At 42.4% G+C, this 57,671-nt stretch carries 61 protein-coding genes, 1 tRNA gene and 1 pseudogene (2 of these 63 only partly in view); 47 read left to right on the forward strand and 16 right to left on the reverse strand.

What is annotated here, in order from left to right; all coding sequences use genetic code 11:
• Both EYO12_03980 and tsaD read right to left on the reverse strand, forming a co-directional pair.
• On the reverse strand, positions 1-2,167 hold the 5' portion of the coding sequence (locus EYO12_03980) for a valine--tRNA ligase (GenBank protein ID HIA92239.1). The gene continues 512 nt to the left of window position 1, outside the view; the window shows 2,167 of its 2,679 coding nt (coding positions 1-2,167); the start codon lies at positions 2,165-2,167; its stop codon lies beyond the left edge, outside the window.
• A 493-nt stretch (positions 2,168-2,660) separates the two neighbouring features.
• A complete protein-coding gene (gene tsaD / locus EYO12_03985; protein ID HIA92240.1) occupies positions 2,661-3,728 on the reverse strand; it encodes a tRNA (adenosine(37)-N6)-threonylcarbamoyltransferase complex transferase subunit TsaD in 1,068 nt (355 codons plus the stop codon).
• A 570-nt stretch (positions 3,729-4,298) separates the two neighbouring features.
• On the opposite strand from tsaD, the gene EYO12_03990 reads away from it, so the two are divergent.
• Genes EYO12_03990 through EYO12_04000 form a run of 3 tightly spaced genes read left to right on the forward strand, consistent with a single transcriptional unit; the run spans position 4,299 to position 7,603 of the window.
• Positions 4,299-5,288 carry a peptidoglycan bridge formation glycyltransferase FemA/FemB family protein gene (locus tag EYO12_03990; protein HIA92241.1) on the forward strand — a complete coding sequence of 330 codons (990 nt, stop codon included), beginning with the start codon at positions 4,299-4,301 and terminating at the stop codon, positions 5,286-5,288.
• The gene (locus tag EYO12_03995; protein HIA92242.1) at positions 5,288-6,265 is read left to right on the forward strand and encodes a peptidoglycan bridge formation glycyltransferase FemA/FemB family protein; all 978 of its coding nucleotides are present in this window, start codon (positions 5,288-5,290) and stop codon (positions 6,263-6,265) included. Before EYO12_03990 ends, EYO12_03995 begins: the two co-directional genes overlap by 1 nt.
• Before the next feature lie 30 nt (positions 6,266-6,295).
• Complete coding sequence (locus EYO12_04000) at positions 6,296-7,603, forward strand: UDP-N-acetylmuramoyl-L-alanyl-D-glutamate--2,6-diaminopimelate ligase (protein HIA92243.1); 1,308 nt, start codon at positions 6,296-6,298, stop codon at positions 7,601-7,603.
• 498 nt (positions 7,604-8,101) lie between these two features.
• Here EYO12_04000 and EYO12_04005 read toward each other — a convergent pair whose 3' ends face one another.
• Positions 8,102-8,890, reverse strand: coding sequence for an amidinotransferase (locus EYO12_04005; protein ID HIA92244.1), 789 nt, complete (start codon positions 8,888-8,890; stop codon positions 8,102-8,104).
• A gap of 69 nt (positions 8,891-8,959) precedes the next feature.
• Between EYO12_04005 and EYO12_04010 the strand changes: the two genes are divergently transcribed.
• The 3 genes from EYO12_04010 (at position 8,960) to EYO12_04020 (ending at position 10,474) form a co-directional block, all read left to right on the forward strand.
• Positions 8,960-9,220 (forward strand): hypothetical protein, encoded by a 261-nt coding sequence (locus EYO12_04010; GenBank protein HIA92245.1) that lies wholly within the window; start codon positions 8,960-8,962, stop codon positions 9,218-9,220.
• 84 nt (positions 9,221-9,304) lie between these two features.
• Positions 9,305-9,757, forward strand: a complete 453-nt coding sequence (locus tag EYO12_04015) for a hypothetical protein (GenBank protein ID HIA92246.1) — start codon at positions 9,305-9,307, stop codon at positions 9,755-9,757.
• A 126-nt stretch (positions 9,758-9,883) separates the two neighbouring features.
• Positions 9,884-10,474, forward strand: coding sequence for a hypothetical protein (locus tag EYO12_04020; GenBank protein HIA92247.1), 591 nt, complete (start codon positions 9,884-9,886; stop codon positions 10,472-10,474).
• A 188-nt stretch (positions 10,475-10,662) separates the two neighbouring features.
• Here EYO12_04020 and EYO12_04025 read toward each other — a convergent pair whose 3' ends face one another.
• On the reverse strand, positions 10,663-11,625 hold the full coding sequence (locus EYO12_04025; protein ID HIA92248.1) for a hypothetical protein: 963 nt from the start codon (positions 11,623-11,625) through the stop codon (positions 10,663-10,665).
• 100 nt (positions 11,626-11,725) lie between these two features.
• On the opposite strand from EYO12_04025, the gene EYO12_04030 reads away from it, so the two are divergent.
• The 9 genes from EYO12_04030 to EYO12_04070 all read left to right on the forward strand — a co-directional run bounded on the left by EYO12_04030 (position 11,726) and on the right by EYO12_04070 (position 20,143).
• Positions 11,726-12,484, forward strand: a complete 759-nt coding sequence (locus EYO12_04030) for an HAD-IIB family hydrolase (GenBank protein ID HIA92249.1) — start codon at positions 11,726-11,728, stop codon at positions 12,482-12,484.
• Positions 12,485-12,517: 33 nt separating this feature from the next.
• Positions 12,518-12,904 (forward strand): hypothetical protein, encoded by a 387-nt coding sequence (locus EYO12_04035; protein ID HIA92250.1) that lies wholly within the window; start codon positions 12,518-12,520, stop codon positions 12,902-12,904.
• 67 nt (positions 12,905-12,971) lie between these two features.
• Positions 12,972-13,235, forward strand: a complete 264-nt coding sequence (locus EYO12_04040; GenBank protein HIA92251.1) for a co-chaperone GroES — start codon at positions 12,972-12,974, stop codon at positions 13,233-13,235.
• Positions 13,236-13,348: 113 nt separating this feature from the next.
• The gene (gene groL, locus EYO12_04045) at positions 13,349-14,986 is read left to right on the forward strand and encodes a chaperonin GroEL (GenBank protein ID HIA92252.1); all 1,638 of its coding nucleotides are present in this window, start codon (positions 13,349-13,351) and stop codon (positions 14,984-14,986) included.
• A 182-nt stretch (positions 14,987-15,168) separates the two neighbouring features.
• Positions 15,169-17,310, forward strand: coding sequence for an ATP-binding protein (locus tag EYO12_04050; protein ID HIA92253.1), 2,142 nt, complete (start codon positions 15,169-15,171; stop codon positions 17,308-17,310).
• Positions 17,303-18,007 (forward strand): hypothetical protein, encoded by a 705-nt coding sequence (locus EYO12_04055; GenBank protein HIA92254.1) that lies wholly within the window; start codon positions 17,303-17,305, stop codon positions 18,005-18,007. The genes EYO12_04050 and EYO12_04055 overlap by 8 nt, the downstream gene beginning before the upstream one ends.
• Before the next feature lie 102 nt (positions 18,008-18,109).
• Positions 18,110-18,355, forward strand: coding sequence for a hypothetical protein (locus tag EYO12_04060; GenBank protein HIA92255.1), 246 nt, complete (start codon positions 18,110-18,112; stop codon positions 18,353-18,355).
• Between the two features lie 130 nt (positions 18,356-18,485).
• Positions 18,486-18,971, forward strand: coding sequence for a hypothetical protein (locus EYO12_04065; GenBank protein ID HIA92256.1), 486 nt, complete (start codon positions 18,486-18,488; stop codon positions 18,969-18,971).
• Positions 18,972-19,045: 74 nt separating this feature from the next.
• Positions 19,046-20,143 carry a bifunctional phosphoglucose/phosphomannose isomerase gene (locus EYO12_04070; protein HIA92257.1) on the forward strand — a complete coding sequence of 366 codons (1,098 nt, stop codon included), beginning with the start codon at positions 19,046-19,048 and terminating at the stop codon, positions 20,141-20,143.
• Positions 20,144-20,151: 8 nt separating this feature from the next.
• On the opposite strand, the gene EYO12_04075 is transcribed toward EYO12_04070, so the two are convergent.
• The 4 genes from EYO12_04075 to EYO12_04090 all read right to left on the reverse strand — a co-directional run bounded on the left by EYO12_04075 (position 20,152) and on the right by EYO12_04090 (position 23,291).
• Entirely contained in the window at positions 20,152-20,886 is a 735-nt protein-coding gene (locus EYO12_04075) for a DUF541 domain-containing protein (GenBank protein ID HIA92258.1), read from the reverse strand.
• 51 nt (positions 20,887-20,937) lie between these two features.
• Positions 20,938-21,150 carry a hypothetical protein gene (locus EYO12_04080; protein ID HIA92259.1) on the reverse strand — a complete coding sequence of 71 codons (213 nt, stop codon included), beginning with the start codon at positions 21,148-21,150 and terminating at the stop codon, positions 20,938-20,940.
• 61 nt (positions 21,151-21,211) lie between these two features.
• Entirely contained in the window at positions 21,212-22,438 is a 1,227-nt protein-coding gene (locus EYO12_04085; GenBank protein ID HIA92260.1) for an FtsX-like permease family protein, read from the reverse strand.
• Between the two features lie 31 nt (positions 22,439-22,469).
• On the reverse strand, positions 22,470-23,291 hold the full coding sequence (locus EYO12_04090; GenBank protein ID HIA92261.1) for an ABC transporter ATP-binding protein: 822 nt from the start codon (positions 23,289-23,291) through the stop codon (positions 22,470-22,472).
• A 122-nt stretch (positions 23,292-23,413) separates the two neighbouring features.
• On the opposite strand from EYO12_04090, the gene EYO12_04095 reads away from it, so the two are divergent.
• Entirely contained in the window at positions 23,414-23,977 is a 564-nt protein-coding gene (locus EYO12_04095; protein HIA92262.1) for an NADPH-dependent oxidoreductase, read from the forward strand.
• On the opposite strand, the gene EYO12_04100 is transcribed toward EYO12_04095, so the two are convergent.
• The 3 genes from EYO12_04100 to EYO12_04110 all read right to left on the reverse strand — a co-directional run bounded on the left by EYO12_04100 (position 23,978) and on the right by EYO12_04110 (position 25,267).
• Positions 23,978-24,307, reverse strand: a complete 330-nt coding sequence (locus tag EYO12_04100) for a DUF2784 family protein (protein ID HIA92263.1) — start codon at positions 24,305-24,307, stop codon at positions 23,978-23,980.
• Positions 24,308-24,323: 16 nt separating this feature from the next.
• Positions 24,324-24,413 (reverse strand) — tRNA-Ser (locus tag EYO12_04105).
• A gap of 320 nt (positions 24,414-24,733) precedes the next feature.
• Positions 24,734-25,267, reverse strand: a complete 534-nt coding sequence (locus tag EYO12_04110; protein HIA92264.1) for a hypothetical protein — start codon at positions 25,265-25,267, stop codon at positions 24,734-24,736.
• Between the two features lie 218 nt (positions 25,268-25,485).
• On the opposite strand from EYO12_04110, the gene EYO12_04115 reads away from it, so the two are divergent.
• From EYO12_04115 to EYO12_04145, 7 genes are all read left to right on the forward strand, one after another.
• On the forward strand, positions 25,486-25,908 hold the full coding sequence (locus EYO12_04115) for a DUF1761 domain-containing protein (protein ID HIA92265.1): 423 nt from the start codon (positions 25,486-25,488) through the stop codon (positions 25,906-25,908).
• A gap of 76 nt (positions 25,909-25,984) precedes the next feature.
• Entirely contained in the window at positions 25,985-26,419 is a 435-nt protein-coding gene (locus tag EYO12_04120; GenBank protein HIA92266.1) for a DUF1801 domain-containing protein, read from the forward strand.
• 2 nt (positions 26,420-26,421) lie between these two features.
• On the forward strand, positions 26,422-26,697 hold the full coding sequence (locus tag EYO12_04125; protein HIA92267.1) for a hypothetical protein: 276 nt from the start codon (positions 26,422-26,424) through the stop codon (positions 26,695-26,697).
• Position 26,698: 1 nt separating this feature from the next.
• Positions 26,699-27,226, forward strand: a complete 528-nt coding sequence (locus EYO12_04130; GenBank protein HIA92268.1) for a hypothetical protein — start codon at positions 26,699-26,701, stop codon at positions 27,224-27,226.
• A gap of 68 nt (positions 27,227-27,294) precedes the next feature.
• Entirely contained in the window at positions 27,295-27,972 is a 678-nt protein-coding gene (locus EYO12_04135) for a DNA-3-methyladenine glycosylase I (protein HIA92269.1), read from the forward strand.
• A gap of 118 nt (positions 27,973-28,090) precedes the next feature.
• Positions 28,091-29,872, forward strand: coding sequence for an ABC transporter ATP-binding protein (locus EYO12_04140; GenBank protein ID HIA92270.1), 1,782 nt, complete (start codon positions 28,091-28,093; stop codon positions 29,870-29,872).
• Between the two features lie 26 nt (positions 29,873-29,898).
• A complete protein-coding gene (locus EYO12_04145) occupies positions 29,899-30,435 on the forward strand; it encodes an SRPBCC family protein (protein HIA92271.1) in 537 nt (178 codons plus the stop codon).
• Here the strand turns inward: EYO12_04145 and EYO12_04150 are convergent, their stop codons facing one another.
• On the reverse strand, positions 30,436-31,218 hold the full coding sequence (locus tag EYO12_04150; protein ID HIA92272.1) for an SDR family oxidoreductase: 783 nt from the start codon (positions 31,216-31,218) through the stop codon (positions 30,436-30,438).
• Positions 31,219-31,272: 54 nt separating this feature from the next.
• Between EYO12_04150 and EYO12_04155 the strand changes: the two genes are divergently transcribed.
• From EYO12_04155 to EYO12_04190, 8 genes are all read left to right on the forward strand, one after another.
• A complete protein-coding gene (locus EYO12_04155; GenBank protein ID HIA92273.1) occupies positions 31,273-32,415 on the forward strand; it encodes an NADP-dependent malic enzyme in 1,143 nt (380 codons plus the stop codon).
• On the forward strand, positions 32,412-33,071 hold the full coding sequence (locus EYO12_04160) for a hypothetical protein (protein HIA92274.1): 660 nt from the start codon (positions 32,412-32,414) through the stop codon (positions 33,069-33,071). Before EYO12_04155 ends, EYO12_04160 begins: the two co-directional genes overlap by 4 nt.
• Positions 33,072-33,188: 117 nt before the next feature.
• Positions 33,189-33,635 carry a DUF1761 domain-containing protein gene (locus tag EYO12_04165; protein ID HIA92275.1) on the forward strand — a complete coding sequence of 149 codons (447 nt, stop codon included), beginning with the start codon at positions 33,189-33,191 and terminating at the stop codon, positions 33,633-33,635.
• 70 nt (positions 33,636-33,705) lie between these two features.
• A complete protein-coding gene (locus EYO12_04170) occupies positions 33,706-34,533 on the forward strand; it encodes a hypothetical protein (protein ID HIA92276.1) in 828 nt (275 codons plus the stop codon).
• A 90-nt stretch (positions 34,534-34,623) separates the two neighbouring features.
• A complete protein-coding gene (gene msrB / locus EYO12_04175; protein ID HIA92277.1) occupies positions 34,624-35,013 on the forward strand; it encodes a peptide-methionine (R)-S-oxide reductase MsrB in 390 nt (129 codons plus the stop codon).
• Positions 35,013-35,723 (forward strand): hypothetical protein, encoded by a 711-nt coding sequence (locus tag EYO12_04180; GenBank protein ID HIA92278.1) that lies wholly within the window; start codon positions 35,013-35,015, stop codon positions 35,721-35,723. Before msrB ends, EYO12_04180 begins: the two co-directional genes overlap by 1 nt.
• Positions 35,713-36,699 carry a hypothetical protein gene (locus tag EYO12_04185; protein HIA92279.1) on the forward strand — a complete coding sequence of 329 codons (987 nt, stop codon included), beginning with the start codon at positions 35,713-35,715 and terminating at the stop codon, positions 36,697-36,699. The genes EYO12_04180 and EYO12_04185 overlap by 11 nt, the downstream gene beginning before the upstream one ends.
• A gap of 113 nt (positions 36,700-36,812) precedes the next feature.
• A complete protein-coding gene (locus EYO12_04190; GenBank protein HIA92280.1) occupies positions 36,813-37,343 on the forward strand; it encodes an oligoribonuclease in 531 nt (176 codons plus the stop codon).
• On the opposite strand, the gene EYO12_04195 is transcribed toward EYO12_04190, so the two are convergent.
• Together EYO12_04195 and EYO12_04200 are read right to left on the reverse strand one after the other, a co-directional pair.
• On the reverse strand, positions 37,340-38,149 hold the full coding sequence (locus EYO12_04195; GenBank protein HIA92281.1) for an inositol monophosphatase: 810 nt from the start codon (positions 38,147-38,149) through the stop codon (positions 37,340-37,342). The two genes, EYO12_04190 and EYO12_04195, sit on opposite strands and share 4 nt — an antisense overlap.
• Entirely contained in the window at positions 38,150-39,130 is a 981-nt protein-coding gene (locus EYO12_04200; GenBank protein ID HIA92282.1) for a calcium/sodium antiporter, read from the reverse strand.
• Between the two features lie 25 nt (positions 39,131-39,155).
• Here EYO12_04200 and EYO12_04205 point away from each other — a divergent pair, with 25 nt between their 5' ends.
• Both EYO12_04205 and EYO12_04210 read left to right on the forward strand, forming a co-directional pair.
• Positions 39,156-39,473, forward strand: a complete 318-nt coding sequence (locus tag EYO12_04205; protein HIA92283.1) for a hypothetical protein — start codon at positions 39,156-39,158, stop codon at positions 39,471-39,473.
• Between the two features lie 207 nt (positions 39,474-39,680).
• Positions 39,681-40,745 carry a hypothetical protein gene (locus tag EYO12_04210; GenBank protein HIA92284.1) on the forward strand — a complete coding sequence of 355 codons (1,065 nt, stop codon included), beginning with the start codon at positions 39,681-39,683 and terminating at the stop codon, positions 40,743-40,745.
• Positions 40,746-40,759: 14 nt separating this feature from the next.
• On the opposite strand, the gene EYO12_04215 is transcribed toward EYO12_04210, so the two are convergent.
• The gene (locus EYO12_04215; GenBank protein HIA92285.1) at positions 40,760-41,311 is read right to left on the reverse strand and encodes a hypothetical protein; all 552 of its coding nucleotides are present in this window, start codon (positions 41,309-41,311) and stop codon (positions 40,760-40,762) included.
• A 59-nt stretch (positions 41,312-41,370) separates the two neighbouring features.
• On the opposite strand from EYO12_04215, the gene EYO12_04220 reads away from it, so the two are divergent.
• The 12 genes from EYO12_04220 to holA all read left to right on the forward strand — a co-directional run bounded on the left by EYO12_04220 (position 41,371) and on the right by holA (position 54,837).
• Entirely contained in the window at positions 41,371-41,808 is a 438-nt protein-coding gene (locus EYO12_04220; GenBank protein ID HIA92286.1) for an HIT domain-containing protein, read from the forward strand.
• 41 nt (positions 41,809-41,849) lie between these two features.
• Positions 41,850-43,568 carry a DNA primase gene (gene dnaG / locus EYO12_04225; GenBank protein ID HIA92287.1) on the forward strand — a complete coding sequence of 573 codons (1,719 nt, stop codon included), beginning with the start codon at positions 41,850-41,852 and terminating at the stop codon, positions 43,566-43,568.
• 8 nt (positions 43,569-43,576) lie between these two features.
• Entirely contained in the window at positions 43,577-44,746 is a 1,170-nt protein-coding gene (gene rpoD, locus EYO12_04230) for an RNA polymerase sigma factor RpoD (GenBank protein HIA92288.1), read from the forward strand.
• 2 nt (positions 44,747-44,748) lie between these two features.
• Positions 44,749-45,315, forward strand: a complete 567-nt coding sequence (locus EYO12_04235) for a hypothetical protein (GenBank protein ID HIA92289.1) — start codon at positions 44,749-44,751, stop codon at positions 45,313-45,315.
• A 79-nt stretch (positions 45,316-45,394) separates the two neighbouring features.
• The gene (locus EYO12_04240) at positions 45,395-45,856 is read left to right on the forward strand and encodes a hypothetical protein (protein HIA92290.1); all 462 of its coding nucleotides are present in this window, start codon (positions 45,395-45,397) and stop codon (positions 45,854-45,856) included.
• Positions 45,857-45,921: 65 nt separating this feature from the next.
• A complete protein-coding gene (locus EYO12_04245; protein ID HIA92291.1) occupies positions 45,922-47,103 on the forward strand; it encodes a sigma-70 family RNA polymerase sigma factor in 1,182 nt (393 codons plus the stop codon).
• 53 nt (positions 47,104-47,156) lie between these two features.
• The gene (locus tag EYO12_04250) at positions 47,157-48,569 is read left to right on the forward strand and encodes a sigma-70 family RNA polymerase sigma factor (GenBank protein ID HIA92292.1); all 1,413 of its coding nucleotides are present in this window, start codon (positions 47,157-47,159) and stop codon (positions 48,567-48,569) included.
• A gap of 20 nt (positions 48,570-48,589) precedes the next feature.
• A complete protein-coding gene (gene polA / locus EYO12_04255; protein HIA92293.1) occupies positions 48,590-51,154 on the forward strand; it encodes a DNA polymerase I in 2,565 nt (854 codons plus the stop codon).
• 78 nt (positions 51,155-51,232) lie between these two features.
• A complete protein-coding gene (locus EYO12_04260) occupies positions 51,233-51,928 on the forward strand; it encodes a hypothetical protein (GenBank protein ID HIA92294.1) in 696 nt (231 codons plus the stop codon).
• Between the two features lie 30 nt (positions 51,929-51,958).
• Positions 51,959-52,741 (forward strand): hypothetical protein, encoded by a 783-nt coding sequence (locus EYO12_04265; GenBank protein HIA92295.1) that lies wholly within the window; start codon positions 51,959-51,961, stop codon positions 52,739-52,741.
• 26 nt (positions 52,742-52,767) lie between these two features.
• Positions 52,768-53,910 carry a hypothetical protein gene (locus tag EYO12_04270; GenBank protein HIA92296.1) on the forward strand — a complete coding sequence of 381 codons (1,143 nt, stop codon included), beginning with the start codon at positions 52,768-52,770 and terminating at the stop codon, positions 53,908-53,910.
• Between the two features lie 15 nt (positions 53,911-53,925).
• On the forward strand, positions 53,926-54,837 hold the full coding sequence (gene holA, locus EYO12_04275) for a DNA polymerase III subunit delta (protein ID HIA92297.1): 912 nt from the start codon (positions 53,926-53,928) through the stop codon (positions 54,835-54,837).
• Positions 54,838-54,845: 8 nt separating this feature from the next.
• Here holA and rpsT read toward each other — a convergent pair.
• A pseudogene (gene rpsT, locus EYO12_04280) lies at positions 54,846-55,226 on the reverse strand (30S ribosomal protein S20).
• A 340-nt stretch (positions 55,227-55,566) separates the two neighbouring features.
• On the opposite strand from rpsT, the gene EYO12_04285 reads away from it, so the two are divergent.
• The gene (locus EYO12_04285; protein HIA92298.1) at positions 55,567-56,901 is read left to right on the forward strand and encodes a hypothetical protein; all 1,335 of its coding nucleotides are present in this window, start codon (positions 55,567-55,569) and stop codon (positions 56,899-56,901) included.
• 36 nt (positions 56,902-56,937) lie between these two features.
• Positions 56,938-57,671, forward strand: partial view of a hypothetical protein gene (locus tag EYO12_04290; protein ID HIA92299.1) — the 5' portion only. It continues 313 nt past the right edge of the window; 734 of the gene's 1,047 nt are visible here — the first part of the coding sequence; its start codon is at positions 56,938-56,940; its stop codon lies off the right edge, out of view.

Consider the following 57,671-nt stretch of genomic DNA (forward strand, 5'->3'; position numbering starts at 1 on the left):
GTTTGCTGTCGCCAAATGTTTCCCACAGCACCTCTGTTATAAATGGCGCAATTGGGTGTAGTAATTTTAAAATAGTTCGATACATGTCAGCTAAAAGAGGCCCATTTATTTGAGCTTTCGATGCTTCGATATACCAGTCTGCGAAATCATCCCACACTAAGGAGTAGATGGTTTGCCCGGCGTCGCTAATGCGGTAATTTTGCAAGTTGTCGGTAACATCGCTAATTGCAGCTTGGATTTTGTTGTACATCCAAGCATCTGCACCGGTAATAACTTTAGCCTGAGCCGTGCGATCAGACTCGTCTACAGTTACTTCTATAAAACGGCCGATATTCCATAGTTTGTTACAGAAGTTTCGATAGCCAGCGATTTTTTCTTTGTAGAGCTTATTGTCATTGCCGGGTGTTTGCCCAATAACCATAGATAACCGCAGGGCATCAGCACCAAATTCTGGAATTATTTCTAAGGGGTCAATGGTTGTTTCGGGGTTAGATTTACTCATTTTTGAGCCATCACGCGTGCGAACCATCCCGTGCAGGTACACGTTCTTAAACGGTGTTTCTCCAGTTGCGTAGGTAGTCATTAATATCATTCGTGCTACCCAGAAAAATATAATGTCATAGCCGGTTTCCAGTAGTGTGGTGGGGTGGAATTTTTTAAAATCTGGCGATTTTTTAAATAGCTTGTCGAGGCTAACTGCTGGGTCGGCTGCAAGGTCTTGGTCAACCAAGGTGCTCCAGGTCCAGGTAGCAGAGCTAAACCAGGTGTCGAGCGTGTCTTCGTCTTGTTTCCACCCTTCCCCTTCTGGCGGAGTGACACCAACGTACACTTCCCTGTTACCAATTATAGTTTTGTCCTTGTGGTCATCTTCAGTAATTGGGCGATACCAGGCTGGTATTCGGTGACCCCACCAGATCTGTCGACTAATGCACCAGTCGTGGAGGTTGTTGATCCAATTAAAATAGATCTTATTAAAACGATCAGGAATAAGTTTCGTGTCGCCGGACTCGACAACATCAAGCATGACTTCTTTTAAGCTACGATTTTTATGCTTCCACTTAAGGGCTGGTTTATTGACATCTATAAACCATTGTTCACGTATTTGCGGCTCAATAACCCCTTTACCTCGACTGTTTATAGCAATGCGATGGGTGTACTTTTCATCTGTTTTAACCAATAGGCCAAGGCTATCAAGCTTTTCAACAATTTTCGGTCGAGCGTCAGCAATGTGTTGGCCTTTAAACTCCCCTGCTATCGGCAGTAATGTTCCATCTAAGTCAATTATCTGTTCGTAGTCTAAATTGTGCCGCTGGGCGATTTCGTAGTCAGTGTGATCGTGCCATGGAGTGATGGTCATGACCCCTGTTCCAAACTCAGGGTCAATCGCTTCATCTTTAATTACAGTGGCGGTAATTTTGCCGTTAATCCAATCAGCCTCAAATGTGTCGCCGTGCTTGTATTTACTGTAGCGTTCGTCGTCTGGGTGCATAACTACGTACTTATCGCCAAACTTGGTTTCTGGTCGAGCGGTGCCAATTTCAAACGGTCCATATTTTATGGTGTAGAAAGGAGTTGTGGCATCTTTGTGCTCTACCTCGTCGTCGGACACGTTTGTTTGTAGGTTTGGATCCCAATTTACAATGCGATCACCTCTGTAAATCAAGCCGTCTTCGTACATTTGGGCAAATAGTTTTGTCACAATTGAATTTTGGGCTTGGCCCATGGTGTAGCGTTCTCGCGACCAGTCCACAGAAGCCCCTGTTGCGCGGATTTGATTGCGAATAGTCGCTTGGCTATCATCCACAAATTCGTGAATTTTTTCTAATAGCCCTTCCCTGCCTAGTTCCTTTCTGGGGTCAGCAGTTCCTTCAGCTCGTAGCTTGTTTATAACCACATTTTCAGTAGCTATTGCAGCGTGGTCTGTGCCGGGCACCCACACTGTTTCTCTGCCCTGCATGCGGGCAAAACGAACGAACGTGTCCTCAATAGCGATCATTACGGCGTGTCCAAGGTGAAGTGTTCCAGTGGCGTTTGGAGGGGGCAGAACAATACTAAACGGCTCGCCTTTCCCTTTAACAGGCTTAAAAGCACCTGATTCTTCCCAGGCTTTATAAATATTTTCTTCGTAATCCTTTGCGGAATATGTTTTTGGCAAACTCATAGTCATGCACTAGTATCTCGTATCTGTTCCTGACTATCAAGCTAAGTAAACAGTTGGCGGAGAGTACAGAGGGCAGAGAGCTGATATCGAATACTATCTTTAGTTGAATTTTCGTGTGAAATGAAAAAACCAACAAAAGCCTCTATTTCAAGGAACCTCCGTTGGCTAAAACCGTTTTTGCCACCCAAAAGGGTGGGGTTTTTGTTTTCATACTTATTGTATACCCGCCGTATTATTTTGCAAAGGGCTTATGGTTGAAAACTATATAAACAGGGCGTATGTTTTTACATATGAGTAACCCAAACACCGTATCTAATCCTGATTCACTACGTAGTTATCAGCAGGACTATTTAAATCTAGTAAACAACATAGGTTCTCTGAGTACAATTCACTCACAAGAGCCGGCGCCCGGTACGCATTTTGTACCAGTTAAAGTTATTGAAAAAATACCTAATGGTCTAAGACCATAAACGCGCACAACGGCCCAAGGTAGCAGTAGTTACATCGACCAACTTGGCTTAATGTCTAAATCATATGGATTATCTGGATCGTTATGTTGAGCGTAGTAAAAACCGAGGGCCGCCATCATTGCTGCGTTATCTGTACAGAGGCTCATTGGGGCGTATTGAATGTCGTAGTTTGGAAGTTGATTTTTTAGCTCAGACCGCAACAATTTATTAGCTGCTACGCCGCCAGCAATTACTACAGATCGTGGACGAAATTCTTCAGTGGCTTTTTTAGTATTTCTCACAAGCGTTTCAATTGCAGTAGCTTGAAAGCTCGCAGCTATGTCAGATACGTGCTGATCTGTTAATTGGTCAGCGATTTGAAATGAAGGAAAGGAGTAATCTTCGCCAATAAGTTGTTGGCTCTTGCGCAACACAGCGGTTTTTAGCCCTGAAAAAGAAAAGTTATACGGATTATCTAGCTTTGATATTGGAAAATCGAATGCTTTTGGATCTCCTTCTGTCGCACGGTTGCTAATACTCGGACCACCAGGGTAGGGAAGACCAATAATTTTTGCGACTTTATCGAAGGCTTCGCCAATTGCATCGTCTTGGGTTTGACCAAGTAGCTTATATTCGAGGTATGAATTAAACAAAACCAGTTGCGAGTGACCACCACTTACAATCAGTGCTAGCAACGGGAACTGCGGGGGAGCAGTAGGGAGGTTTAAAGACTCGAGGCCATTTTTACCTCTGGTAATCATGTTGGCAAATACATGTCCAAGTACGTGATGTAGCCCATAGATAGGCTTTTGTTTTGTAATGGCTAGCGTGCGAGCAGCCATGCTGCCAATAAGCAGGGAACCAGATAAGCCGGGGCCTTTTGTAAGGGCAATACCGTCAATGTCTGTCCATTGGCAATTGGCTTCTTGTAGTGCTTTTTCAATAACAGGAGCAATAACTTCTACATGTGAGCGAGCTGCTACCTCTGGTACTACGCCACCAAATTCTTTGTGAATATCAATTTGGCTAATAACTACATGAGACAGCAAAATAGAGCCGTCTTCTACAACTGCGGCTGCGGTTTCATCGCAACTGGATTCAATTCCCAATATTTTCATACGAAATGTAGTATATCACCTCTGTGAATTTGTTTAGGTGTAAGCTGTCGCTTACTAAAACTAATACTCCATTTGTACAGACAAACGGAACCCAAAACTGCTGGGCGATTCATTTAATTCTTTATGTGTTGTTAGTTATTAAAACGTTCTCAATAAGAGTACTTGATGTAAAAGCGCTCCCAGCACTTTTACTCAGGCACGCTTCTCTCGGTGAGGATCACACGTTTTGAATAACAACATTCACATCAGGAACTAAATGTTTTATGCCCAGACCCAAGCGAGCGAAGCTCGCTAACCCACTCCGAAAGCTTCCTGATCAGCGAGCGTTAAAAATACAATTTAAGCGAAGAACTCTGTATGAAGTAATCAAACAAAAATATAGTCAGACCGACTGAAAGGAGTTGTTCTGAGCATTGTATTTATTAACAAGCGAGATGATAAAGAAGGTTGAGTGTGGTCGTGTTTTTGGCTTCCGTTTTTGATGAGACAAAAATGGAAGGATGCTGAGAAGCGTAGCTTGCCTATTAAAAATCATTAAAATATAAATTTTTACCATGTAAACTATTGGTAATGCCCAAAAAACCCGCACATGATCATTTATTAAATACCGTTGCCTGGCGCACGTACCGCGCAAACCATAATTGGCCTAACGAAGCTATTGAGTTGCCGTACTACCAAGATCAGGTCGTTTTTAGCCGATCTATGCCGTTGGTTGGGCCGATAAACGTAATTGCCGCTCAAGAACAAAAACTAAAAGTTAAAGATATCGATGACTTTACCGAACAACTAAAGTCAAACCTTAACGGAGCTGTCGCGAAGTGCTGGTTTACGCAAAAGTTTGACGAACGAATAGCCGCCAATTTAGTCAAAGAAGGTTGGGTGCCGTGTAAACACCCAGTTTCTACAGTGAGCGAGCTCAAAATAGACCTCGCACAAGGCGCTGAGGCGCTGCGTGCCAGTCTAGACAAGAAAACTCGTTACAAACTACGCAAGGCTGAAAAAGCGGGCATAGAAGTGAGCATGAGCAGTGGCGATGCCACAGACATTGAAGAATTAGCTACGTTGGTAGAGATTACCAAAGACAGAAGCAGCAGTGGCGTGCGCAGTATGCAACAAATGCGGGAAGCGTGGGATTTGTTTAAACAGCATGATCAGCTGCGTATTTGGAAGGCCACCCATGATGGCAAGGTTTTAAACGCGATTGCAGTAGTTATGACTCAAGATACGGTTTGGAACCGTGACAGCGGTAGCTTGCGGGGCTTTAATAAATTAAATGCACCACTGTATTTACGCTGGAAAATCGCCGAACACTATGCCAATGAAGGCAAGCGAAAAACCTATAACTTGATGGGTGTTTCGCCTAAGTCGCACCGCGATGCGGGCAGACCACATACACTTGACGGTGTTACTAAATTCAAACAATCATTTAATCCTCATATCAGTGACAGTTTAGGAGTATTCGAGCTTCCACTTGATGCTAAGTTATATAAACGATTTAAAACATTAGAGCCGTGGATTCTACGGTATTACTTTAGAATCAAAAAGGAATACTGGTATTAATGGCTAAACCAACGCAAAAAAATATTCTCAACAACTCGGGCTACATTCGCTTCAAGCAAGCTCATGGCTGGGAGTACCAACAACTGGAACTAAACGAGCTACCAGCGGCCAATTTATGTGTTCGTACCATGCCGGGTGTGGGTAGAGTTGGCATGATTCAGGCGTACACCAACGAGCTTAATGCTAAAGAGCTGGGGCAATTCACTAAGCAGCTCAAACAGCTTAATCTTCAAGTTGTTAAGGTGTTTTTCGTTCAGCCATTCGACAAAAAAACCTTTAAACGTCTTGACGATTTGGGTTGGAAACCAGCTAATCATCCAAAAGTGCCTCGTTCTGTGATGATTTTAACTCTCGGTAAAGATTTTGAAGAAACTTCTACTCAGTTTACTAAGCAGGGGCGATACGAAGCTCGCAAAGGCGCTAAAGAGGAAGTAGTTGTTGAAGAGCTCGAAGTAAATCAGCCTAACTATCAGCGTCTACTGCCCTTAATTGAAGCCACCTACAAACGAGCAGGGATACATCGGTCAATGAAAGAAAAAACTCGTGGCTGGGACGAATACGCTAAAGATGGTTCATTGCGTTTTTTTATAGCACACGCAGAAGGGGAAGACTTAGCCTGCGCAACACTCGTTCGTGATGCCGACACCGCCTGGTATTTAGATGGCGGCAGTGTGCCATATCGCAACCAGCTTTATGCAACACAAGTCTTGCAAAATGCTGTCATTAAAGCCGCTCAAGAGTCTGGCGTAAAATATTATGACTTTCTAGGCGTTACACCTAAGGTTGTCCGCGAAACAGGCAAGCAACACTCCATGGACGGTGTCACCAAGTTTAAGCAAAAGTTTTGTAGTGACTTTTACGATTATATTGGGGTCTACGAGTTACCAATTAAAACAAAAAATTACGCAGTATTTAAAAAACTAGAACGCTACTATGTTGCAATTTTTAAGCGGTTAACAGGGAAGTACTGGTATTGATACAATAGTTCATATCAGGAGGAAATAATCATGGGTGTGTTCAAAACATACAGCAGTATAAAGTCAGCAGTTAAAAAATTCATTCCTGATTCGGTATTTAAGGCTTTGGTGAACCCGTTTCATTGGCTGGAAACCGTAGTAGCAATGGCTATTAATGGTTTTCCGCAACGGGGAATACGTTTTGTGGGAATCACAGGAACAAATGGTAAAACCACTACAGCAATAATGATTACCAAAATCTTAGAAGAAGATGGTTATAGTGTTGGTTTAAATTCAACAGCGGTAATCGGCTTTAAGGGAATGTATCATGACAATACCTTTGCTCTAACCACTGCTAATCCGTTCCAGATTCATAAATTACTCAAGCAAATGCGCCGCGAAGGAGTTGATACTGTCGTTATGGAAGTGGCCTCACATGCTCTGGTTCAGCACCGAGTCTGGGGATTAAAATTCGAGACAGTTGTTTTTACTAATCTAAGTCGCGACCACTTGGACTACCACAAAACAATGGAAAATTATGCCAGCGCAAAAGGGAAGCTATTTAGTAATTATCCAAAACTGTCAGTTATCAATAAAGACGATGAGTGGTTTAAGTTTTTTGATCAATACGACGCTGAGCAAAAGATTAGCTTTGGCACCGATAAAGCAGCCGACTGCAGAATTACAAAAGCCAAATTAAGCCAGAAGGGCAGCAAACTCACCTTTAAATTAGAAGACCGTGAAGCAGACATAAAACTGAACATTCCGGGTAAATATAATGCCTATAACGCTCTTGCAGCAGCAAGTGCAGCCTATGGAATGGGAGTTGGCGTCGATACTATTCGGGCTGGTTTAGAAAAAATTGACGCCATACCTGGCCGGACGCAAATCATCGACGAAGGACAAGACTTTGTGGTGATAATCGACCATGCTCACACCGAAGACGCCTTAGAAAACCTACTTACAACAGTGCGGTCAACACTAAAAGGACGTTTGATTTGTATAATCGGCGCCGACGGCGATCGCGATCCAACTAAACGTCAGCCATTGGGTAAAATTGCCGCCGAAAACAGCGAACTCGTCATTGTTACAGATCAAGAACCCTACACCGAAGATCCCGAAAAAGTTCGAAAGGCAGTCTTAAAAGGCGCAAAAACTGTTGAACTTGGTGTTGTAGTAAAAGAGATAGCCGATCGCAAGGAAGCTATAAAAGAGGCGTTGCGGTTTGCTAAAAAAGACGATGTTGTAGTTATTCCAGGGCTTGGAAATCAATTAACACGTGGTGTAGCCGACGGCAAAATGGACTGGGACGAGAGAGAGGTTACAACTGAGCTTTTGAAAGAGCTATTAGAGGAATAATTTAATAGAATTATTAAGCAAACTGTCGTTTGCGATTAATGTTCCATTTGTGCAGACAAACGGAACCCAAAACTGCTGGGCGGAGTCACTTTTCTTTATTATTTGTTGCTAATTTAAATTGTTCTCATTCAGAGTGCATTCAATCAATAAGCCCCCAGCTTATTGAAGAAGCACACTTCACTCGGTGAGGTTCACACAATTTGAATCACAACATCTAATCAGGAAAACTGTCTTTTGTGCCCAGACCCAGCGAGCGAAACTCGCACTGCAGCTAATCCACTCCGAAACCTTCCTGATGAAGAACGTATCAATAACAATTGTTCGAAGGGCGAGGACCACAAATGTGAGATTACGAACATTTTCTCGCAGCCAATTGTTATTTATACAAGAGAATCATAACGAAGAGTGAGTGTGGTGATCTTTTGGCTCCACCGTTTTGATCACTCAAAATGGTAGAAATGGATGCAAGCGCCAGCTTGCTTAAACTATTTTTAAAAACTATCTTAACGTCAGGGTTAAACACTTTATCCCACCACCGGATTTTTTGAATTCATTGATTTTTATAGCATGGGTATTAAAACCAGCGTTGCTAATGTCTTGAATAAGCTGTGGTGCGTCGGCGCTGATAACTACGTTGTTGCCGTCGCTAAACGTATTTAGGCCAAAGCCGATGGCGTCGGGCTCGCTGGCAATAATTACCGTACCTGCGAGTGCTTTAAGTTTTTCTTGTGCTTCTGGTGAAAAGGCGCCAGGGAAGTAGGCTAATGTGTCGTCGTTTAGCACAGTTAAACAAGTGTCGATGTGATAAAATCGTGGATCGACAAGTTCAAGTGAAATAACCTCTTGGTCTGTGAAAGTATTCTGTAGCTCTTGATGAGACGCAAGGTCAGACCTAAACCCGTGCCCCGCTAAAATTTTGTTTCCAAAAAGTAGTGCGTCACCTTCGCCTTCAAAGTCAGCATGCGGGATAGTTGTCTGCGAGTAGCCATTTTGAGTAAACCAATGCTTAAACAATTGAGTTTCAGGTTGGCGCTCAGGGAATTTAAATCGAGGTAACACCACTTTGCCATCGATAACTAACGCTCCATTAGCGGTAAACACCATGTCCGGCAAGCCGCTTACTCCATCAATAAGTTGAATGTTATAGCCAAGAAAGTTATAAATCTCAAAAAGCTCAATCCATTGTTGTTTGGCGCGCTGTGTATTAACGGGAGTGTCCGTTTTCATCCAGGCATTAATTTCGTAGCTAACTTCAAAATAATCTGGTCGGCACATAAGTATATTCATAAGCTATAAGTGTAAATTAACATTGCATAATCGACTAAATGTTTTTTAAATGTGCTATATTATCTGTTAATGACAAGTCCAGAATCACCCAAACCAACAGTTGAGGAACGAGCTTTACAGGCCTTTAAAGAGTCTGTTGAAAGAATGGCCCGTGAAACTTTATCAGGGGCAGAGGAGCATACTTCAGAGGCTGTAGCATATTACAAACACCCCGACCGGACAGACGGAGAGCGAGTTGCATTTGCACTAGGAAGCCTAGTCGGCTCTTATGTCGAAGCGCTAAGGTTTGCCTCACTAGTTGACGCCGACATTGGTGCTAGTCTCTTATAATATTGACTAACAGTCAATATAATGCTATTGTTTATTTATTAATTCACAAATTCACAAAAACAAAAAAAGGATATAAAAATAAAAATGGAACAATTACCAGCACCCTCAAGTGAAGTTCAAAATATAATCGATAGCGATAATTTTACAGTCAACGAGATAGATGCGTTTGAAAGCGGCGCTCAAGCTTTATCAGAGTCGGCTACTCCAGAAGATCGTACTGAAGCCTTTCAGTTAGTAGTAGATTCATCAGATGAGCCTGACTTAGCTCGCTTTCGGCGCTACCTTAATGCACGAAGACAAGATGATTCTGTAAGTGAACAGATGAATGCAGCCTATTTTGATGAAACATCCCCACCGCCCAACTCAAAACTACAAGATGCTGTCGAATATGGAGAAAGCACCGTGTCGCGGAAAATTGATGTCGTTAACAAGACAAAAGATGCTGTCAAAATTTTTGTTGATAACCGAGGTATCGTGCATTCGAATAAGGCAGAGGCTCTTACTACCGAGCGTACTTACGATAAACTAGCGCACTAAACCAAAAATCGCCCAGTATTTAATTAAATACTAATATTGAATTATTTATAAAAATATGATATAAATACAACACCCTAGGTGAACCAAAGGACTTCTCTGGTTTGCTTCCCCTATCAAGGAAAGGGTGTGATTGAGTTGCGTAAGCACCTCACGTTCTTGTCCATCGACTACCCTGTAGCACTGGCTGGCTTGTTGGCCCTTGGACTGGCGTTCGTCATGCTCCTGGCCACACCAGCGCATGCGCAGCGTCCACCAAGCGAAGAGCCGCCTCCAGCGTCCTGCGCTGGCGTCGACCAGGACATCATCGAGATGCCGGTTGACGTTGCGGTTGCCAGCTTCTACGGCGGCAACGGTCTGGTCTCATCCGACTATCTCGTCGCCGATGCGCTGGCTCCGGCCGCACCTGTGCGTCGTGCTGTGGCGTCGACCTTCGCTGCCGACACGCCCGACCTACCAAGGTCCACCGTCGAGATGCTCGAGCACTACGCTTCGCTCTACCACGACCTTGGTATCGTTATCATCGGTGGCACCGCCGCCGTTGACGACCTGCAGGCCCAGCGTATCGCCGACCTGGCTGCTGACCTGGGAGCTCCCGATGTGCGCGTTATGCGCATCGCCGGCGAGACTGGTCTCGACACCGCCGCAATGGTAGGCTGCGTAGTTGCAGCGAAGGCCCGGTACACGTTCGAGAACTCCACGTACTCCAGCCTGCGCTAGGGCTACCTGCCAACGCCTGTTACTAGAGGAAGAAGTTGAATGACATGAACTCACTACAAACAACCCCGCTACGCTGGTCGCTCACGCGACATCAATTTACAGCAACAGCGGGGTTCATACTTTTTACCTAGTTATATAAATACTTCACTGACGTAATTGTGTAAATCGAAGTTAGTTAACAGTTTAATTTAATCATGGCGAATATATAAATATGGTGAGCCACTGCTCAGGCTTGTATGAAGGTTTTCTAAATCTGCTAGATTAGCCTCGCCTGGCTCAAGTTCTGGCCCTATATACTCAACCAAGCTATTTGGGTATTCTCGCGCGACATTAATCGCTCGCTGGTATAAGGTGATGTATTCACTTTCTTCAGGGTCTAAAAAGGCAAACTCTTGATCGGGTGATTCATCATCAAATAGTTCCTCTGGAAGCTCTGGTTGTTTGCATTCTTGTTTCTTGCGCAGTTTATAAGCTCGCAAACGCTTCTTAATGCCCGAGGGACACTTTTCGGGATAGCTCGCCTGAACCGCTGCAATAGTTGGCGGGACTAAGCGTGGGGAAACTTCTATTTCTTTCGGAAAAAGATCCTCGAATAAATTCACTAATTTTCTTGAAGCTCTTTGAATTTGTTCGTCGCGGTAGGTGCGCGCTATTGGCATAACAATGTCAGGGTAGTGTTTGCGAGCTACTGGCACACGCTCTACTCCATCGTGCTGCAAGCGAATACTGGCGATTGCATTGTCAGTAAGTTCAGCTCTGGTGTCTTCGAAGTCTTGCCCTTGGAATCGAACCACCAACATTCGCTTGTTGTCATATTTCATAACTTTTATCCGTGGGTCGGTAAGAGTTATTTCATCACGCCCATTCATTTGTCGAAAATCCTCCGATGCGTGGATCATTAAGCGGTATGGATTGTCGGATCCTTCAGGAAAGTACGCCTCAGGTTGAGAGAAAGTGTTTAGCGGTACACACGGACGATATCTTCGGCGCAACTCGGAAAGATTTTGTTCATGCACGCCATCAAAAAAGGCCGCTAAAGCGACCTGTGATTCAATAGTTGGGGTTAAAAGTAGTCGTGGCTTGTTTGGCTCGTACTCGTGCCAAGCGTCCACGGGTGTCTCTTGTGGTGTTTGTTTTAGACTACCTCTCACTAAATAAATATTAACAATATAATTTATATATATGCAAATTAATTATGCTTAAACAACAGCCGATATTTGCTATTCTGTACAGGTATAACTATTGGAGGAAATGGTGAAAAAAGTCTTAGCCTTTGATTTAGACGGGACATTAGCAGAAAGTAAATCAGCAATAACTCAAGAAATGTCAGATGTTCTTTCTGTACTTTTACAGAAATTCCAGATTTGTGTGATTTCAGGAGGAAAATATGAACAATTTGAGAAGCAATTAATAAATAACCTTAAAGTAGATGAAAAATTATTACTTAATTTACACGTAATGCCAACGAGCGGCACACGATACGACCGCTATGATATTGACTCACACAGCTGGCAAGAAGTTTATGCAGAGAATTTTACTGATAAAGAGAAGAAAGACATTATTACGGCTTTAGAAACCGGCGCAAAAGAGCTTGGCTTGGAGCCAGATAAAACCTGGGGAGATATAATTGAGGATAGAGGTAGTCAAATAACATGGTCTGCACTTGGGCAACAGGCACCTTCTAAAGAAAAACACGAATGGGACCCAGACCACTTAAAAAAAGTAGCTCTACGAGATTTCGTTGCTACTCGTCTCAAAGGTTTTAATGTGCGCACTGGTGGAACAACATCTGTCGACATAACGAAAGACGGAATAGACAAGGCATATGGCATGCGTAAACTCATGGAAATTATTGGTCTAGAAAAAAAGGATATTCTATTTTTTGGTGACGCAATTTATGAAGGTGGTAACGACTTAGCCGTAAAGGAGCTGGGAATCGACTCGGTGCAGGTTCGAGATCACTTAGAAACAGAGGCAATCTTGACATCTATACTGCATTTAACAAAGTAGACTATTTAGCAATATTATGCTAATGTATAATTTATGGAAAAGCCTGCTTCTGGACCAGACCAAGAAAGAATACATGTACTTCATAAACATTCCGTACTCGCAGATGAAGTTTTAGACCTGATTGACAATAAACTTCAAAAAAACGGTATTGCCTATAACGACCTTCTTGAAGAAAAAGTAGTCGCCTTTGAGCCTTATCAAAGAGAAGGGTGGAGTGTTCATGTATCGGTACCAAAAAGCCCAGCAGCACCTGCAGATAGACCTCTGCAGCCGCGTTGCATTGTTGCAGCAGAAGATGAATGCGGAAGAATTGCCATCGGTGTACTCAATAAAGACAACGAGTTTTTAGATCCCGAGACGGCCGAACTAGTCGCTCCTGATGAATTAGAACAATTAGAACAAGCTTTTGGCATAAATTAGCACTTGCACCCTTAGAGTGCTAATGATACATTATTACCTACGAACATTAACGGAGGTATTACTAATTATGGCGAAGATCAATCCTTTGTCTGAATGGGTGGTTGCGACCAGAGAAGAGGCCAGCAACAAGACCGCATCTGGCTTTTATTTACCTGACAACGCAAAAGAACAACCAAAAGTTGCCGTAGTAGAATCTGCTGGCGCTGCGGTTAAGACTGTAAAAAAAGGTGACCGTATTTTATTTAAGGAATACAGCACCACCGAAGTTAAGTTAGACGGTACTGAATATATTTTAGTTAAAGAAGAAGACATTCTAGCTACTGTTAAATAGCTAGAATTTACAGTTTTCATTTTACATTTCACAGTGAATGAAAATTGATCATTGAAAAATTAATGCAAATTGTAAATTGTGAATTGATAAAACTCGACTGAAAGGAGAGAAGAATGGCAAAACGAATGTTTTATGACGACGATGCTCGACGCAGAGTTTTAGAAGGCGCACGTCAATTATTTGAAGCAGTAAAAGTAACTATGGGGCCAAAAGGTCGCAATGTGGTTATTAGTAAAAGCTACGGCGGACCAACCGTAACGCACGATGGTGTTACTGTGGCAAAAGCAGTAGAACTTGATGAAAAAGATGACGATACGCTTGGCTACAGTGTTGGTGCTGAACTTATTAAACAAGCGGCTAGCAAAATGAACGATGTAGCTGGCGACGGAACCACAACTGTTACAGTTTTGACCTACCATATTCTAAACGAAGCCAACAAGCTTATTGCCGCTGGCCATAACCCAATGGACTTACGTCGTGAAGTCGAAGCAGCTTCAGAAAAAGCTCTTGCTGCTCTTAAGACTATGCGCGAAGACATTACCGCAAAAGGTGACAAAGTCGCTCAAGTTGCTAGCATTTCTGCCGGCGACGAAACAATTGGCACCATGATTGCCGATGTTATGAGCAAAGTCGGGAAAGACGGCGTTGTAACTGTAGAAGAAGGCCAAGGATTAGAGCTGGAAAGTGAAGTTGTTGAAGGCTTTAACATGGACCGCGGATTCGTAAGCCCATACATGGTTACTGACACCGCTCGTATGGAAGCCAGCTACGACCGACCACTTGTACTTGTTACCGACAAAAAAGTTAGCAGCATCCAAGAATTCCTACCAGTGCTTGAAAAGGCTGCACAGGCTGGCAAAAAAGACCTCGTGCTAATTGCTGACGACGTTGAAGGTGAAGCACTTGGAACGTTGGTACTAAATAAGCTAAAAGGCACATTTAATACCTTAGCTATTAAAGCACCGGCGTTTGGTGATCGACGAAAAGCGATTCTAGAAGACATCGCAATCCTAACCGGAGCAACGGTAATTAGCGAAGACCGCGGATACACTTTCGAAAACGCTGATCTTTCTATGCTTGGAACAGCTCGCAAAGTAATTGCCGACAAAGACAACACCACAATTATTGAAGGTGGCGGCACTGCAAGTGACATTGCTTCTCGCGTAGCTCAAATTAAGGGTCAGGTCGAAAACGCAACCAGCGAATACGACAAAGAAAACCTTGAAAAACGCGTAGCTGCTCTAGAAGGCAAGGTTGCAGTCATAAAAGTTGGTGGCGCAACCGAGACCGAAATAGAAGAGAAAAAGTTCCGCGTTGATGACGCAGTAGCGGCAACCAAAGCTGCGTTGGACGAAGGTATCGTTGCTGGTGGTGGAGTTACGTTAGTTAACATTGCCGACAAACTAAGCGGTAAAGACACTGGCACTCAGCTACTTAAGGAAGCTCTTGCTAAGCCGTTCTTACAACTTATGACTAACGCTGGGCAAAATGGTGAAGTGAAATTAGCCGAACTTCGTGCAGGCAAAGCTGGTCAAGGCTTTAACGTTAAAGACACAACCAAGCTTGTAGACATGAAAACCAGCGGAATTGTCGACCCAGCTCGCGTAACCCGAGAAGCTATTCAAAATGCAGTCAGCATTAGCTCAACCAGCATGACAATGGGAGCTCTGGTAGTAGAAGTGCCAGAAAAAGATGAAGCTCCAGCTATGCCAGGTGGCGGCATGGGCGGCGGTATGCCGGGAATGATGTAGGTAAATATGAGAGAAGGTGATTCCTTCTCTCATCGCCTAGCATAGCTAGGCTGCTCTCATCCCAATTCGAATCAAAGAACCTGAAGTAAATTCAGGTTCTTTTCTAGTAGAGAATTGAAAGTTGTTTAGATTATTTTGATGCGCGCAATAGTTTTATGAATTTTCTGCTACAGTAGTAGTCAATGCATATATCAGAAATATATCTTCTTAATAACAATGTAGAAGCCAGCCAATGGTCTGTTTTGCATCAAGTTATTCTGCAAAATATTGGATGGTTACGGGCATACGAGCTTTTACTGGTAAATGAAGAAAATAGAATTCGGTTTTTTGTATCAAGCAAGTATGACCTTAGCTCGATATCCAGCAATGTCCCAGGATTTATATTGCGTCCGGTAACTTCAACCGATTTTAACCCACAAATCATCGGTAAGGTACGGTTTATTCGATTTGTAACCGGCGGGAACATTTTAGAATTGTCTGAGAAATATCAGATTAAAAAAGGACTAACTTTTAAAGCGATTCGTTTTAAGACACGAAAAATTCTACCTAACTTCAACTCCATTCAAACAAAACTATTCTTTAAAAATGCCGCCGACCAATCACTCGTAAACACAAAGCGAGTCCTGCAATTACCAACGCATCTACTAACGATTTCTTTTAAAGGCGATACAAAGTACGTCAAAAAAGAACCGCCAAAATATCTTAATATTGAAAAAACTCAATATTTACTTAATCCGGACCCACTAAATGAAGTGTTTGAGGTCGAGGGGTTCCCGTATCTATCACGCAAACATTATTTAAATATTGGAGCATTTGATTTTGATAAGCACTCGCTGATTGTTGGAGCTAGTGGTAGTGGTAAATCGAAGCTTATATCACTACTTATTGATCGAATCCTCGCTACTGGTCAAGAAAATAACTATCGCATAGCTGTTGTAGACCCGCACGATTCGCTCAGGACAGAACTTGAACACATACAACAAAAGCGTGTCTTTAACTTCGCCCAAGAATCGAGTGAGTTGTTCCCGCAAGTGCAAGACATTCAGGCAGCTACAGAACTGACTTCTCAGTTATTAAAGACGCTAATGGCCGACCAAGCAAACCCACGATTGGAACGAGTTTTACGGTTCAGCCTCTTCGCTTTATTTGCTAATAAAAAAATGAACTTCGATAACTTGAAACGGTTTTTAACAGATCTAGAATTTAGAACCCAGCTTATTAAAGAACCAAGCCTACCGCTCAACGTGCAGCAGTTTTTTATGACTGACTTTAACGAAATTCGTACCCAAAACTACAACGAAGCCATTGTGCCGATAGTGTCATTGGTAGAAGAAGTGTCTTTTTTGCCGTCAATGGGTGGAAGTGAAGATAAAGAATCGCTTGGCAAATCCATTACCAAACAGTTTTTGACAATCTTTTCACTTAAAAAATCATCGAGTGGTGAAAGATTAGTAAAAACAGTTGCTGGCACAATAATTCAAAATATTTTTCTGCTGGCTCAAGCTGGGGAGTTTCGTCGCAAAGTAATTCTTATAATCGACGAAGTTTCAGTGGTGCAAAACCCAACTCTCGCTGCGATTCTATCAGAGGCACGAAAGTTTAATGTTTCACTAATTCTAACGCAGCAGTATCTGAACCAGGTAGATAAAACCATCCTAGATGCAATTTCTTCAAATGTGCAGAACTACTATATATTTAGGGTTTCTGAAGAAGACGCAAAGGTTTTAGAGAAGAATATAGAGATGACAATTCCCGACCAGACACTCGAGGAAGCAAAAGCTAAAGGTATTAATGAATCAACGCTGCGAGCTCGCTATATGGTTGAGCAAGATGCGAGACAGGTAATAATTCGTCTGTCCGCTAATGGCCAAGTGCACCCCGCAATTCAAGGTCGTACTGTAGATGCTAATTTCGGAAACGTGACACAAGCGCATTTGACGACGCCCCAACCCGTCATTGATCTTGATTCTACAAAGCAGCAATCTGCACCTGTATCAGCCCAGCAACCTGCTCGGTCTACTGCTAATCAGCAACCCAATGCAACAGAAGTCTCTCAGCCTGCATCGCAGTTCATGCTCAAAAAAATTGACCCCGCTAAATTAGAATCATCTAAAATTAATCCTGATGATCCGCACTCCATGGTAACAGGCAACACTCGTTTTGATGATCGGCAGATGGTAGACATGGAAGACTTTAATACGGACGTACCACCAGACCAAGCTGTAATAAATAAACCAGAAGATTTACCACCACCGTCAGCAGTGGAATTACTTCGATATTTTTCAACTAATAGCCAATTTGAAAGGGATGACAAAGATGAATGATCAAAAAGCAAAGCAAATTTTAGATAAAATAATTGCCGAAATTTTTGGGGTAGAAAACCCAATGAGTCTACATGATTTTCAGCAAAAGTACGCTTTTGATATCAATCTGCCTAAAGAAACCAACTCATCGGTGAGTGGTGAGCAGACATGGGCTGGCTCAATAAATCCTGCTCGTTTTATTACTCAAGAGGAGATGCGAGCTAAAACCAACGAAGCCGACTGGATGTATGAAAAGAAGCCACTTAGTAATATCGGAGATATCTTAGAGGCTTGGAATGAAGTTAACTTAACCCTAACCGAAAAACAAAACGATAGTATTAATATTGCGCGTTCTGACGCAGTTATTGGTAGCGAAAACGTGTGGTGGAGCCAATCAGTTATTAAGTCTAAAAACATCCTGCTGTCAGACGATGTCATTAACTGTGAATACGTAGCAGCGGGGCATAAAAGTAATAATTCTACCTTTTGTGCACGGCTAGAAGACTCACAGCAATGTACGGCTAGCTTTAACATTACCTGGAGTGGGAAAATTGCCAAAAGTCTATTTTTGCACGACTGCTATGACTGCTATGAGTGCATGTTTAGCAGCCATATAGCTGGTAAACGGTTTGTTATTGCTAACATGCAATTCGAAGAAGAAGAGTATTATAAGCTCAAAGAACAAGTTGTTCAGTGGTTGCTGGCCCCCGGCAGCTAAACATAGCAAACAGAGCTGGGTTGATAGTTGTTTACTTAATGGACAAAATGTCAATAATATGCTAATGTTTACATTAGTTACAGAAAATATAAAAACAAAAAAATGGAAACACTACAGCCAGCACCGGCAGAAGCACAATCACACCTCGACACCGAGCCAATTATTGCTGCGCCAGAAGAAATTGAGATCGAATCTGGGCTAGCTCTTGTTTATAACCTAAATGGGGAGCACGTTGCGTTTGGATTAAACCCAGACGAACAGCCTGCTGGTAATCTGAGCAAATTTATGCGAATCCAATTATATAAACCAATACATTTGACAAATAACAAATCATGGGAGTATATTTGAGATTAAGCGTTAGCTTACAAATTATGAAGTTTTTTAAAAACAAACATAAAGACCACTTGAAGCTTGAAAAAGCAGAGAGTACACTACAAATCAAATCAAGAGGACGGCCTGTGCGGGCCGATTTTTAATTATGAGTGGATCTTTTTCTGCAGACATTATCAACCATGGGTTACCACGACCGCAGGTCGATGAGGCTTGGAGAAACTCGCCGCTTATGGGAATGATTACCTCAGAGCAGAGGAGAGCATTAGTGGGCGGTGATGAAGAAGCCTTCACATCAGTTGCTACGTTTGCTTTTCGGCACCTAGGTATGCCGGCGGTGTTCGGTGATTTTGTTAAACCCGATGACACCTTTACTGCTCGACGAGTTAAGAACGAGCTCCAACGCAGAGAAGTCGATCATACTAAGATCGGACCGAATGCTAAGCGGAATTTATTCAATGAATTGTATGGCCTTATTGAACGGTCTCTTGACCCTGTAGAAACAGACCAGTTTGTGCATGAATTACAAGTCGCTTCAGAGGAAATGCAAGAATTGTCTAAAGTGATTGATAATAGAATTGCCCAAGAAGCTGGCTATTTGGCGGTCTTTGATTCAGTTCCTGTCGCTGAATAACTTGCTCTAAACAGAAACTCATACATGAACGTCGATTAGAGGCGTTTTTTTGTTGAGAAATAAACTAAAAATACATGCGCATGGCTCTTTCAAGTGCTAACATTACTAGTAAATACTTAAAGGGGGATATTCTTGTGCTTGATGACATTCAAAAAATTAATCAAATAGATTCTGAAGGTGCTTTGGGGGTTAATGCCAAAGTCGCCGAACTTATTCGTTATTCGTTTAATGTCACGACTAACATTAGCGCTGATTCTGTAACTAACATTGTGGTCGGTGGTATGGGTGGGTCAAACCAACCAGCAATATTAGCAAAAAACTGGTTACAGTCCCGCCTGAGTTTACCTATAGAAATAGTCCCTGGTTACGACATTCCAGCTAGTGTTACAAAAAAGACGCTATTTATTGCTTCGAGCTACAGCGGCAATACCGAAGAATCATTATCTGCGCTGGAACAAGCAGAAGAAGCTGGAGCACAGATAGTTGTGATGACAAGCGGTGGCAAGCTGGCAGATATTGCTGCAGAAAAAAATTACCCAGTATATATGCTTACAACTGGAATTCAGCCTCGTTATGCGCTCTTTAACGCCGTTTCTGCTATAACTCATCTGCTTGAGGATAGTGGTTTTGTTGAGGGAGCTGTGAGTGAGCTTGAAGCAGCTGGCGACAACGTACAAAAGGCGGTTGAAAACTGGTTGCCAGAGGTAGAGACTGCAGATAATTTAGCTAAGCAAATTGCTCAAAAAGCGGTGGGAAATTCGGTAGTTATTTATGGCGGGCCACTACTTAAATCTGCGGCCTATCGATGGAAGATCACAATAAATGAAAATGCCAAAAATGTCGCGTGGTACAACGAATGGCCTGAATTTAACCATAATGAATTTATTGGCTGGTCAGTCGCGCCAGAGAACAAGCCATATTTTGTGGTCGAGCTGCAGTCCAACCTTGAACACCCACGAGTTAATAAACGCTTTGAAATTAGCAATGATCTACTAGCCGGCAACATGCCCACCCCATATATTGTTGATGTGGTCGGGGATACGCAAATAGAGCAGTTGCTATGGGCAATAAAGCTTGGTGATTTTGCCAGTCTGTACCTTGCTGTTTTAAATGGGGTAGACCCCAACCCAGTACATCTTGTCGAAGAGCTAAAAGTTCAGCTTAAAAAATAGCTTAGTAATTATTTAAATTCAAATTCGACAGACACCGTAAAGGTTACGTCTTGAGTGCCACTATAAAATCTTTGAGATGAGCTGGTAGAAGAATCGAGTGCTATTTCGGCGGTGGCGTATGGATACATGTCAAAACCAGACACGTCTTTAAAGCTAACTACTTCACCTAAGCGACCATCTAGTTTTTCGGCTGATATTTGCGCTTGTTTTCGGGCGTCGTCAATTGCTTCTGCTCGAGCTTGGCTTTCCACGTCTTTACGTTTTTGTTCGCTTAGCTGACTATATGGGTCGATACCAGAGCTGACATCTGCATTGTTAAGCAGCACATTATAAACCTTGTCGGATTCATCTTGTGATTTAGCCGTAATGCTAAGACGGTAGTTGCCAACCCATCCGTCAGAATCTTGTTCATCGAATTTATAGTTCTGGTATACATCAAGGCTTGAGTCGAGTTGCGATTCGTTAAGGCCAAGCGCAACGATAGAATCAGCCAAAGCTTGGCCTTTGGATTGTGCTTCGTCTTTGGCGTCTTGTTGAGTGGCGGCTTCAGTTTGAATTGTAGGGTAGAATAAAAATTCATCAGGCTCCACTTCGATAGTTGAGCTGCCCTCAAGGGTAATTGTTTTGCCGCTGGTACTTGAGCCAAAAGGCGCCCATAACCCTATTAAAATACCAACTATAAGGCACAGAGCCCCTGTTAATAGTTGCGGAATATCTATGTTAAGCGTAAGTTGTTTTTTCATACTACCAGTATAGCAAAACGTTAATGCTTACTTAGTGTAGTCGCGCAACGGCTAATCGCTATTAATCGGAATTTCGTTGCCTGTTAGTTCTGCTTCTTGAAGCAAGGCATCCACAACAGCTACACCTTTGGCTTGGTCTTTTTGCCTAGCAGCCTCAGCTCGTGCCACATAGCCAGTCTCGTTACCCGGGGTTTCTTCAATCAAAGTTCGTTGTCTATCAGCAGCCTTTTGCTCGCCAGCTTCACTTAGTACTATTGTTTCCATGAACACTCCCTCAACTAAAGTTAGATGTTAATAGTAAACAAATTTATATAAAAATCAAAAATTATTCGTATCGCAACGAAGTAATGGGGTCTTTTTTAGCAGCCTGCCAGGCCGGCCAAATTCCAGCAACAACTCCAACAACAGCCGAAACGCTGGTAGCTAGGAATATAGTATTCAAACTAAATGAGCCATTTATATCTGTAGCAATGGTTAGTCCAGCTACAATTGCGTATGCAAGCCCAACTCCGATTAGGCCACCAATAATACTTAAAATAATAGACTCGATTAAGAACTGGCTTAGTACCTGCCAGTTATTTGCGCCAATTGCTTTACGCAAACCAATTTCCCGTGTTCGCTCGGTAACAGACACCAACATAATGTTCATTATGCCAATTCCGCCCACGAACAATGAAATACCGGCAATGGAAGCAACGAAAGTAGTAACTAAGCCAAAAATAGTGTCGGTTACGCTAATAAAGTCTTCTTGTTTTAGAATTGTAAAATCCTCTTCGCCACCATGGTTTGCAATAAGTGCATTTTTAATTTCTTCAATAACTGGGTTAATATCTTCAACTTCGTCATTTATTTTAGCGTCAATTTCTTGAATTTGAGCTACGTCTTGGTTAAAGGTTTTACCTAGTTCTAATGGAATTAAAACAGCTCTGTTTAAGTCTGGCCCGAAGTTTGCGCCAACGTTAAATTCTTCCATGACACCAGTTACAACAAAACCTTCGCCACGGATTCTTAATACACCGCCAATACCACGACCGCCATACAATTCATCTGCTAAGGCTGAGCCAATGACTACTCGTTTTTTGTCTTCGTTTGGAGCAAAGAACTCACCCTCCACAACCTCTTGATTAAAAGCGTCCGGGTAGTCTGAGTTAGTAGCAATTATTTGCGTACCATTGACGCGTTCGTCCTCTGGGCCACTAGTGACTACGCCACTAATTTGCATGAGTGCCGCTGCCGCATCGACGTTAGGATTCTCTTTAATAGTTTGTAGGTCTTGTTCGCTTAGTGTTGTAGCACCAAAAGCGGCAGTCAAGTCAAAGTTTTCAATATTGCCTTCTTCGTCGCGTGTAATTGAAAGTCCTGGTGTAACGCTTATTAAGTTAGCACCCAAGTCATTTATTTCTGACCTAACTTCGGCCTTAACGCCTTCGCCAATAGAAATAACGGTAGTTACAGAAGTAACACCGATTATTATGCCAAGCATAGTTAAGGTAGAGCGTAGCTTGTTTCCGCGTAGTGTTTTAAGTGCCAGTTTAATATTTTCAATAATCATAGAAAAACTCCGTATTCAGTAGCTGGTAGTTTCATTTTTTACTACCTTTCTTGCTTTTGCTAGCTTTTGTTTTTTTGGAGTTCTTCTTAGAGTCGGCTTTTTTCTTTTTTGGTTCTTCCTTTTTAGATTCCTCGTTGTCCGCCTCTTCTGATATATCTTCTGCTTCTTCCTTAGCTGGTGCTGACTCTACAACTTTACCGTCTTCGAGTTGGATTATTCTGTGGGCTTGGTCGGCCACAACTTTGTCGTGAGTTACCATTATGATTGTATTGCCGTCGTCATTTAACTTCTTTAGAAGCTCCATAATGTGCTTGCCAGATTCGCTGTCTAGATTACCGGTCGGCTCGTCGGCTAAAATTATCGAAGGATTATTGGCAAGCGACCGAGCAATAGCAACGCGCTGCATTTGACCGCCAGACAATTCGTTCGGCATATGGTGCAAGCGGTCTTCTAAGCCGACACTTTCCAGCAAGTCTGCAGCATGATGCAAGCGGTCAATACCTTTTAGTCGCTTGGTGTAGACCATTGGTAGAGCGACGTTTTCTAGGGCTGAGTGGCGTTGAAGCAAATTAAAACTTTGAAAAATAAAACCTATTTTGTCGCGGCGAATCTTAGCCAGTGTTTTGTCTTTTAGTGACGACACGTCTTTATTTTGCAATTTATACACACCATCAGTTGGCCGATCCAATAGACCAATTATATTCATTAGTGTTGATTTACCAGAGCCACTAGGCCCCATAATCGCCACTAGCTCACCCTTATTTATCTCTAGTGACACATTGTCGAGCGCTGTTGTTGCGGCATCACCGCTACCGTATGTCTTAGAGATACCTGCAATAGATATCAAACTCATATCTGTACTATAACTGTTGATATATAGTTTGCACAACTACTGTAAATTAGTGTTTACGATAATTTAACAAAATTCTGTTAGTATATTTAAGTATTTACTTAATAATTAACGGAGTAAAATTTATGAAATTACTTATAGTTTTGGGTTCAGCAAGAGAAGAACGCTTTGGTATTACGGTTGCAAACTGGTATTTACGGCAGGCTAAGGCAGCGAACGTTTTTGGCGAAGTAGAACTAGCAGATCTAGCAACAATAGACTTGCCGTTTACCATGGAGCCAAACTCGCCTTCTGGGAGAAAAGGCCAATATGAATATGAATACACAAAAAACTGGTCAAAAATTGTAGATTCCGCCGATGCCTATGTTTTTTTAACTCCAGAATACAATCATAGTTACAGTGCAGTTTTAAAAAATGCCCTCGATCATATTTATGATGAGTGGAACCACAAGCCCGCGGGCTTAGTTAGCTGGGGCGGAGTCGGGGGAGCTCGAGCGATTTCAAAACTAGCTGGCGAGATGCGAAATTACGAGATTGTTCCAGTTAAGAGCGATGTCAGAATAGTGACTCGCGCAGGAGACGTAAACGAATCTGGCGAAATTGAAAGTGAATCGGCTGATCGAGCAGTAGTGCGTCAGCTAGAGCTCTTACTAAAATACGCGGAAGCTTTGAAGCAAATAAGAAGCTAACTAAATTAGATAAAAAACTATAATTACAAGTAAGAAGTAAAGTACAACCAACGACCTAACGGTCCTTCTTGAGACGTTAATGTCCGCAAATTTCTTTGTGTAAAATTGTATAAAGCTTCTACCGCCCATTTCCGGTCGCCATTTTTGTTCAAGCTGTTGCGGTAAACATCCTTTAAAAATGACCCACGAAACTATAGTTACAGCTATAAGTACGGTAGTAAGAGTTTTGGCCAGCTCGTAGAAAATACCCATAGGTAAGCCAAAAACAATAAGCAGAATCCATAGCAGATGAAACAACGCAGCCATATTTGCTTTAACTCTGTTCGACATAATAATTCCTAGTTACTGGCGGAGAGAGGGGGATTCGAACCCCCGAGACCCGATTGGGTCTACTACCTTTCCAAGGTAGCGCACTAAGCCGCTATGCGATCTCTCCGTTTGTAAATTCGTCGAAGCGTGGTCACGTTCCGCGACCCCATAATTTCTGCCAAGCTAACAAGTTAGCTGGTGAAAGTTCTCTTGCAAAATGCTACTAGCATTTCTCACCTTCAGCCTCTCGCCTGCTTGACGGTAGGTAAGGACATCACTCCTAGCAGGTACTAGAGAGCCATAAACTCTCTGCTTAGAAGAGTATACGATTTATATTCTTTTCTAAAAAGAGAGTGTTAGGCGGACGGAAAGTCGAAGAGTAGAGGTGAGTGCGGGTGCACTAACACATACATCTTCGAGCTCCGCCCGCGGTTGAACTAGATCAGGTTAGATGAAGGCTAGGTCTTCATCCGGGTCTGCGGCCACGAACGGCGTTTGTGGTGATTCACCAAGAGCGGCCTTGAAGGCCTCGCAGTAGGCGATGACCTCTTCGATAGACAGAGCGAACTCGCTCTCAGCACGCAATCGGCCGTTGCTGAACGGCACGAAGTTGCTCACGACGTCGGTGATCCCGTACGTTGCGATCAGCTCATCGCGGTCGTCTGGGGTGCCAGTCCCGAACTCGTACCACGCACGGTTCGGGGTGTTCGCGAAGGTAGCGATCTGGCGAGGGCGTTCGGTGAACACCATCCAGGATTCGTTTTCCGCGATCTGCTGAGCATGCCAGTACTCCAGGTCGGCACTGGCGCTGTCGCGCAGTTCTTGTCGTCGTGCCTCCATGAAGCTGTGTCTCTGCTTCATGTGGTAGACCTCATCGAAGGTCAGCAGGGTGCTGACCCCGTTGTTGGCGCTCCCGCGGTAGAGCGGCTTTGAGCCACTTGGGATGTAGATGCCCCCGGGGGAGACAGCGTATTCGGTCATGTCTTGTCCTCCTTAAGGACTCGTTTGACTTTAGTGCCGAATTGTCGGCTTTAAAAGTACAAACATACCCTAAAAGCCAACAACTCAGCTACTGATCTAGATCTGTTAAAGAACACCTAAATCCTCACAGACTTAAGTCTATATATAATAACACAAAAACAACAAAAAAGCAATATCGAGCATGGTATATAATTAGTTAAATTAAGAGGGCAATCTGAATGAACGTAGATATAAACATAGTGGGAGTATTAGCTGGAGCAGCTGCCAGTATAGTTATTGGGTCAATTTGGTATTCAAACGCAGCGTTTGGTGACAGTTGGATGAAATTGGCTGGACTTACCGATAAAAAAGTTAAAGCCGGCATGACCAAGGCAATGATAACTACCTTAATTACCACGTTAATAATGAGTTTTGTATTAGCCCACGTGATCGGCCTGAGCGTATTTTTTTACACTGACTACAGTTATCTGAAAGCAGCTATTATAACTGCACTTTGGATGTGGCTTGGTTTTCAGTTTACCCACATCACTATGAACGGTGCGTTTGAACAGAAGCCAAAAAAATTACAAATGATTAACAAGTTCGGGCAGCTGGCTAGCATTTTAGCCATGGGCATAACTATTGGTTTGATTGGACAGTAAGATTAGCTGAAGGCTATAAAGTCTATAATGTGGCTATACGATGAAAATAATAAATTGAGAATTGTGAAATGCAATCATGAACATGTTTAAAAGCGTCAAAGCTGAAAGCGTAGAGACTTATTTAGACTTAGTGCCGGCAGAGCGCAAAGAAATAGTTGAATTTTTGCATCAATTTATTCAAAAAGTAGCCCCACAGCTTAAACCACATTTTGCCTACAATATGCTTGGTTACGGTAGTTTTGATTACTTAAATTACAAAAAAGAACAAATTAAGTGGCCAGTTGTGTCATTAGCGAACCAAAAAAGCTACGTCAGTGTGTATGTCTGCGCGCATGATGGTGGGACATATCTTGCAGAGAAGTACAAAAAACAACTCGGCAAAGTAAATGTAGGTAAAAGTTGTATTCGTATAAAAAAACTTGAAGATATAAATTTAGACGTACTTGAACAGGTTATAAAAGAGGCATCAAAGGCTCCTGGATTAGTCGGAGCGGGGGAGCATTCAAAATAAGCATGGTCGAAAAATTTCAAACCCTTCATCCTGACCCGGAAAAAACCGGAGTTAATATTGATAAGACAAAATATGACTACGTAAAAAATGCTGTTTTGAACATTTTAACGAAACAACAGCCGCTGACGCCCAAGCAACTATTTGAGTTTATCGACAGAGATTATTCTACAAATTTTGATGGCTCAATTACATGGTATGCAGAAACGGTTAAGTTAGACCTTGAAGCTCGCAAGAAAATAAGCCATGACAGAAAAACACGCATGATCACGTTGCTATAAAATGAAAAAAGTGCAAATTACTGGCTATGGTGGAAGCGGCAAGACTACACTAGCAAATAACTTGTCGCAAAAACTACACATTCCTCATTATGAAATAGATGGCCTATTTTGGTTAGAGAATTGGCAAATGAAAAATACAGAACTCTTTACTCGCGAGATTGGGCACATAGTGGCGACTGAGTCTTGGATTATATGTGGTGCATACAACAAAATTCTAAAAGGTAGAATACCAAAACAAGCAGATACGATCGTGGTTCTTTGTTATCCCCTAAGGATAATTTTTTGGCGCTCCCTGAAGCGGACTGTACAAAGAGCTATGACTCACAAAAGGCTCTGGGGCACAAACTATGAGAGTCGTACTAATTTGTTATTAAGACCCCGCCGTACTCATACAGGTATAATGGTTCGTAAGTATATAAAAAACGGACGGTATTACTTTTTGGATCGTGCTAAAGAATTTGCATCGCAGAGAAGCATAGTAAGTTTTAATCATCCTAAGGAGCTGGAACAGTGGCTGACAGATCTATAGTTCGGTGTAGTTGGGCTACAAGCGACGAACTATATATTAAGTATCACGACGAAGAGTGGGGTGTACCTGTGGGGCTTGGCTCCAGGACGGCAAAAACCAGCGCACGAACCGCCCAGTCACTTAAAGCCAATTTTTCTTCGGTTGACGTACCTTCAGGTACGCCTTTCTCAGATAAAAATGCCTATAAGCCAACTGGCTCGGTCCATGAACCAGGTCTTTCAGCCCAAGAGACAAGCCATGCCGACAGAACACATTTTGAGTTCTTAGTTTTAGAGGGGGCACAAGCTGGTTTAAGCTGGATAACAATTTTAAAACGGCGCCAAGGTTACAGGCGAGCATTTGCTAATTTTGACCCAAAAGTTGTAGCTAATTTTAGCGACAATAAGCTTGAAGAGTTGCGACAGGACACTGGGATTATTCGAAATAAACTAAAGATAAAGTCTGCTCGGACGAATGCTCGTGTTTTTTTAGATATTCAAAAGCAATACGGCAGCTTTAATACTTATATTTGGGCTTTTGTAGGCGGTGAACAAAAGGTTAATGAGTGGCAGTCTGATGATGAAGTTCCGGCTACAAGTATAGAGTCTGATTATTTAAGCAAAGATTTAAAAAAGCGAGGTATGAGTTTTGTTGGTAGCACAATTATGTATGCGCACATGCAGGCCTGCGGATTGGTGTTTGACCACACAGCTAGCTGCTTCAAGTATAAACAGTTGCAAAATGAAAAAAAGATGGTTAAAATATAAAAACTGTTTTTAAAAGTGTTTCATTAACAAAAATCAAAAACTAACTTTCACAATATTGAAAAGCTGGTCCGCTGCATGGCGGAGGGCTATTAATGATTTTTAGAGAGGAGCCTTAAATATGGCTCAAAAACAAAAGCGTTATTGGGATAAAACGCTTAAATATTATTGGCAGAGCCTTAGTGGTAATAAGCTTAGGTTCTTTGCAATGCTTTTACTCGCAATGATTGCTGTGTTGTTCGGCGATGTAGTTGCCACGTATTTTTTAGCAAATTTGTTTGAACAACTACCGGCAGCAGTCGCTGGCAGTAGGCCAGCTCAAGATATATGGCGATTGGTTTGGTTGAGCCTAGGAAGCATTGCCATTTCTTTTTTGTCGTGGCGAACATTTGGCTATGTCTGGTTAAAAGTTATATACGAACTCCCGTATCAAAACTCGAAACGGGTTATGGAGCATATGCTACAGCGCAGTTATAATTTTTATACCAACGCCTTTGGCGGTTCGTTAGTTAACAAGTTCAATCAGTTTAAATGGACAAGTAACGACCTCGTAATAATTGGTACTTTCGAGCTGTTTACATCATTAGTTCGGGCAATAGCATTTTTTATTGTTCTTGTGATTTTGATTCCAGTAGTTGGATGGAGCCTGCTAGTGTGGATAATTTTTTATGTAATCACAGTTATTGCGCTTGTAAATAAAAAATCGCCCCTATCTCGGCGAGCGGTACGAGCGCGAACTAAAACCACCGCCTATTTTGCAGATGTGGTGACCAACATACTAACAGTCAAAAATTTTGGTAAAAGTGAGCTTGAAAAAACAAAGTTTAGGACTGTCATTGAAAGTGAAAAACAAGCCAATCGACGGTCATGGATTTTTGGTGAACACATTCGTACCTACCAGTCGGTTGTTAGTTTTCTGTTTCGAGTTTTCGTTTTAATCTTTGCAGTCAGGGGTGCTCTTAACGGCAGCTATTCGGTTGCGTCTGTAATAGTTGCACAATTTTATCTACAACAAGTAGCACGAGATGTGTTTTCTATTAGTAAGGTTATTCAAGATCTTGAAAAAAGATTTAACGACGCATTTGAAATGGTTGAGATTTTTGAACAACCATTACTTATAAATGATCCGGAAAATCCTGAACCAATTAAAAACGGGAAGGGTGAAATACACTTTTCTAATGTTGAGTTTAAGTACTCAGACGGAGAAGATTCGATTTTAGAAAACTTTAATTTTAAGATCTTACCAGGTCAGAAGGTTGGCTTAGTCGGTCATTCGGGAAGCGGAAAATCAACCCTAACAAAAATATTGCTTAGATACGAAGATATCAAGGGCGGTGAGATTCTTATTGACGGTCAAGACGTTCGTCGAGTTAAACAAGAGGAGTTGCGATCTAAGATCGCTACGGTCCCGCAAGAACCAATACTGTTCCACCGTTCTATAGCTGACAATATTCGCTATGGCGATCCAAGCGCTAGCGACGCTCAAGTTGTTAAAGTGGCTAAACAGGCCAACGCCCACGATTTTATTAAAGATCTACCAAAGGGCTACGAAACTTTGGTTGGTGAGCGAGGCATAAAACTTTCTGGCGGTGAAAAACAGCGGGTTGCGATCGCGCGAGCCATGCTAAGTAAAGCGCCTATTTTATTACTGGACGAAGCAACCAGTGCGTTAGATTCTAAGAGTGAAAATCTAATACAAATTGCACTCGATCGATTAATGAAGCACCGTACAACTATTGTGATCGCTCACCGGTTGAGCACTATTCGCATGATGGACAGAATAGTAGTCATGGAAAAAGGCAAGATAATCGAAGATGGAACTCATGACGAGTTGTTACAGAAAAACGGGCAGTATGCTCAACTATGGGCCCACCAAGCTGGCGGATTTTTAACAGAAAACTAAATAGGTCTACATGGTAGACTTTTAGTATGACCTTTGAATTTAGTATTGATTTAAGTGGAACACCCCAAGAAGTATGGGACTTCTTCGACGATCCTAGAACCATATACCTATGGCAACCAACGCTTACAAATATGGAGCCAGTTCAGGGTGCACCCGGGGAAGTTGGTTCTGTTACAAAACTTACCTACACCGAAAAAAACCGAACCACTGTTATTTTGGAAGAGGTTATCACCAAGCGACCTCCAGAGTTTTTGGAAAACATTTTTACTGATCTGTCAGGTAGCATTCATAACAAAACAGAAAATTATTTCGAGACTTTTTTTGATCAAACCACCTGGCGAATGGTAGTTGAGTTTGAGTTTAATGGGTTCTTAATGAAGCTGCTATCACCGCTCCTGAAACCTTCTATAAAAAAGCGAACATTAGCTGACATGCAACGGTTTAAATATGCCTTTGAAAACAGGCCAAAAGATCCAGATGATGATAAGGGCTCTAAAAAACCAAAAAAATCTAAAAAGAAAAAACCAAAGAAGAGCAAAAAGAAGTCAAAAAAGAAAAAATAATTAGCTAGTTTTTTGCGACCGTGCGATAAAGCGCGTCACAACTTTTCGTGGCAGTATGCGGCATAGTTGAACAGCTGCTATGTTGCGGGTTCCATGTACGGCAACAGTTTTATTTTGCATTAACGAATCCCAGCCATAGCGGGCAACTTCTTTGGCTGTTGGTAGTTTACTTTGATTGGCGAAAACACCTGTATCATTTGTTTTTGCAGTAGCAGCAAATTCTGACTGGGTTGGGCCAGGGCACAAAGCTGACACCACAACGTTGTCATCCTCAAGCTCTACGGCAATAGCCTCGCTAAAACTCAGTACAAAGGCTTTGGTTGCATAGTAGGTTGCCATATGTGGGCCGGGAAAGAATGCAGCAACCGAAGCAACGTTTAATATGTGTCCGCCTCCATTTTTAGTCATATCGTCTGCTGCTTTTTTGGATAACGTCACAAGTGAGCTGCAGTTTAATTGGATCATTTCATGCAGCTTAGTGCTATCTGCATCTTTCAACGAATGCAAGTCGCCGAAACCAGCATTATTAACCACTACATCAACTTTGTAATTAGAGGCTGCGGTTTTATATAGTTGATCGGCTTGGTCAGGCTGACTAAGGTCACTAACTATAACCTCAAATAGCTGGTTAGGGTACATCTTAGCTAGCTCTTTTTTGAGTGCGTTTAATTTGTCTTTACTGCGAGCTGTTAAAACAAGGTTTCGACCTTCAGCTGCAGCAATGTAGGCAAATTCTTTGCCAATTCCGCTGGAAGCACCAGTAATTAATGTTGCATGTTTCATTACGCTAATTGTACAGACAGTGCGTATACTTGGGGTAAAGATTTGGAGGATTCAATGGACGACGTAAAACAGCAAGCACTAGATATTCATAAAAAATTCAAAGGCAAACTTGAGACCGGCCTAAAAGACCCAGTCGATTCGATGGAAAAGCTTAGTTTGTACTACACGCCAGGAGTTGGAGCGGTTAGTAGCTATGTGGCAGAGCATCCAGAAGAAGCTCGTAATTATACTCAAATCAATAATACCGTAGCAGTTGTTAGTGACGGTAGCGCGGTTTTAGGCCTTGGCAATATCGGCCCACTTGGCGCCTTGCCAGTTATGGAGGGCAAAGCCGTGTTGTTTAAAAGCTTTGCAAATGTAGATGCGGTGCCAATTGTGCTCAATACTCAAGACCCCGATGAAATAATAAATATTGTTAAAGCTATTGCTCCGACCTACGGTGGAATTAACCTTGAAGACATTAAAGCGCCGCAGTGTTTTTATATCGAAGAAACACTAAAGCAAGAGCTAGATATTCCAGTATTTCATGACGACCAACACGGAACAGCAATTGTTGTCTTGGCTGGATTAATTAATGCCTGCAAACTAACAAACCGCGACCTAAACGATAGCTGGATAACTGTGAGCGGGGTAGGGGCTGCTGGTGTGGCAATAATCAAATTAATTAAGCAATATGCACCAAAAGCCAACATATTGGCAGTCGATAGTAAGGGTATTATTTGGTCTGGTCGCGACGACCTAAATGAAACAAAATTGAGTTTAATAAAACAGGATTTAATTTTTGCCGAAGACGGCGGTGATTTAGCAAAAGCAATGACCGAAGCTGACATATTTATTGGCGTATCGCTTGGGGGATTGCTTAAAAAAGAGATGGTAGCAACCATGAACAAAGACGCTATTATTTTTGCCATGGCAAACCCTGTGCCCGAGATATACCCAGATGAAGCCAAACAAGCGGGAGCAGCCGTAGTAGCAACGGGGCGCAGCGATTTTGACAATCAAGTTAACAATGCACTAGTGTTTCCAGCACTATTTAGAGGGGCACTTGATAACAACGTAAAAGCTATTACCGAGGAACATAAAATGGCAGCAGCTAAAGCTTTGGCTGGCCTTATAGAAAACCCTACACCCGACAAAATCATTCCAGATATATTCGATAAACGAATATTAGAAGCAGTTTCTTCTGTGGTGAAATGATAGATCCCAAGCAATCACCCAGCTACAGGGCAGATGATTTTAAGCTTAGCGCCAAAATTATTGAAGAGATAGATGCATATTTTTTACCCACTTTGGATAAATTTAATTATCCAAATCCCAAAGTTTTGGTTGTTTTTAGCGGTGGTGTTGCGGTCGGGAAGTCAACATTATCAAGTAAAATTGCAAGAGAACTGAACGGCCTTGTCATAGAAACCGATGCAATTAAAAAATGTATACAAAGCAACATTGACTCGAATCTAGACAGTCGTACACTTGGAAAATATTCATGGGCTTACAGCATGGATTTGTATAGTCGTATATGCAAAATATCGCCTAATGGTTTGGTTGTACGTGACAGCGTAATCGATTGGTACTTTGATCGAATAATTCCAAAATTTAAAATTCAAGGTTTTGAGCTGTTTGTTGTTAACTTTGACGTTAGCAAAAAGAAGCGTGAGGAGTTGATACGAGCGCGCGGTGAAGATAAACCAACCACCACCATAGACAGAATGGTCGAAATGATTGACGAAAATTTGTATCATCAAAGTCGCTTTTTGAACGCCTACCAACCCAACGTAACCCTTGGCGAAGACAATCTATTTGACCATGAAATAGTGATTGATAATTTGAGAGCAAAAATAGATAGTTTAGTTTAGGCTTTTTACAAACTGCTGCTAGCAATTGCTGTTTCAGCTATGCTTAATTTTTATACGTCAAAAACAAGCAATTTTATACAAGTGCTATTATAGAAACAGATAAAAGGAGTAGATCTCATGGATGTTTTTGCATCGAATGGCTTCGATTACATATTAGACGCCAACAATATTAACGTAATGGCAGTATTCGTAGCGGCAGTATTGAGTTTTGTGGTTGGGGGAATTTGGTACTACGAAGGTGTATTTGGCAAAAACTGGCAAAAACTTGTAGGCCTAAAAAAGAAGCAAATTGAAAGCGCCAACATGTCGGTGATCTTTGGTTCTGCTTTTGTGCTTGCTTTAATCCAGGCGCTGTTTATGAGCAGTATAATGAGTGGCTTGAATGTTCGTACTGCTTTCGAAGGGTTGTTATTTGGAGCTGTTATTGGCTCGGCATTTGCTGCGACTGCTGTCGGAATCCAATATTTGTATGCTCAAAGAAAACTAGAGCTCTATGCCATAGACGCTGGGTATATTTTGGCGCAATTTTCTGTCATGGGACTTGTGATTGGTTTGTGGCAGTAAGCTGAACCAGTTAATGGACAAGAAATCAAAAACATGCTAATGTTTATTTTAGTAACATAAAGAAACAAAAATGAATAAATTCGAAGTATTAGCACAATTAGGCGGTGAAAACCCCACTATTACATCAATAGATATTGCTAAGGTAGCTGTAGGCGAAGAGATCTGCACTATTGAATGTAGTGGTGGTTCAAAATACACCCTAGTGGCTGGCGAAGCTGGTAAGTTGATTGTTCGAAACGATACAGAAGAGTCAGAGGTGTATGGCAATGTATTCGAGCTTAATGCTGGGTCCGAAATAACAATAACTAAAGACCAGCAATATAGTCTTGAAGAAAAAAATACAGATCGCGAACAATTTAGCTTACGTAATAAAGGCTCGCTTGCTTCAATTACCGTAAATCCTGAAGTAATAACTCGTGTCAGCGGTGATAAGCAACTATTACCAGAAACTCAAAAAAAGTACACACGAACTAAAAAGGTTTCTACCGGTGAAACCCTTTTTGTCTACCCTGACGAAAAACTTTTCGATGGTGCTTTAGCTCGGTTGCGCACCGCCAAAGCTACAGCCTCGGTCTCGATTGAATCAAATAATTCAAGCGATGAAATCTTAGCGTTTACTTTTTTAGATGAGGACAATAAACCAAAGTCTGTCCCGCCAGTCGCATTTGGCGCTGATAAGGACGGACAGTTTGTGATTGATTCAGCAGTTAGCAACAGATTGTGGGACAAACTTGGAATTGCCGAAGGCGCTAAAATTACACTTGGTTCGGTTAACGGACAGAAGATTTTAGGAGTTGAAAACACCTCGCCGAATAACTCGATTGAAATCGATTTCAATTCAAACAATCGAAGATTTGTTTCAAAGGCTGCGGTGTCGAATCAATTTTCACTAACCTAAGTTGATACTGAACATAATATTTATAGCCACTGTGATGATATGATTACAGTATTAAAACTAGCTGAAAGAACGTAACAGAAAAGCAAGTGCATGGATGAGCGAGAGATAAAGAATAAATTGAGCCCAGAACAATACCGTGTTTTGCGCGAAAACGGCACAGAAGCACCGTTTACCGGCAAGCACTTAAACGAAAAACGCGACGGCAGTTTTATATGTGCCGCTTGTGGTACCCAGTTATTTAGTAGTGAAACAAAATTTGACTCGGGTAGTGGGTGGCCTAGTTTTACCGACCCAATGAACACAGAAAATATAAAACTCATCGAAGACACAAGTCATGGTATGGTGCGAACGGAGGTTCGTTGCGCTAGTTGTGATTCGCATCTTGGACATGTTTTTAATGACGGACCAGCACCGACTGGGCAGCGCTATTGTATTAATTCAGTATGTTTAGATTTTAAAGCTAAAGAAGGAGAAGAGTAGTGAAGGATCAAGATCAAAAAGGGATATTTAAGTCAGACTTAACCATAAAGAGTGTGTATGAAGGAGCCTGGGAATTATTTACTAGTAATTTACGCACGCTAATTACCCTGGCAGCGATTCCGTCACTGCTACTGCTTATAAATGGCTTAATAGGTCTAGGGATATTCGAAGTTGCAGGCAGTGAGGAAAGCTTAAAAGTGGGGGTTGGATTTGCTGGAGTAGCATTTTTTATTGCAACGATTGTGCTGGTAATTGTTGCGAGTATTTTGGTTGAGGCAGGATCAATTAAGGGCTTACTAAAAAATGGCTCAAAGGAATTTAGTGTTAAAGAAGGTTTTGATCTGGGAAAAAAGCACTTTATGGCCTTTCTAGGCGTTAGCTTGGTGGTGGTGCTGTATGTGCTATTCGGACTAATCTTGTTGATTGTTCCGGGTGTGTTGTTTGCAATTTGGTATAGCTTAGCGCCAATAATTGTCTTAGATAAAAATATAAGCACCAGCGATGCAATGAAGCAAAGTAAAGACTTAGTTAGATCAAATATGGGCGTATTAGCAAAAAATTATGTTGTATTTGTGTTGATTTCCGTAGTGCTTGGTTCGTTGTTTGATGACGCATTTTCTAGCGCAATTTATAACCTGTTTGCAAGTGGATTTGGAGCTGCTCTCTACGTCGTAATCTACAAACGGTTACCATTAAAAGATGAGAACTAAATACCCTGATAAATTACAAAAAGGGGACGCCGTTGCTGTTGTGGCCTTGAGTGGCTCTGATTCATATAAAACCAAAGAAGACTTTAAAAAATCAGAGCGGGCCCTAAAGCAACTTGGTCTGACTGTTACATATGGCAAAAATCTCCATAAAGGCGATCTACCACTTGATACACCGAATTTAGCTGATCGGGTTGATGATTTTCATGCAGCTATTGAAGATCCAAAAGTCAAAGCAATTTTTTTATTAGCCGGCGGATGGCATGCAAATCAAACATTACCACTGATTGACTGGAAAAAAGTAAAAAAGAACCCAAAAATATTTTTAGGCCACTCAGATGGAGCGGTGTTGTGTAATGCCATATTTCAAAAAACAGGGATCGTTACATACTATGGCGGCAACTATTCAGCTCTAGGTAGTGATATGGGTGCAGATTTTATTCATTCATTCCTAAAAAAATCGCTCTTTAATGAGTCTGACTTTGACCTAAGCGAGCCCAACAAATATTTCGATATTGATTTCAGTAGTGGTGAAAAAGTCATTACCGAACATAAAAATGATGGTTGGTGGGTCATTCAACAAGCTATAGGGGCAGGCAACATTACTGGCGGAAATCTGTCCAGTGCATTGTTGCTGCACGGTACAGATTTTGCTCCAAACTATAAAGATTCAGTACTGTTCGTTGAAATGCACAGAAACAGCTTGGCAGGTTTTGACCGCATGCTAGAAGCAATATTGCAGCAAAAAGACGGCGATAAGCTTGAAGCATTAGTTATTGGGCGTTTTCAGAGTGAAGCCAACGTTAGTCGAGCTGACTTAGAAAAAATACTGTTAGCTAAAAATGCACTACAAGGCGTGCCGATAATTGCTAATGTTGATTTCGGACACACACTACCACGAGTAACTGTACCTATTGGTGCGAGCTGTTTGGTGCGGGCTACAAAGTCTGAGATACTGATTCGGATAGAAGAACATTAGTGGCGCACTTTGCGCCACGGAGTGTAGTGCATCGAGTAGAGAGTGGTAGACTGAAAATTAATGTAAAATATTACAAGTAGCTTAGAAATTTCAGAATGATTAGGGGTTTATGAATGACAGATAATACAAAAAAAGCTAGCTTATTATGGATTGATTTAGAAATGACCGGCATAGAGCCTGACAACTCAAAAATCATTGAGGTTGGGGTAATTGCGACCGATTGGGATATGACTGAAATAGCTACATATGAAACTGTTATAGCCCAAGACCAGGCCACCCTTGATCAAGCTGACCCGTGGGTAAAGGAAAACATGGCCGAATTATTAAGTAAATCAACCCAAGGAATACCAGAAGCTCAGGCCGAGCAAACCGTGGTTGATTTAGTGCAAAAGCACTTTGACCTAAAGCAACCTGTGTATTTAGCGGGCAATTCAATCCATCAGGACCGTAGATTCATTCGAAAGTACTGGCCTAAATTAGAAGCCTTGCTGCACTATCGCATGGTAGACGTTAGCGCTTGGAAAGTTGTAATGGCTCATAAATACGCCGTTAATTTTAAAAAAGAAAGCTCACACCGCGCACTTGAAGATATTCGTGGTTCTATCGAAGAAATGAAGCTATATTTCGAGCAGATCAAAGATTAATCTAATCGTCCTGCAATGATTTCGGTTAGTTGTTTCTGAATTGCAGGGCTTGCAACACAAAAAGTGAAGTTTTGATCGATACGGTTGAGGGGATTGCTGTAGTCGATAGGCTCGCCATTAGCAGTAGTCCAGAGTGCACCTGCTTCGCTAGCTATTATCTGAGGACCAACGTTATCCCAAATTTTAGAAGTAGTGTTTACACGTGCACCAAGAGCGCCTTCTGCAACATGCATTGGGTCTAGGGCTTCGCAGCCTGTGTTTCTCATATTTCTACAAGCCAGAACAATGTCTGCAAGCACAGAACATTGTTTTTTAGTAAGTTCGGGATTATCTGGATTAGAATCAATACCGAACGAAACAAGTTGTTCAGCTAGTGTGGCATTTTTTGAAACCGCAATTGGGCTACCGTTGCACGTAGCCCCTTTGTCTTTTTCTGCTAAGTACATGCGGTTCATGGCAGGCGCATAAACACCGCCAGCTATTGGTTCGTCCCGGTCCAGAAGCCCGATCATTATTCCGTAATATGGCAGCCCTGCTGCAAAGTTGCTCGTTGCTTCTATTGGGTCGATCACCCACGTATATTGCGAGCTGTTATCTACTACACCAGCTTCTTCGTCGATAATATTGTGGTCAGGAAACTCTGTAGCTACCTCGGAAACAAGGAGCTTGCCGATCGCAATATCTGCATCGGTTAAAACCTGATTTGGGTCAGAATCCTTACTTCGTGCTTCTACTTTTCCAAAATAGTCTTCAGCAATTTCACCGGCTTTTAGAAGTGATTTTTCGATAAATTCACGGTACGGCATCTACGCTGCACCCCTAATAATAAGGCTGAACATGTATATGCCATACAACACTAAGAACATGTAGCCGTTTCGATTAACAAGGGTGTGTCTTGGGTGCGCAAAAGCCATAAGGCCAAACATCAATGCTGCAGCTCCGGCGGCGACGGCGACATCGATGTAGGTTTCAGTCGTAAATTGAAGGGGCATAATAACTGACGACAATCCCAGAACCCAAAACGTGTTAAACAAGTTTGACCCCACAACGTTACCGACCGCAATATCGACTTTGTCATTTCTAACAGCAGCGATGGAGGCGGCCAGTTCTGGTGCCGATGTACCAAAGGCTACGATCGTAAGGCCAATGATCCCATCAGCGATGTTAAAACTCTCGGCCAAACTAGATGCGTTTTCTACTATTAGCTGTCCACCGAAACCTAGCATTACAATGCCGACAAAGGTTTTTAAAAATGTGTTCGCTAGTGATGCTACTTCTTTGTCGTCGCTGTCGTTGGCGTGGCTGTCGACTCTGGTTTTACCGAATGAGTAATATAAAAACAACACAAAGAACGTAATGAGCATTGCGCCGTCTATTCGGTCTAGCCCAACAAAATCACTCGAACCGATAAAGTTGTCTGCAACCAATAAAGCTAAAATACCACCCGCACCCATGCTGAATAATATTTCTCGCCAAACAGTAACCCGGTGTACAGTTAATGGCTTAATAATTGAGGCGATACCGAGAATAAGTAATATATTGGCAATATTTGACCCTACAACGTTACCAATGGCTAACCCTGTGGAGCCGTCGTTAGCTGCGAGTAAACTTACGATTAGCTCTGGTAGAGAAGTACCAAATGCTACCACAGTTAGGCCAACGATAAGCTCAGATACCCCAAGTTTATTCGCCAGTATCGACGCGCCGTCCACTAAGACATCGGCGCCTTTAATAAGTAAAAAGAATCCAAAAGCCAGTAAAAATAACGCACTTAGTATTGCTAACATTGCTAGTTATTGTAATCTATTAGCGATGGATTATGTAGAAGAACAAATAAATAAACTCGGAAGTTTCGAGATCGACACAGAAATAGTGCCCGGCGCTGACAGCTATAGAGTTGATGGAAAACTCTTTGCAATTTATGTAAAAGACAAGACACCAAAGCGGCTGAGCTTACGCGGAGACACCCAGTTAGTTAAACAGCTACGAGAGCGTTACGAGTCAGTTGTTCAGCCCGCCAATCTAGACATCAAAACCTGGAACACCTATATTTTGACCGAACAGCTGGATACAGATTTTATTACTAGCATGATTATTCATAGCTACATAAGTTCGGGCGGGGAATACTAAACCGTTAAGTCGCCTTTAACAGATACGCGCTCATATATTTATGCACAATATTTTGCACAATGTTAATGCTTAGTTAACACATGGTATACAGCCAAGAGTGTTATATGGAGGTATACAGTTTGCGGGAGTACGCAAAGTTCCTTTCCATTAGTTGTCGAGGTGAAATTTTAAAAAACCTTTTTGGGTTTAAAGGAGGGATGCGTTTTTATGAAACGTATTACACACCAACAAATACAAAAACTTGCCCAAAAAAATATTCATCCATCCGTAAGTATCTACATGCCACTGCTTGGAGATTACTACGACATTCGCGAAAGTGGTTTACGACTACTTAAGCAGGCTCGAGACAACTTAATGGACTTTGTCAGCTACGAAGAAGCTCGACAAATATTAGCACCAGCTTATGAAGCAATGCACAATCGCAATAAGTGGGTCCACGAGGACTACGAAGGCGGCGCTGCGATGTTTATTGACGAGACAGGCGTAGAAACCTATGCCTTCCCAGACATGGAGCGAGAGAGGGTCTACGTCGGTCACGGATTTGAAGTAGCTCCACTGTTCGAGCAGCTTGTGCAGCATGGTCGCTTCTACACCTTAAGTATTACCTCGCGATTTGCCGAGCTATATTTAAATGACGTAAAGGGCAGTCATAAAAAAGTCCGTTTAACCAATAAGCGAGCCTTTGCCGATAAGGGCGGGTCGCGTAATTTGTATTCAAAACGATTAGCTGGGGATACGTCGGCTTTTCCAAAGCGATATCTTTCGCAGCTAGACAAGGCAGTGCGAAAGGCAATAGAGGACAAGACTGCACCGCTCATAACTATTGGTTTACCAAAGGCCCAGTCAGCGTTTAGGTCAACTTCAAAATATGACTTGCTTATGCCAGACGGCGTTCAGGTTAACCCTGAGGCCGTGAAGCAGAGTGAAGTTGTTCAACGAGCAGCGCCAATTGCTCAACGGTTCTATGGTTACTACGAAAAGGCTGCGCAAGAAGAGTTTGCCCGTCGGCAAGCAACCGACCAGCCACATGTGGTCACTGGTATGCGACAAGTGCTCGAAGCACTCCGAGAAGGCAAGGTTCGCACACTATTTATCGACCCCAAAAAAGCTGTGTGGGGAGAGCCACTCACAAAAGCCATTCATACAAAACGGCAAAGGGGTGATGAAAATTTAACAAATCTGGCGGTTCGAAGAGCACTCAACTCAAAGGCCGAGATATTTCATCCGTCAGTAGATAATCCAAAATTAGTGAGTGCAATACTTCGCTATTAGTCTTGTGATTAAGGCTAAAGGTCGTTGATCTGGTCTTGGAGTGCGCTGAGGTTGCTAAGTGCAGCCTCAGTTGCATTTAGAATCAACTGATCATCAACGCTTTTCTGTAACTCGTTGAGACTACTGATAGCAACCGTAATTGTATTAGACGAGATTGTTATGGCTTGGCTATTTAGGGTGCCAGATATCTCTGCTGAATCTAAACTTTCTCGAACATTATCAAGCTTACGAACTGGGGCGTAGGTCAGTTCCGGGTAGTTTGTTGCTGCTAGTTGATACAGAGTGCCTAAATCGCTCGCTGTAATAGTCTTAATTGTCGCGGCTAGGTTAGTTACTGCAGGGGTCGTTTCGTAAGTTTGAATAATTTCGTGGGCTACCGTAGCCTGGTTTAAGCTTTCAAGTGCTTTTGTCATTTGCGGCTCGGTTGATTTTCCGCCAAGCAGCGCACTGGCCAACAACAACACAACACCCAAAACACCACCAACTATCGCAAACAGTATCAATATTCGCTGCTTAGAGTCTGCTTGGCGCGGTGCAGGGGTATTAAATTGTTGAAGCATATTCATGCACTAGAGTATAAAGCTAAAGCTTTTGTTTATGAAACATCAACTATAAAGTTGTTGGTATGGAACAAAGTGAAACCTGCCCATTCGACTCAAAAGACACAATTGGCCCTGATCGAATTATTCGTGTTGGCTTAACTGTCATTAGTTTTTTATCTGACCCAAAAATAACCGAAGCACATGTATTGGTTGTTCCGCGGCGTCATGTGGAGCCTCCGTACTCGTTTGCTAACAACGAAACGCTTGAGCGAGAGCACGAAATTAGCCGATTACGCCGAATAATGCTGCGTACTGGTTTTGACGGTGTTGATGTTTTTCAAAAGTCTCGACCATTAGTTGCTCAAGGGCACAATGGCACAAAGGTAGATCATTATCACTGGCATGTTTTGCCAAGCCGGCGCGGAGATGAGCTATATGAAAGCCGACTGGACTGGAGCCAGAAACAACCACTCACAGAAGAAGATCTAGAGAAATGGATTCCAATTCTGCGAGATGAATAAATTACTGTAGATAGCCGCTCAGGTGTAGACTAGAGATATATATGGACGCTGTTTCTGACATTAAAGCAAAGCTTGCACTCGAGGATGTTGTAGCAGACTACCTGGAGCTTAAACGTTCTGGCAGCAACTTAAAGGCCTTAAGTCCGTTTAGCCAAGAAAAAACTCCAAGTTTTATGGTGAGTCCTGCTAAACAGATTTGGCACGACTTTAGTTCGAATAAAGGTGGCGACATGTTCACGTTTATTCAAGAGGTTGAAGGCGTTGAGTTTAAAGAAGCCCTAGAGCTGTTAGCACGTAAGGCTGGTCTTAATTTAGACGACTATCAAACAAAACGTGGACCAGGGCGAGAGGTAAAAAAACAATACGAACGAGCACTAAATTTGAGTGCTCGCTTTTACCAAGAACAATTGATACATAATAAAGCAGCCCTCGATTACGTCACTAAAAAGCGTGGTTTTAATAAACAATCGATTATTGATTTTAATATTGGTTACGCACCAAACAAAACAGATGCACTGTCAAAATACCTACTGTCCAAAGATATTGATACAGAAACTATCGTCAAAAGCGGTTTAGCTGTTGAGCGTCGGGGCCGTTTGGTGGATATGTTTAGAGGCCGGGTATTGGTTGCGTTAGCAGATAGATCTGGCAGCCCAATTGGGTTTACTGGTCGTCAGCTAATTGATGGCGATGGACCAAAGTACATTAACACCGCACAAACTATTTTGTACGACAAGAGTCGTCATGTCTTTGGCTTACATCTTGCGAAAGATGCCATACGAAAACAGGATTTAAGTGTACTTGCAGAAGGAAACCTTGATGTAGTTAGCGCTCATCAAGCTGGTTTTAAAAATGTAGTAGCAACCGCTGGAACAGCGTTAACAATCCAGCAGTTGAAGTCGCTCAAACATCTTTCAAAGAATATTGCATTGGCATTTGACGGTGACGAAGCGGGAGTACGAGCAACAATTCGGGCAATACCGCTGGCACAGGGTGAAGGAATAACTTTGTATGTGCTAAATATTCCAAAGGGCAGTGACCCAGACGACATAATTCAAAATAATCCTGCAGATTGGGAAGAAATTGTTACAAGCAAGGTGTATGCCCCAGAATGGTTACGAATTTACTATCTTGACCAATATGATTTAAAAACCGCTCAGGGTAAAAAACTGTATGCAGATGCAATGATGAATTTATTGTTATTTCTTAAAGATCCAGTTGAGCAAGAGCATTATTTGGATGTTGTAGCTAAAGATATTAAATCCTCAAAAGCAGCAGTGGCAGAGCGGTTTTCGAACTTTTCTCGCTCACCAAAAAAGCCCAAAAAACCAATTAAAACCAGTACGGTTGCTACGCCGCCGCGCCAAGGAGTAGTGGCGAATGATCTGTTAGCGCTGAGCTTGCGATACCCAGCGGCACGGGCGGTGCTACAGCCGTTAAGCGAAGACGTGTGGCAAACAGAACCACAACGAGCTGTATTTACGGTTTTGCAAAACAGCAACAAACTGGCCGATCAACTAGAGTCAGAATTGAAGGAACACGATAATTTTGTTAAAGTACTACAGTTAATTGCTGAGCAGCGATACGATGACTGGCGAACAGCTGACGTAATAGTCGAAGCCGACCAACTTTCACTCAGCCTAAATGAACTCAAATACAAGCAAAACAAAACAACAATAACCGAACAAATTCGCGCAGCAGAAGAGCGTGGAGACTGGGATACAGCAAAAGAATTGCTTGAACAGTGGCAAGATAGTTAAGGAGTTATATGCCGGCAAAGAAGAAACCAACTACAAAGAAGTCAGATGATAAAAAGTCCAAAGCAAAAGCCAAGGCAAGTGCAACTAAAGCTAAAAAAGCTGCACTAAAAAAAGAGGATTTACTAGCCGCAAAAAAAGAACTTTTTGAGCGAGCCAAAAAAGACGGTGAAATTCACCAAAAAGAAATTTTTAACCTTATCCCCGACACCGAAGCCAATGTTGAAATTTTAGACAGCCTGTATTCGGACTTAGTCGACGGCGACATAACCATTCTAAGCGCCGACAGCGATGACGAAAGTATTGATGACATTGAAGAGCAGGCGAAAAACGATAAATACTTAGATGACATTTCTGATGACTCGGTTCGTTTGTACCTGCGTGAGATCGGTAAAATTCCATTGCTTACTGCAGAAGAAGAAGTTACCCTAGCTCGCCGAGTCCAAAAAGGCGACAAAGTTGCCAAAGACGAAATGGCCGAGGCAAACATGCGATTAGTGGTTTCAATTGCTAAACGCTATGTCGGACGTGGTTTGGATTTGCTGGATTTGATTCAAGAAGGAAACACCGGTCTACTACGGGCAGTTGAAAAGTTTGACCCAGAAAAAGGGTTTAAATTCTCTACCTACGCCACGTGGTGGATCCGCCAAGCTATCACTCGAGCCATCGCCGACCAGGCCCGAACTATCCGAATACCAGTACACATGGTAGAAACTATCAACAAACTATTGCGTACCCACCGTCGCATGACTCAAGAACTTAACCGCGAACCAACCAACGAAGAGCTTGCCAAGGAGCTTGAAATCGAAGTCGACAAAGTTGAACACATCATGAAAATCAAGCAGGACATTAGCTCACTTGACGCTGCTGTGCGTGACGACGAAGAAGACTCAGTACTTGGTGACTTTATCGAAGACGAGGATACACCGAGCCCGACTGAAAGCGCGACTACTCAATTACTAAAAGAACACGTTAATGAAATGCTTAGCTACTTAAGCCCGCGTGAACAAAAAATCCTACGTATGCGTTTTGGCCTCGAGGATGGAAAAACCCATACACTTGAAGAGGTTGGCACAGAGTTTGGTGTTACTCGTGAACGTATTCGTCAGATTGAAGCAAAAGCCCTCGCAAAACTACGCAAGCACCGCGACGCATCTAAAATTTCGGATTACATAAACTAACAATGATATTCGGATTATCTGGCACCAACGGCGCAGGTAAAGACACAGTTGCAGAGATTCTACGTGACAATTATGGCTACTTGTTTATTTCGGCTACTGATATTCTCCGTGATGAAGCTCGCAAAAGGGGTTTAGATGTTTCGCGGAAAAACCTTCGCGATATAAGCGCTGAATGGCGGCGTGAATTTGGTATGGGAGTATTGATTGACAGAGGACTAATTGAATACGAAAAAGTACAGAGTCAGTACGAGGGCTTTGTTATTTCGAGCTTACGCCACCCTGCCGAAGCCGATGCTATACATGCTGCAGGAGGCAAAGTTATTTGGGTAGATGCTGACCCGCAACTGCGATACCAGCGCGTGCAGTCTGCTGACCGCGGTCGGGCTAGTGAAGACAAGATAAGTTTTGAAGAATTTTTAGCTCATGAGAAAAAAGAAATGAACGTTGGCGGTGACGCGGCTACCTTGAAAACAGCTGCCGTTAAAGAGAAGTCTGATGTAACACTACTGAACGAAGACGATGGCATAGAGGCGCTTAAAAGCAAACTTGCCTCCATGCTGGAAATGTAATTCAATTTAAAACTAACAACATTGTTCTATATAATATAAGTGTGAATAATTCCATAACCAACGTGTTGCTGGTGGGTGTATGAGCGAAACTGCTATTCCTAATCCAGAACAGAGCGGATCTGGAAGATCTTTTGAAGAAAATTTAGACCTAATTCGCAGCCGTTTGATGATAGACAAAAAAGATGCCCGCTGGAGACATATCAAGGCTCATTTTAGCGGCAGCCTTGAAACTGACATTAATGATCAAGAGCAAGAATTTTTTGATGTGATGACAATGATAGGTCAGCGATGGGTTTTTGCGTCGCATAGGTATCTAAACCCAACACCGGTGCAGCACGATACTCTTGGACTGCTATGTGGTGTGGTGAGACGGCCAAGTAATGCAGGTAGTGAAAACGAATCATGGAGCACTCAAATGATGGAATTAAAAGATGTATTTACGTATGTTCAACGCAAGCACGATGTAGAGCTCGGTGATGTAATAGCCGAGTATTTGCACGCCATTGATAGCTTCGCCACCATATTTGAAGAAAAACTATAGCCAGTAATGATCACCCTCAAAGCTCATGCTTGCCTGAGCAACGGGTGGCTGCGTAGTATTAATAAATGCCAGAACTGCCCCAAATAAACAGCCCAGAAGGCAGCGAATCTTCTGAGCCGCTGGATTTCCATGAGCGGAACCTACTACTGTTCGAAACATATATACCTGCAAAGGATCTTATACAAACCATCCAGGAAGATCCTGGTATCTATGACCAGCTTGGTGATAGCGACAGGCGCTTATTTGAGCATGGCAAGCAAGCGTATGAAGATTTAATTCATGGCAATACTGGCTTGGTAGTTTTCCACGCAAATAGACACAAAGTCTCACTAGAAGAACGTGATGAATTAATTCAGATCGGCATGATCTCATTAATTGAAGCGGTGCAAGATTTTGATCCCGATCTTGGCTATAAATTTTCTACATTCGCAACGTCAAAAATTAGACCTGCGTTAGCACATGCAAGAAATGAAAAATTTAGTCCTTTGAGTCTCCCTAGACAGCTACGCGCAGATATTATTGCATTGCGTGCTGCTTCTCGGGAGATAAACGATTACCACGGCAGGCAACCGACCACAGAAGAACTTAGTCTAGCGACTGGTTTTTCTGAAGATAAGATTCAAAAGCTGGAAAGAATAAAAATTGAAGTCCGAGCACTATCGCTAGATAAAAGAATGTCCGACGAAGCACGATCAAAGACGTTAGGCGAAATGGTAATTGCAAGCTCAAACGCTGAAGACGACGAGTTACAGCAACGGGTTGGCCAGCTATTAGAAGATAAATTATCTCAGCTATCAGAACGTGACCGCACCATAGTTGAATTACGACTTGGTATCAACGACAGGCCTGTGACGTCGCTGCGCAGTATCGGCGATATTGTCGGGCTAACACGACAGGGCGTGAAAATAGTTTCAGATCGCTTCACTTTAGCAATAAGTAAGGTGCTCGAATCAGAATTTGGTCCAGTGGCAGATGTAGCAGACACTACTCGAAAGATGACGGTAAAAATCCGCGGCAGAAAACACGAACCATTGGATGTGAGTCAAGCTGGGTTTAGTGAAAAACTTGCAGACCTATCCGACCGACAAAAAAAATTGATCTGGCTATTTTTTGATCAAGAAACTGGTGAACAGATTCGGACTCCAGGCGAAGTGCACGAACTTCTTGGCGTAGACGAGGATAAGGCGCCATCGGCCCGGTCATTACGGACGTACCTGTATGAAATACGCAGTGAATTCAAGACATAGTCAGTTTATGCTTATGCTAGACATTGTCGAGCTGTGGGTGTTTATTTATATCAATGAATATCGAAGCTTCGCCACAACAACCTAAACAGGATAATTTTGCCGGTAAAGACCGATTTATTAGTTTTATGGCAGACGTTTTGGGCGTTGAAGAAGAATCATTGCAGGATTATTATTCTGAACCTGAGCAGGCAGTCCAAGCACTTGAAATCATCGGAAAGGCGAAGTTGGCAGCAGTAAGCACACGAGAAAGCAGCTGCGACGTTGCGGGTGTTGTTGCCAAGCATATTGGCATTGGAAGAGAAGAAAAACTCGCATATTCTGAGTTCTATCACGGATTCGGCTATGCAAGTGCTAACTCTGCATGTGCAGCGGCGTACCAGTACAAAAAACGAGCACCGAAGTATCTAGCAAGTGTCCTACCATATTCAGATCTCAAAGATCAGTCTTTAAATTTTTCCGATAGGCCAAAGAGGAACAACATCACCAGAAACAATGGCCATAAATTACCAGGCCCAAGCAAGTCACGCCAAAAAAGGCGAAGCACAAACACGAGTAGTGGGGAGATTCGGAATGGTGTAGCTCAGGATCTTCTTGATATTTATTTTTCAGATATTGGTAAGCATGAATTACTAACTGCCGACGAAGAAGTGCAACTAGCAAAACAAATAGAAGCAGGACGGGCAGTTAAAGAAGAAGTTAAAGACGTGACTGTTCTCACCCCGCAGCAGCATGCGACTCTCAAGCAAGCAGATATGGCTTTTGAGCGTTTCGTAGTCGCAAATCAGCGTCTTGTAATTAATATTGCTGCAAAGTTTTCTAAACGCACATCTATGGAGCTTGGTGAGCTCATTCAAGAGGGCAACCTGGGGCTGCACCGAGGTGTTGAAAAGTTTGATTGGCGACGTGGGTATAAATTCTCTACCTACGCTACATGGTGGATCCGACAAGCTATTCAACGAGCCATCGCCAGCCAAAGTAGACTAATTCGATTACCTGTCGCAGTGCATGACAAGTCCATAAAAGTAAGAGCAGCACATAACAGACTATTAACCGAAACTGGCCAAGAACCAACCGATCAAGAGCTTGCGATTGCAACTCGATTAACTCCAGAGCAAGTCGCAGCGGTTCGTAATGTTGAACCTAAAGTAAGCTCACTAGATGCCAAAGTTAAACCAAGCAGCGATTCAGCAGAAATGTATGGCTTTAGGCCTGATGATGGCCCAACACCAGAGGAGGAAGTCGTTATTTCTCAATTAACTGCAGAGGTCCATAAAGCACTAAACACACTCGACGAACGATCGCGATATATTATCAAAGCTCGATACGGCTTAAATGGAAAGAAGAGGTCGCGCGACAGTCTTGGTGAAGAACTAGGAACTAGCAGAGAAGCAATTAAAAAAATTGAGATTAGGGCTCTAAGACGGTTGTCGCAACACGCACCAGATTTGCGAGCGTATGTGGCTTGAGGAAGCTGTATACTTAAAGTGTGAACAAACCTAAAAAACTAGTAGTAATTGACGGTAAATCGGTTTTTTATCGGGGCTACTATGCTATGCCAAATCTTAGTTTGGCCGACGGCACTCCAACCGGTGGTGTTTATGGGTTTGCGGTTTTGGGGCTTGAAATACTTAAAAAAATGCAGCCAGACTATGTGGTGGTTGCGTGGGACAAATCTAAAACTAACATCCGGTCGCGCTTAAAGCTGTATCCCGAATATAAGGCTAATCGAAAACCCATGCCCGACGACATGCGGGCTCAAATTCCACTTGTCCGTAAATTACTCGACGCCTTTAGTTGGGATTTATTAGAGTGCGACGACTACGAAGCCGACGATATTATGGGGACGCTTGCCAAACAAGTGTTTGAAGAGGATGGCACCGAAACAATTATGGTTACCAGCGACCTCGACATGTTGCAATGCGTCAATGAACACACGACTGTAGCAGCTCTTAAAAAAGGTCTTAAAAATGTCGTATATTTTGATCCTAAAAATTTCCGTGAAACCTATAAAGTAACTGCTGAACAATTTATTGATATAAAGGCACTTAAAGGTGATGCCAGCGACAACATCCCAGGGGTCAGAGGCGTCGGCGAAAAAACAGCTATTAAGTTGATTGACCAATACAACTCGCTGGATGGAGTCTATGAACATATAAACGAGCAAAAAGGGGCACTAAAAACTAAGCTGGAAGCCGACAAAGACATGGCTTATTTAAGCCGAAAACTGGTAACCATCATGCTAGATGCGCCAGTTAAATTGGATCGGAAAAAGGCTGCCATCGACAACGTTAAACCGGCTGATATTAAGGCGCTATTTGATGAGTATCGTTTTAGGTCACTTATAAACCAAATACCACAAAGTTGGCAGCAAAGTGACGATGACATTGAAACGAACTCTATTAAAACAACAATGCAGTTTAAAAAAATGTACTCATTGGACGACCTCACTGACAAAAAAACGCTCGCCATGTTTATTCATGACGACGAAGTATGGGTCAGCCCTAATAAAGATACCGTGTACCTATTTGACCCAAAACAACTGAGCAAACTAACTAGTCTACATTCGGTGATCGGTCACGACGTAAAAGAAGTATTAAAGCTTTTTGCTCGCCATGCAGCGCCAATGCCAGATGTAGAACACGACACTCGTGTGGGTGGATTTTTATTGAACGGCTTACTGCGCGAACAAGACTTAAGCAGTCTAATTGGCGGAGAGGTTGATCAGTCTGAGCCGACGCAAGTACTGACTGCTATTTGGCAATTATATGAACAGCAAAACAAAGAACTACAGCAACTACCAAAAGTACAGAAAATCGCCCAGTCAATGGAGTGGCCAATAATAAAAGTACTCGCTCGCATGGAGCATGAGGGGGTTTTTCTAGACACTGAGTATTTAGAGCACATGTCTGACAAGCTTGAGGATCAAATAACTGACATTGAGCAAGAAATTTATGGACATGCCGACACAGAATTTAATGTAAATAGCCCCGGGCAGTTAGCTGACGTCTTATATGGCACTTTAAATATTCCAACTGATTTTATAAAAAAGACAAAAAGTGGGTTTTCTACTGCTGCGAGTGAACTCGATAAAATAAAAGACCTGCATCCAATTGTTGCGCTAATTTTTAAGTACCGCGAATGGACAAAACTTAAGAGCACCTATGTTGATGCGCTACCGAAGTTAATCGATCAGCATTCACGTTTGCACACAACGTATTCTTTGTCAGTCGCAGCTACAGGTCGGCTGAGTAGCCATGACCCGAACTTACAAAACATTCCCATTCGCACTGAGTTGGGTAAAACAATTCGCCATGCGTTTAAGCCGGCTACAGGGAATGTGTTCATTAATGCAGACTACTCACAATTTGAACTACGTTTAGCCGCAGCTCTTGCCCAAGAACCAGCAATGATCGATGCGTTTAAAAAAGACACTGATATCCACCAGGCAACAGCCGCTCAAATGTATGGCATTCCGGTAAACGAAGTGTCTAAAGAGCAGCGCTATAGTGCAAAAGCCGTTAATTTTGGAATTATGTATGGCCAGGGACCGCATGGGCTCAGTCAAGGCACGGGTATGACTATGGCCGAGGCTAAAAAATTTATAGAAAAGTATTTTGAAATACGACCTAATATCAAAAATTACATTGAACAAATAAAACAGCAGGCTAAGGACGAGGGATTTGTAGAGACATGGTATGGTCGCCGTCGACCAACGCCAGACGTACAGTCGTCTAACTTTATGGTGCGAGAGGGTGCTTACCGCGCAGCAGTAAATATGCCAATGCAGGGTACGGCAGCCGACATTATGAAACTGGCAATGATCAATATCCAAGAGTATTTGGACCAAAAAGTGACAGATGGAACGTGGAAAATGGAAGATGCTCCAAAAATGCTGCTCCAAGTGCATGACTCAGTGTTGATTGAATGTAGAGAACAAGACGCTGAAGCCGTAGCGAAAAAAGTCCAAGAAATTATGGAAAATACAAATACCGAAATGCCCGTAACATTTAAGGTTGACTATGCGATCGGCAAGACGTGGGGCGAGATCTAAAAGCCTACGGATTGCGTGACTGTACGCTGTCTTACGTTTGGTACAATTAAGTAAATATAACGGGTGGATGGAGGGTTCATGGCTTTAGGAGAAAGTTTAAAGGAAGAATTAGCAGTAAGTCTGTATGACATTGGTGTAATTAAGTTCAGTGATTTTGAATGGACTCTGAAAAGTGGCAGAAAATCGCCAGTTTACTACAACCAGCGTGGCATTGGTTCATGGTCAGGCTCTTCAAACCGTGAACGATCCTTACAGGCAAGGGATTTATTAATTGAAGGTATATCTGAAGCTATTGATGACATGGTAGATGAGGAGGGGGGCTATGATCATCTGTATGGCCTTCCGCAATCGGCTACACAACTAACTGGAATGATAGCCGAAAGAAGAAACGATTCAGTACTTTGGGGACGAGTTGGGAAAAAAGATTACGGAGCACATGCACAATTAGAAGGTAATTATGGCGAGGGGCAATCTGTTGTTGCGATTGATGATGTCATTACAAATGCCGACTCAAAACTAGAAGCAGCGGAAAGCATGGATGCCGCAGGTCTTGATGTTAATGGATTTGTAGTGGTAATGGATCGACAAGAAGGTGGGCAAGAAACACTTAAGGCTGCTGGGTATACTCTAGTCAGCGTATTGAACATGGCAGAAACAGTCAGGATGTTACGAGAGAATGACCGCATAGGCAATGTTGAGTTTGAATGGATGGCTCAATACGGCAGAACCCTCATTCAAGATGGAATTGTTGAACGTTATCCAGTTACTGCATAGTTATAAATTTAGTTAATAAAATTTAAAGTGATGGGAAAGGGGTCAGAGATGTTAATAGACAAAATCGGCGAACTGGGACCAGATGAACGAATAATTATTGCGTATGACGGAATGAACTTGGAAGAAGCAGCCGAATTGCATGCTGAGTTCAATGACGCAGGCTATCACCCAATCGCAAAGGGCAACTCACTTGTAACTCGTCCAGGTTTAGACGCGGTTATGAGTGTATTTGGCGAGATGGATTCAGGAGTAATGTTTGACCCTAAGCATCACGATACAGATAACACTATGTATAACTACATCACTGAAGATGCGAATGCGAAACCAAATCCTCCCTTGCTGCTAACACTCCATGCAGCAAACGGCATGGGGGCTCTTCAGGAAGCTGCAAGAGCTAGATCTGAGTCCGTAGGCGTTGATTCGGATATTCTAAACTTACTCGGAATAACAGTTTTAACCTCACTAGATAATGAAGATGTTGTCAGTATATTTGGCGAAGGAGCAACTGCTGAAGCAAAATTTGTTGATTTTGCGCACAGAGCAGAAGAAGCTGGTTTGCAAGGGCTTGTATCGTCTGGACAAGAACTTGTAGAGGGTTATCGACACGAAAGATTAAATGGACTGCTAAGAGTAATTCCAGGTATTAAACTTCCAAAAACAGCCGATACTGCTGGTCAAAAAAGGCTTTATACACCAGATAGAGCAATTGGCGAGGGTGCGCATTTTGTAGTAATAGGACGAGCAATTACGCAGGCAGAAGAACCATTGGCTGCACTAGAGCAAGCTATGGATTTGATCGATAAAGCAGCTTAGTATTTCAAGACTGCTAAAATTAAGCCATGCCAGAGCTTCCAGAAGTAGAAACAGTTAAATTAGGTCTAGAAAAGTTAGTTGTTGGTAAAAGAGTCGCTAGGGTTAGTTATAACTGGCCGAAGGGATTCCCTAATACGCCAGCTGACGTAGATCAGTTTTTGGTTGGCGCAACTATTACAGCTGTGCGCAGACGAGCAAAGGTTTTACTTATTGATCTAAACACAGACTACTCATTAATGATCCATTTAAAAATGACCGGGCAACTTGTTTTTGTGCAACAAAAACAAGAAAGTAAAGAGGACCGAGAAGAGAGGGGTGATAGCGCAGGAAGTTCAAATACCCTCAACTCAAACTCTAATCTCACTACTCAGAACTCTGAAACGAACGAAGTTCGTTTTGGCGCCGGCCATCCAAGCGATTCATTAATAAATAAACTTCCTGACAAATCCACACGAGTAATATTTTGCCTCCACAGCCCTTTCAGAAAAGATAGCGGACTTGGTGCAAATACGCGAAAGCAGCGAAGCGCACAAGTAGATGTGGAGACACCACTTCGACAGAGCACTGCAGATTCTGACAACGAAATTAGCCAAGAACAGTGGCAGCGTTTTGGGCTGAGCCCAAAAGTAGGGCACTGTGACTCGTGCTTATTTTTTAATGACCAGCGTAAGTTCGGCTGGGTAAAGCTATTGCCTACCGAACAAATAAAAAACGACCCCTTTATGCAAAAGGTCGGTCCAGAGCCACTCTCCAAATCTTTCACGGCTACTGTTTTTATTCCCCGTATTCGTAAGCGTGCAAATTCGTCCATTAAAGCAGCCCTATTAGATCAAACCGTTCTGGCTGGCATTGGTAATATTTATGCCGACGAAAGTTTATTTGGGGCACAAATTCATCCTGCAGTAGTAGTAAAAAACCTGAATGACGCTGATTTAACCCGCCTGCTTACAGAAATAAAGTCAGTACTACGGCTTGCCATAAAAAAAGGTGGTAGCTCGGATAAAAACTACGTAAACGCAGAAGGAAGAAAAGGAAGTTATATAGATTTTGCTAAGGTTTTTCGACGAGAAGGATTGCCGTGTGTTGTGTGTGGTGCTCAGATAGAAAAGTCACGAATTGCTGGACGAGGTACACACACCTGCCCAAGCTGCCAAAGCAAAACTAAATAGCGTATCCTAGAGGTTATGACATACTCATTTATCGGCACCAATATTCATGCAATCCGTAGTCATATACAGGAGTTATTTAGCAAAAGTGGCTTAAGTTCGATCACTCGGCTTGATGGCGAAAACATAGCACTGGAAGAAATAAAACAGTCGTTGAATGGGCAGTCATTATTTAGCACGGGTAGCTTTGTTGTTATCAAAAATCTAAGTAAACACCCAAATTTAAAAGATAAATTAGCTGAAATAATAGCCATGGTTGGCGATGAAACTACCTGCATATTCGTAGAACAAGACATCGACAAGCGAAAGAAATTCTTTAAAGATTTAAAAAAACTTACAACCTATAAAGAAATAAATGAACTGAATCCTACCCAAGCTGCTGAATTTGCCAAAGGCTATGCTAATCAAAAAGAGCGTGATTTATCCTCAGCTGATGCTGCGTATTTGGTTTCAAGAGTAGGCGCCGAACAGTCGCGGTTAGCAAACGAACTCGATAAACTCTTTCTATACTCAAAGACTATAGACAAAAAAACCATCGATGAGCTGACGGAGCCGACTCTACAAGATTCGGTTTTTAATTTAACCGACGCGATATCTGCCAAAAATAGCGGTAAAGCTCTCACCATATACCAATCTCTGCGACAGCAGCAGGTTCACCCGATGGAAATTATGGGGACGCTAAGCTGGCATTTGCATACGGTTACTCAAATTTTTTATTTAAAAAATCAGGGAAGCGCACAACAAATAGCCAGAGCTGTAGGGTTGCACCCATTTGTGGTAGAGAAAAATCTACGCTCAGTTCAATCACTTTCACACGGTCGTTTAAAAGAAATAATTAACTTTGCGATAGAAGCAGATGAATCTTTGAAAACAAAAAGCCTCAACCCAGATGACGTGGTTGAGGCTTTGTTGATTAAACTATGTAAGTAAGTTTATTTACTAGTCTTTTTTGCAGCAGGTTTCTTAGCTGCTGGTTTTTTAGCAGGAGCTTTCTTTGCTGGAGCTTTTTTCGCAGCAGGCTTCTTGGCTGCTGGTTTTTTTGTTGCTGTTGGTTTAACGCCAGCTTCTTTAATAAGCTTTGCAGCTGCTGACTTTTTACGCGCAGCATTGTTTTTGTGCAATAAATTCTTTTTAACAGCTTTATCAAGTTGAGATACAAGCTGCGAGTGAGCTTCGCTGATTTTTTTTGTGTCTTTGTTAGCTACCGCTTCAGTAAGTGCTTTACTGCGTGCGCGTAATTCGTCTTTAAACGATCGGTTACGTGCTCGACGGGTAATTTCTTGTCGCATGCGTTTTTGCGCTGACTTAATAATTGGCATTGACTCTCTTCTCCAAACTTACATTTATAAATATCTTCAGAGCAGTACTATACCGCTCATCTGTTGATAAGTAAAGGTAATAACTTGAAAAAACTATATTAAATAACATACTATACTTATATATTGACAAATATGCATAAATAAGCTAATGTTAATACATCAATCAAAAAAAGCCCGCCAAAACGGCAGGTAAAAATAAAAAACAAAAAAGGAAAAAAATGGACATTCACGACGGACAACACATTGACGTAACAGAAGAAATTATTACTCAGGCAAGTCGCTGGGCAAGTAATTTAATCTCTGATTTAAATTAATAATCGAAAAAGGATACTAACGTAACATGGACCCATCTAACCAACAGCCACAAACTCAGCAGCCAGCAAATCTGACTCCTAAGCAGCAGATTGCTGAACAAATTAAAGCTGCAGCGAACATTGTTGTTTCTACTAATAAACAACCTACTCTAGACGAAATCACCACTGTTATTGGGTTTACTCACATGCTGCAGGCAATGGGCAAACATGCTACAGGAGTTATTAGTACCACCTTGCCAAAGGCCGTAGAGTTTTTAAACCCGAAAGCCGTAATAGAAGGCGACACAAAGCGTCTACAAGATTTTGTCGTCTCACTCCATAAAGACAAAGCTGACAAATTACGCTATAAGGTTGATGGCGACCATGTAAAAATATTTATTACGCCGTACAAAACAGTTATTTCAGAAAAAGACTTTAGTTTTACCGCTGGCGATTACAACATAGATACTGTTGTGGCTGTTGGTGTTATGCAGCGCAATGACGTTGATGACGCTTTACTAGTGAGCCCAAGAATCCTTGGCGACACTAAAGTTGTTACTCTGAATAAGGGTGAAGCGGTCAGTACTTTTGGTGCTGTTAATTGGAGTGAACCACAAGCTGTATCGGTTGCCGAAATGGCAATGAGTATTAGCGAATCCCTTGGCAGTGGCTTACTTAAACCAGAAAGCTCACAAGCATTACTGACAGGGTTGGTGTCTGCAACAGACCAATTTGGTAACGATTTAACTACTCCTAAAATTATGACAATGGCAGCACAATTAATGGCTGCTGGAGCTGATCAACAAGTTATTGTTAAAAATCTACAAGACGCTAATCACGTTAAAGTGGTGAGTAACGCGGCTGACCAACCTGAGCCGGTTGCCGAAAAAACAAACGAACAACCGACTAAGGCACACGCTAAGCCAGTTAAAAATGAACAAGCTCAACCTGAGCAAAAGTCAGACGCGAGTGAGCAAAAGCCAGAGCCAAAAGAAGAAAAAACAGTTAGCGAGGTTGCTCGCGAAGAACAACCTGCGTCTGAGCCAGCAAAAAAAGAACAGCCAAAAACAAACAGCGACACTAAATCAGAGCCACACGTAAACACGTCACCAGAACTCCCTACCTTAAAATCAGTACTTGAAAATAAGGCAGTCCCAACTCAAGAACAAGCAAGCCAAAAGCCAGCTTCGGAATCCGCACATAAAACCGCTACAGATAACACAGGTGTAGACAGCGCACGTGCGGCAGTAAAGCAGGCCGAAGATGCTCGGGCTCCGAAAAATCCAGAACCTACCCAAAGCTTGAACGCGCAAAATGTTGAAAACAACAGTTCTGGCGACATCGAAATCGACCACAACGGCGATATCCTTTTACCACAGTAAGAAAAGCGTTAGAAAGAGAAATACGGTTCTAAGTTTATGAACGAAGCCTTTCCAGTTAGTCCAGATAACGAACTTACATATACCAGAGATGGGTTTATGGCTCCGATTGAATTTGTGAATAGCTCCGCAGATACTGATCTAGAAGTGACATTACCGGGTTTTGCAGAATTTATTAATCAACCCACACCATTGGTAGATGCAGCGATTGAGAAAATCTCTCACTCTAGATCAAGAGTTATAGAGAGATTTAAGACCAGAACTCTAGAAGATACTGAACTCGAGGACTTTGAACCTTTTAGGGTGTTTAATCGCGCCTCTAAGCTCGATCCTATTGACCCCGAAATCGCAACGGTTATTGCTTTAGCTGAAGACTTAGATTTGCGCTTCAAGGACTTTGCCAACCAGAAGTATGTGCCACGCAATTTGCGCAGAGGCTTAGAGCCGGAAAGATCTTGGAGCGGTAGCAACTGGCCGCAAAACGCGTCAATAACCGGCGAGCATTGGGCTGTATATGTGCCTAAGGGTCAAAGAGAACGAGCATGGAATAGTATGCAAGAAGTAGTTACTTCTACATTTATGAAACGGTTTCATTTTAGACCTCAACTAGATGTTCTAGATGAGAACGACGAGCCGACTCGAGTAATTTTTAAGGCATCGATCTTGCCATACGCGGCTTGGCAAGGGTTCCCGTTATATCCGGAAACAATACAGTATCAAGAGACTGGTGAAACTGAGGTTGTTGATAAAGCAAAACAAACGCAAGAGCAAAT

The organism is Candidatus Saccharibacteria bacterium (assembly GCA_012965045.1).
Lineage (GTDB): Bacteria > Patescibacteriota > Saccharimonadia > Saccharimonadales > DTSZ01 > DTSZ01.

Bases quoted from the DNA above. Each gene is read 5' to 3' on its own strand.
- EYO12_04125 (HIA92267.1), top strand. From the start codon at position 26,422: ATGGTCGAAAAATTTCAAACCCTTCATCCTGACCCGGAAAAAACCGGA.
- EYO12_04065 (HIA92256.1), top strand. From the start codon at position 18,486: ATGAGTGGATCTTTTTCTGCAGACATTATCAACCATGGGTTACCACGA.
- EYO12_04040 (HIA92251.1), top strand. From the start codon at position 12,972: ATGGCGAAGATCAATCCTTTGTCTGAATGGGTGGTTGCGACCAGAGAA.
- EYO12_03995 (HIA92242.1), top strand. From the start codon at position 5,288: ATGGCTAAACCAACGCAAAAAAATATTCTCAACAACTCGGGCTACATT.
- EYO12_04165 (HIA92275.1), top strand. From the start codon at position 33,189: ATGGATGTTTTTGCATCGAATGGCTTCGATTACATATTAGACGCCAAC.
- EYO12_04155 (HIA92273.1), top strand. From the start codon at position 31,273: ATGGACGACGTAAAACAGCAAGCACTAGATATTCATAAAAAATTCAAA.
- EYO12_04050 (HIA92253.1), top strand. From the start codon at position 15,169: ATGCATATATCAGAAATATATCTTCTTAATAACAATGTAGAAGCCAGC.
- EYO12_04145 (HIA92271.1), top strand. From the start codon at position 29,899: ATGACCTTTGAATTTAGTATTGATTTAAGTGGAACACCCCAAGAAGTA.
- tsaD (HIA92240.1), bottom strand. From the start codon at position 3,728: ATGAAAATATTGGGAATTGAATCCAGTTGCGATGAAACCGCAGCCGCA.
- rpoD (HIA92288.1), top strand. From the start codon at position 43,577: ATGCCGGCAAAGAAGAAACCAACTACAAAGAAGTCAGATGATAAAAAG.
- EYO12_04260 (HIA92294.1), top strand. From the start codon at position 51,233: ATGGCTTTAGGAGAAAGTTTAAAGGAAGAATTAGCAGTAAGTCTGTAT.
- EYO12_04030 (HIA92249.1), top strand. From the start codon at position 11,726: ATGGTGAAAAAAGTCTTAGCCTTTGATTTAGACGGGACATTAGCAGAA.
- EYO12_04220 (HIA92286.1), top strand. From the start codon at position 41,371: ATGGAACAAAGTGAAACCTGCCCATTCGACTCAAAAGACACAATTGGC.
- EYO12_04265 (HIA92295.1), top strand. From the start codon at position 51,959: ATGGGAAAGGGGTCAGAGATGTTAATAGACAAAATCGGCGAACTGGGA.
- EYO12_04120 (HIA92266.1), top strand. From the start codon at position 25,985: ATGAACATGTTTAAAAGCGTCAAAGCTGAAAGCGTAGAGACTTATTTA.
- EYO12_04190 (HIA92280.1), top strand. From the start codon at position 36,813: ATGACAGATAATACAAAAAAAGCTAGCTTATTATGGATTGATTTAGAA.
- EYO12_04170 (HIA92276.1), top strand. From the start codon at position 33,706: ATGAATAAATTCGAAGTATTAGCACAATTAGGCGGTGAAAACCCCACT.
- EYO12_04200 (HIA92282.1), bottom strand. From the start codon at position 39,130: ATGTTAGCAATACTAAGTGCGTTATTTTTACTGGCTTTTGGATTCTTT.
- EYO12_04005 (HIA92244.1), bottom strand. From the start codon at position 8,890: ATGAATATACTTATGTGCCGACCAGATTATTTTGAAGTTAGCTACGAA.
- EYO12_04130 (HIA92268.1), top strand. From the start codon at position 26,699: ATGAAAAAAGTGCAAATTACTGGCTATGGTGGAAGCGGCAAGACTACA.
- EYO12_04100 (HIA92263.1), bottom strand. From the start codon at position 24,307: ATGTCGAACAGAGTTAAAGCAAATATGGCTGCGTTGTTTCATCTGCTA.
- EYO12_04140 (HIA92270.1), top strand. From the start codon at position 28,091: ATGGCTCAAAAACAAAAGCGTTATTGGGATAAAACGCTTAAATATTAT.
- EYO12_04250 (HIA92292.1), top strand. From the start codon at position 47,157: ATGAATATCGAAGCTTCGCCACAACAACCTAAACAGGATAATTTTGCC.
- EYO12_04205 (HIA92283.1), top strand. From the start codon at position 39,156: ATGGATTATGTAGAAGAACAAATAAATAAACTCGGAAGTTTCGAGATC.
- EYO12_04085 (HIA92260.1), bottom strand. From the start codon at position 22,438: ATGATTATTGAAAATATTAAACTGGCACTTAAAACACTACGCGGAAAC.
- EYO12_04075 (HIA92258.1), bottom strand. From the start codon at position 20,886: ATGAAAAAACAACTTACGCTTAACATAGATATTCCGCAACTATTAACA.
- EYO12_04210 (HIA92284.1), top strand. From the start codon at position 39,681: ATGAAACGTATTACACACCAACAAATACAAAAACTTGCCCAAAAAAAT.
- EYO12_04000 (HIA92243.1), top strand. From the start codon at position 6,296: ATGGGTGTGTTCAAAACATACAGCAGTATAAAGTCAGCAGTTAAAAAA.
- EYO12_04195 (HIA92281.1), bottom strand. From the start codon at position 38,149: ATGCCGTACCGTGAATTTATCGAAAAATCACTTCTAAAAGCCGGTGAA.
- EYO12_04080 (HIA92259.1), bottom strand. From the start codon at position 21,150: ATGGAAACAATAGTACTAAGTGAAGCTGGCGAGCAAAAGGCTGCTGAT.
- EYO12_04215 (HIA92285.1), bottom strand. From the start codon at position 41,311: ATGAATATGCTTCAACAATTTAATACCCCTGCACCGCGCCAAGCAGAC.
- EYO12_04010 (HIA92245.1), top strand. From the start codon at position 8,960: ATGACAAGTCCAGAATCACCCAAACCAACAGTTGAGGAACGAGCTTTA.
- EYO12_04285 (HIA92298.1), top strand. From the start codon at position 55,567: ATGGACCCATCTAACCAACAGCCACAAACTCAGCAGCCAGCAAATCTG.
- EYO12_04240 (HIA92290.1), top strand. From the start codon at position 45,395: ATGAGCGAAACTGCTATTCCTAATCCAGAACAGAGCGGATCTGGAAGA.
- msrB (HIA92277.1), top strand. From the start codon at position 34,624: ATGGATGAGCGAGAGATAAAGAATAAATTGAGCCCAGAACAATACCGT.
- EYO12_04055 (HIA92254.1), top strand. From the start codon at position 17,303: ATGAATGATCAAAAAGCAAAGCAAATTTTAGATAAAATAATTGCCGAA.
- EYO12_04245 (HIA92291.1), top strand. From the start codon at position 45,922: ATGCCAGAACTGCCCCAAATAAACAGCCCAGAAGGCAGCGAATCTTCT.
- EYO12_04015 (HIA92246.1), top strand. From the start codon at position 9,305: ATGGAACAATTACCAGCACCCTCAAGTGAAGTTCAAAATATAATCGAT.
- EYO12_04060 (HIA92255.1), top strand. From the start codon at position 18,110: ATGGAAACACTACAGCCAGCACCGGCAGAAGCACAATCACACCTCGAC.
- EYO12_04090 (HIA92261.1), bottom strand. From the start codon at position 23,291: ATGAGTTTGATATCTATTGCAGGTATCTCTAAGACATACGGTAGCGGT.
- groL (HIA92252.1), top strand. From the start codon at position 13,349: ATGGCAAAACGAATGTTTTATGACGACGATGCTCGACGCAGAGTTTTA.
- EYO12_04150 (HIA92272.1), bottom strand. From the start codon at position 31,218: ATGAAACATGCAACATTAATTACTGGTGCTTCCAGCGGAATTGGCAAA.
- EYO12_04160 (HIA92274.1), top strand. From the start codon at position 32,412: ATGATAGATCCCAAGCAATCACCCAGCTACAGGGCAGATGATTTTAAG.
- EYO12_04115 (HIA92265.1), top strand. From the start codon at position 25,486: ATGAACGTAGATATAAACATAGTGGGAGTATTAGCTGGAGCAGCTGCC.
- holA (HIA92297.1), top strand. From the start codon at position 53,926: ATGACATACTCATTTATCGGCACCAATATTCATGCAATCCGTAGTCAT.
- EYO12_04070 (HIA92257.1), top strand. From the start codon at position 19,046: ATGCGCATGGCTCTTTCAAGTGCTAACATTACTAGTAAATACTTAAAG.
- EYO12_04185 (HIA92279.1), top strand. From the start codon at position 35,713: ATGAGAACTAAATACCCTGATAAATTACAAAAAGGGGACGCCGTTGCT.
- EYO12_04270 (HIA92296.1), top strand. From the start codon at position 52,768: ATGCCAGAGCTTCCAGAAGTAGAAACAGTTAAATTAGGTCTAGAAAAG.
- EYO12_04110 (HIA92264.1), bottom strand. From the start codon at position 25,267: ATGACCGAATACGCTGTCTCCCCCGGGGGCATCTACATCCCAAGTGGC.
- dnaG (HIA92287.1), top strand. From the start codon at position 41,850: ATGGACGCTGTTTCTGACATTAAAGCAAAGCTTGCACTCGAGGATGTT.
- EYO12_04035 (HIA92250.1), top strand. From the start codon at position 12,518: ATGGAAAAGCCTGCTTCTGGACCAGACCAAGAAAGAATACATGTACTT.
- EYO12_03990 (HIA92241.1), top strand. From the start codon at position 4,299: ATGCCCAAAAAACCCGCACATGATCATTTATTAAATACCGTTGCCTGG.
- EYO12_04235 (HIA92289.1), top strand. From the start codon at position 44,749: ATGATATTCGGATTATCTGGCACCAACGGCGCAGGTAAAGACACAGTT.
- EYO12_04095 (HIA92262.1), top strand. From the start codon at position 23,414: ATGAAATTACTTATAGTTTTGGGTTCAGCAAGAGAAGAACGCTTTGGT.